Origin of the sequence: Streptomyces sp. T39 (assembly GCF_008042045.1) — a bacterium.
Lineage (GTDB): Bacteria > Actinomycetota > Actinomycetes > Streptomycetales > Streptomycetaceae > Streptomyces.
The window spans coordinates 1-55,238 of sequence record NZ_RDBP01000053.1 but is presented as its reverse complement, the minus strand read 5'-3'; the positions used below and the strand labels follow the sequence as shown (position 1 = coordinate 55,238).

52 protein-coding genes and 4 pseudogenes (1 of these 56 running past the window's edge) are annotated in these 55,238 nt (G+C 71.6%); 24 read left to right on the top strand and 32 right to left on the bottom strand.

Annotated features, from left to right (window positions below):
• Positions 1 to 1,127, top strand: the 3' portion of a protein-coding gene (locus EAO77_RS32155) for a zeta toxin family protein (protein ID WP_261994235.1). The gene continues 709 nt to the left of window position 1, outside the view; only the last 1,127 of its 1,836 coding nucleotides appear in the window; its start codon lies off the left edge, out of view; it ends in the stop codon at positions 1,125 to 1,127.
• Here EAO77_RS32155 and EAO77_RS32150 read toward each other — a convergent pair.
• Complete coding sequence (locus EAO77_RS32150) at positions 1,091 to 1,366, bottom strand: hypothetical protein (RefSeq protein ID WP_147991855.1); 276 nt, start codon at positions 1,364 to 1,366, stop codon at positions 1,091 to 1,093. The genes EAO77_RS32155 and EAO77_RS32150 overlap by 37 nt on opposite strands.
• A 198-nt stretch (positions 1,367 to 1,564) precedes the next feature.
• Here EAO77_RS32150 and EAO77_RS32145 point away from each other — a divergent pair, with 198 nt between their 5' ends.
• The gene (locus EAO77_RS32145) at positions 1,565 to 4,240 is read left to right on the top strand and encodes an ATP/GTP-binding protein (RefSeq protein ID WP_147991854.1); all 2,676 of its coding nucleotides are present in this window, start codon (positions 1,565 to 1,567) and stop codon (positions 4,238 to 4,240) included.
• A 39-nt stretch (positions 4,241 to 4,279) separates the two neighbouring features.
• Here the strand turns inward: EAO77_RS32145 and EAO77_RS32140 are convergent, their stop codons facing one another.
• The 3 genes from EAO77_RS32140 to EAO77_RS32130 all read right to left on the bottom strand — a co-directional run bounded on the left by EAO77_RS32140 (position 4,280) and on the right by EAO77_RS32130 (position 6,967).
• Entirely contained in the window at positions 4,280 to 4,477 is a 198-nt protein-coding gene (locus EAO77_RS32140; RefSeq protein ID WP_010639982.1) for a hypothetical protein, read from the bottom strand.
• On the bottom strand, positions 4,474 to 5,886 hold the full coding sequence (locus tag EAO77_RS32135) for a hypothetical protein (RefSeq protein ID WP_147991853.1): 1,413 nt from the start codon (positions 5,884 to 5,886) through the stop codon (positions 4,474 to 4,476). Before EAO77_RS32135 ends, EAO77_RS32140 begins: the two co-directional genes overlap by 4 nt.
• Positions 5,887 to 6,181: 295 nt before the next feature.
• A complete protein-coding gene (locus tag EAO77_RS32130; protein ID WP_261994234.1) occupies positions 6,182 to 6,967 on the bottom strand; it encodes an HNH endonuclease family protein in 786 nt (261 codons plus the stop codon).
• 278 nt (positions 6,968 to 7,245) lie between these two features.
• On the opposite strand from EAO77_RS32130, the gene EAO77_RS32125 reads away from it, so the two are divergent.
• Positions 7,246 to 7,767, top strand: coding sequence for a hypothetical protein (locus EAO77_RS32125; protein WP_147991851.1), 522 nt, complete (start codon positions 7,246 to 7,248; stop codon positions 7,765 to 7,767).
• Positions 7,768 to 8,235: 468 nt separating this feature from the next.
• Complete coding sequence (locus tag EAO77_RS32120) at positions 8,236 to 8,733, top strand: hypothetical protein (protein WP_222723724.1); 498 nt, start codon at positions 8,236 to 8,238, stop codon at positions 8,731 to 8,733.
• 12 nt (positions 8,734 to 8,745) lie between these two features.
• Here EAO77_RS32120 and EAO77_RS32115 read toward each other — a convergent pair whose 3' ends face one another.
• Positions 8,746 to 9,180 carry a helix-turn-helix domain-containing protein gene (locus EAO77_RS32115; RefSeq protein ID WP_147991850.1) on the bottom strand — a complete coding sequence of 145 codons (435 nt, stop codon included), beginning with the start codon at positions 9,178 to 9,180 and terminating at the stop codon, positions 8,746 to 8,748.
• A gap of 169 nt (positions 9,181 to 9,349) precedes the next feature.
• On the opposite strand from EAO77_RS32115, the gene tcmP reads away from it, so the two are divergent.
• Positions 9,350 to 10,531, top strand: coding sequence for a three-Cys-motif partner protein TcmP (gene tcmP, locus EAO77_RS32110; RefSeq protein WP_187283510.1), 1,182 nt, complete (start codon positions 9,350 to 9,352; stop codon positions 10,529 to 10,531).
• Positions 10,532 to 10,578: 47 nt separating this feature from the next.
• Here the strand turns inward: tcmP and EAO77_RS32105 are convergent, their stop codons facing one another.
• The 5 genes and pseudogenes from EAO77_RS32105 to EAO77_RS32085 form a co-directional block, all read right to left on the bottom strand.
• Entirely contained in the window at positions 10,579 to 11,325 is a 747-nt protein-coding gene (locus EAO77_RS32105) for a DUF5131 family protein (protein ID WP_147991848.1), read from the bottom strand.
• A 312-nt stretch (positions 11,326 to 11,637) separates the two neighbouring features.
• Positions 11,638 to 12,495 carry a DciA family protein gene (locus EAO77_RS32100; protein WP_261994233.1) on the bottom strand — a complete coding sequence of 286 codons (858 nt, stop codon included), beginning with the start codon at positions 12,493 to 12,495 and terminating at the stop codon, positions 11,638 to 11,640.
• The gene (locus EAO77_RS32095) at positions 12,492 to 12,830 is read right to left on the bottom strand and encodes a hypothetical protein (protein ID WP_147991847.1); all 339 of its coding nucleotides are present in this window, start codon (positions 12,828 to 12,830) and stop codon (positions 12,492 to 12,494) included. The genes EAO77_RS32100 and EAO77_RS32095 overlap by 4 nt, the downstream gene beginning before the upstream one ends.
• A gap of 538 nt (positions 12,831 to 13,368) precedes the next feature.
• Positions 13,369 to 13,574 (bottom strand): annotated as a pseudogene (locus EAO77_RS32090) (nuclear transport factor 2 family protein); the annotation flags it as partial.
• A gap of 95 nt (positions 13,575 to 13,669) precedes the next feature.
• The gene (locus tag EAO77_RS32085) at positions 13,670 to 16,720 is read right to left on the bottom strand and encodes an AfsR/SARP family transcriptional regulator (RefSeq protein ID WP_147991846.1); all 3,051 of its coding nucleotides are present in this window, start codon (positions 16,718 to 16,720) and stop codon (positions 13,670 to 13,672) included.
• A 225-nt stretch (positions 16,721 to 16,945) separates the two neighbouring features.
• Between EAO77_RS32085 and EAO77_RS32080 the strand changes: the two genes are divergently transcribed.
• On the top strand, positions 16,946 to 17,494 hold the full coding sequence (locus tag EAO77_RS32080) for a hypothetical protein (protein WP_147991845.1): 549 nt from the start codon (positions 16,946 to 16,948) through the stop codon (positions 17,492 to 17,494).
• Between the two features lie 2 nt (positions 17,495 to 17,496).
• Positions 17,497 to 19,041: a PQQ-binding-like beta-propeller repeat protein gene (locus tag EAO77_RS32075; protein ID WP_147991844.1), complete on the top strand. Its 1,545-nt coding sequence runs from the start codon at positions 17,497 to 17,499 to the stop codon at positions 19,039 to 19,041.
• 99 nt (positions 19,042 to 19,140) lie between these two features.
• Here EAO77_RS32075 and EAO77_RS32070 read toward each other — a convergent pair whose 3' ends face one another.
• A complete protein-coding gene (locus EAO77_RS32070) occupies positions 19,141 to 19,377 on the bottom strand; it encodes a hypothetical protein (RefSeq protein ID WP_147991843.1) in 237 nt (78 codons plus the stop codon).
• Between the two features lie 313 nt (positions 19,378 to 19,690).
• On the opposite strand from EAO77_RS32070, the gene EAO77_RS32065 reads away from it, so the two are divergent.
• Complete coding sequence (locus tag EAO77_RS32065) at positions 19,691 to 20,473, top strand: MEDS domain-containing protein (protein WP_147991842.1); 783 nt, start codon at positions 19,691 to 19,693, stop codon at positions 20,471 to 20,473.
• Positions 20,470 to 21,426 carry a sensor histidine kinase gene (locus EAO77_RS32060; RefSeq protein ID WP_147991841.1) on the top strand — a complete coding sequence of 319 codons (957 nt, stop codon included), beginning with the start codon at positions 20,470 to 20,472 and terminating at the stop codon, positions 21,424 to 21,426. Before EAO77_RS32065 ends, EAO77_RS32060 begins: the two co-directional genes overlap by 4 nt.
• Positions 21,427 to 21,699: 273 nt before the next feature.
• Here the strand turns inward: EAO77_RS32060 and EAO77_RS32055 are convergent, their stop codons facing one another.
• Positions 21,700 to 22,062 carry an STAS domain-containing protein gene (locus tag EAO77_RS32055; protein ID WP_261994238.1) on the bottom strand — a complete coding sequence of 121 codons (363 nt, stop codon included), beginning with the start codon at positions 22,060 to 22,062 and terminating at the stop codon, positions 21,700 to 21,702.
• Positions 22,063 to 22,345: 283 nt separating this feature from the next.
• Positions 22,346 to 22,864: a DUF427 domain-containing protein gene (locus EAO77_RS32050; protein ID WP_147991840.1), complete on the bottom strand. Its 519-nt coding sequence runs from the start codon at positions 22,862 to 22,864 to the stop codon at positions 22,346 to 22,348.
• A 338-nt stretch (positions 22,865 to 23,202) separates the two neighbouring features.
• Here EAO77_RS32050 and EAO77_RS32045 point away from each other — a divergent pair, with 338 nt between their 5' ends.
• A complete protein-coding gene (locus EAO77_RS32045; protein ID WP_147991839.1) occupies positions 23,203 to 23,718 on the top strand; it encodes a hypothetical protein in 516 nt (171 codons plus the stop codon).
• Between the two features lie 545 nt (positions 23,719 to 24,263).
• On the opposite strand, the gene EAO77_RS39015 is transcribed toward EAO77_RS32045, so the two are convergent.
• The 3 genes from EAO77_RS39015 to EAO77_RS32035 all read right to left on the bottom strand — a co-directional run bounded on the left by EAO77_RS39015 (position 24,264) and on the right by EAO77_RS32035 (position 25,509).
• Positions 24,264 to 24,761 carry a hypothetical protein gene (locus EAO77_RS39015; RefSeq protein WP_187283509.1) on the bottom strand — a complete coding sequence of 166 codons (498 nt, stop codon included), beginning with the start codon at positions 24,759 to 24,761 and terminating at the stop codon, positions 24,264 to 24,266.
• Positions 24,762 to 24,867: 106 nt separating this feature from the next.
• A complete protein-coding gene (locus EAO77_RS40625) occupies positions 24,868 to 24,993 on the bottom strand; it encodes a hypothetical protein (RefSeq protein WP_261994232.1) in 126 nt (41 codons plus the stop codon).
• 51 nt (positions 24,994 to 25,044) lie between these two features.
• Complete coding sequence (locus EAO77_RS32035; protein WP_147991837.1) at positions 25,045 to 25,509, bottom strand: hypothetical protein; 465 nt, start codon at positions 25,507 to 25,509, stop codon at positions 25,045 to 25,047.
• Positions 25,510 to 25,601: 92 nt separating this feature from the next.
• Between EAO77_RS32035 and EAO77_RS32030 the strand changes: the two genes are divergently transcribed.
• Positions 25,602 to 26,021, top strand: a complete 420-nt coding sequence (locus tag EAO77_RS32030; protein WP_147991836.1) for a MerR family transcriptional regulator — start codon at positions 25,602 to 25,604, stop codon at positions 26,019 to 26,021.
• 235 nt (positions 26,022 to 26,256) lie between these two features.
• Here EAO77_RS32030 and EAO77_RS40620 read toward each other — a convergent pair.
• Positions 26,257 to 26,453, bottom strand: a pseudogene (locus EAO77_RS40620) (serine/threonine-protein phosphatase); the annotation flags it as partial.
• Between the two features lie 29 nt (positions 26,454 to 26,482).
• Here EAO77_RS40620 and EAO77_RS32020 point away from each other — a divergent pair.
• Positions 26,483 to 27,058 (top strand): hypothetical protein, encoded by a 576-nt coding sequence (locus EAO77_RS32020; protein WP_147991835.1) that lies wholly within the window; start codon positions 26,483 to 26,485, stop codon positions 27,056 to 27,058.
• Between the two features lie 669 nt (positions 27,059 to 27,727).
• Here EAO77_RS32020 and EAO77_RS32010 read toward each other — a convergent pair.
• Positions 27,728 to 28,315, bottom strand: coding sequence for a CGNR zinc finger domain-containing protein (locus EAO77_RS32010; RefSeq protein WP_147991834.1), 588 nt, complete (start codon positions 28,313 to 28,315; stop codon positions 27,728 to 27,730).
• Positions 28,316 to 28,399: 84 nt separating this feature from the next.
• Here EAO77_RS32010 and EAO77_RS32005 point away from each other — a divergent pair, with 84 nt between their 5' ends.
• Complete coding sequence (locus EAO77_RS32005) at positions 28,400 to 29,293, top strand: alpha/beta fold hydrolase (protein ID WP_222723723.1); 894 nt, start codon at positions 28,400 to 28,402, stop codon at positions 29,291 to 29,293.
• 237 nt (positions 29,294 to 29,530) lie between these two features.
• Here the strand turns inward: EAO77_RS32005 and EAO77_RS32000 are convergent, their stop codons facing one another.
• Together EAO77_RS32000 and EAO77_RS31995 are read right to left on the bottom strand one after the other, a co-directional pair.
• Positions 29,531 to 30,250 (bottom strand): SGNH/GDSL hydrolase family protein, encoded by a 720-nt coding sequence (locus EAO77_RS32000; protein ID WP_147991832.1) that lies wholly within the window; start codon positions 30,248 to 30,250, stop codon positions 29,531 to 29,533.
• Positions 30,247 to 30,717 (bottom strand): cupin domain-containing protein, encoded by a 471-nt coding sequence (locus EAO77_RS31995; protein ID WP_147991831.1) that lies wholly within the window; start codon positions 30,715 to 30,717, stop codon positions 30,247 to 30,249. Before EAO77_RS31995 ends, EAO77_RS32000 begins: the two co-directional genes overlap by 4 nt.
• Before the next feature lie 624 nt (positions 30,718 to 31,341).
• Here EAO77_RS31995 and EAO77_RS31990 point away from each other — a divergent pair.
• Complete coding sequence (locus tag EAO77_RS31990) at positions 31,342 to 32,568, top strand: PP2C family protein-serine/threonine phosphatase (protein ID WP_147991830.1); 1,227 nt, start codon at positions 31,342 to 31,344, stop codon at positions 32,566 to 32,568.
• A gap of 213 nt (positions 32,569 to 32,781) precedes the next feature.
• Here the strand turns inward: EAO77_RS31990 and EAO77_RS31985 are convergent, their stop codons facing one another.
• The 4 genes from EAO77_RS31985 to EAO77_RS31970 all read right to left on the bottom strand — a co-directional run bounded on the left by EAO77_RS31985 (position 32,782) and on the right by EAO77_RS31970 (position 36,074).
• Positions 32,782 to 33,621, bottom strand: a complete 840-nt coding sequence (locus EAO77_RS31985) for a cytochrome c oxidase assembly protein (RefSeq protein WP_147991829.1) — start codon at positions 33,619 to 33,621, stop codon at positions 32,782 to 32,784.
• Positions 33,618 to 34,151: a DUF2243 domain-containing protein gene (locus EAO77_RS31980; protein WP_147991828.1), complete on the bottom strand. Its 534-nt coding sequence runs from the start codon at positions 34,149 to 34,151 to the stop codon at positions 33,618 to 33,620. Before EAO77_RS31980 ends, EAO77_RS31985 begins: the two co-directional genes overlap by 4 nt.
• A 173-nt stretch (positions 34,152 to 34,324) precedes the next feature.
• Positions 34,325 to 35,071, bottom strand: coding sequence for a B3/4 domain-containing protein (locus EAO77_RS31975; protein ID WP_147991827.1), 747 nt, complete (start codon positions 35,069 to 35,071; stop codon positions 34,325 to 34,327).
• A 166-nt stretch (positions 35,072 to 35,237) separates the two neighbouring features.
• Positions 35,238 to 36,074, bottom strand: a complete 837-nt coding sequence (locus tag EAO77_RS31970; protein WP_147991826.1) for an EamA family transporter — start codon at positions 36,072 to 36,074, stop codon at positions 35,238 to 35,240.
• A 120-nt stretch (positions 36,075 to 36,194) separates the two neighbouring features.
• On the opposite strand from EAO77_RS31970, the gene EAO77_RS31965 reads away from it, so the two are divergent.
• Positions 36,195 to 36,770: a helix-turn-helix domain-containing protein gene (locus EAO77_RS31965; RefSeq protein ID WP_147991825.1), complete on the top strand. Its 576-nt coding sequence runs from the start codon at positions 36,195 to 36,197 to the stop codon at positions 36,768 to 36,770.
• Here EAO77_RS31965 and EAO77_RS31960 read toward each other — a convergent pair.
• A pseudogene (locus EAO77_RS31960) lies at positions 36,740 to 37,148 on the bottom strand (IS5/IS1182 family transposase); the annotation flags it as partial. The gene EAO77_RS31965 and the pseudogene EAO77_RS31960 overlap by 31 nt on opposite strands.
• Before the next feature lie 47 nt (positions 37,149 to 37,195).
• Between EAO77_RS31960 and EAO77_RS31955 the strand changes: the two are divergent.
• A complete protein-coding gene (locus tag EAO77_RS31955; RefSeq protein ID WP_147991824.1) occupies positions 37,196 to 38,134 on the top strand; it encodes a MerR family transcriptional regulator in 939 nt (312 codons plus the stop codon).
• 317 nt (positions 38,135 to 38,451) lie between these two features.
• On the opposite strand, the gene EAO77_RS31950 is transcribed toward EAO77_RS31955, so the two are convergent.
• On the bottom strand, positions 38,452 to 39,342 hold the full coding sequence (locus tag EAO77_RS31950; RefSeq protein ID WP_222723722.1) for an alpha/beta fold hydrolase: 891 nt from the start codon (positions 39,340 to 39,342) through the stop codon (positions 38,452 to 38,454).
• 343 nt (positions 39,343 to 39,685) lie between these two features.
• Here EAO77_RS31950 and EAO77_RS31945 point away from each other — a divergent pair, with 343 nt between their 5' ends.
• Together EAO77_RS31945 and EAO77_RS31940 are read left to right on the top strand one after the other, a co-directional pair.
• The gene (locus EAO77_RS31945; protein WP_147991822.1) at positions 39,686 to 40,438 is read left to right on the top strand and encodes a hypothetical protein; all 753 of its coding nucleotides are present in this window, start codon (positions 39,686 to 39,688) and stop codon (positions 40,436 to 40,438) included.
• A gap of 226 nt (positions 40,439 to 40,664) precedes the next feature.
• Entirely contained in the window at positions 40,665 to 41,510 is an 846-nt protein-coding gene (locus EAO77_RS31940) for an MBL fold metallo-hydrolase (protein WP_147991821.1), read from the top strand.
• A gap of 199 nt (positions 41,511 to 41,709) precedes the next feature.
• Here EAO77_RS31940 and EAO77_RS31935 read toward each other — a convergent pair whose 3' ends face one another.
• Entirely contained in the window at positions 41,710 to 43,788 is a 2,079-nt protein-coding gene (locus tag EAO77_RS31935; protein WP_147991820.1) for a heavy metal translocating P-type ATPase, read from the bottom strand.
• Between the two features lie 94 nt (positions 43,789 to 43,882).
• Between EAO77_RS31935 and EAO77_RS31930 the strand changes: the two genes are divergently transcribed.
• Positions 43,883 to 44,269, top strand: a complete 387-nt coding sequence (locus EAO77_RS31930; RefSeq protein WP_147991819.1) for an ArsR/SmtB family transcription factor — start codon at positions 43,883 to 43,885, stop codon at positions 44,267 to 44,269.
• 238 nt (positions 44,270 to 44,507) lie between these two features.
• On the opposite strand, the gene EAO77_RS39010 is transcribed toward EAO77_RS31930, so the two are convergent.
• Positions 44,508 to 44,933, bottom strand: coding sequence for a DUF3592 domain-containing protein (locus EAO77_RS39010; protein ID WP_187283507.1), 426 nt, complete (start codon positions 44,931 to 44,933; stop codon positions 44,508 to 44,510).
• 550 nt (positions 44,934 to 45,483) lie between these two features.
• Between EAO77_RS39010 and EAO77_RS31920 the strand changes: the two genes are divergently transcribed.
• Entirely contained in the window at positions 45,484 to 48,066 is a 2,583-nt protein-coding gene (locus tag EAO77_RS31920; RefSeq protein ID WP_147991874.1) for a glycoside hydrolase family 9 protein, read from the top strand.
• Between the two features lie 176 nt (positions 48,067 to 48,242).
• On the opposite strand, the gene EAO77_RS31915 is transcribed toward EAO77_RS31920, so the two are convergent.
• The gene (locus EAO77_RS31915) at positions 48,243 to 48,632 is read right to left on the bottom strand and encodes a MerR family transcriptional regulator (protein ID WP_147991873.1); all 390 of its coding nucleotides are present in this window, start codon (positions 48,630 to 48,632) and stop codon (positions 48,243 to 48,245) included.
• 80 nt (positions 48,633 to 48,712) lie between these two features.
• On the opposite strand from EAO77_RS31915, the gene EAO77_RS31910 reads away from it, so the two are divergent.
• The 3 genes and pseudogenes from EAO77_RS31910 to EAO77_RS40615 all read left to right on the top strand — a co-directional run.
• On the top strand, positions 48,713 to 49,369 hold the full coding sequence (locus tag EAO77_RS31910; RefSeq protein ID WP_187283506.1) for an SDR family NAD(P)-dependent oxidoreductase: 657 nt from the start codon (positions 48,713 to 48,715) through the stop codon (positions 49,367 to 49,369).
• 329 nt (positions 49,370 to 49,698) lie between these two features.
• Positions 49,699 to 50,217: a pyridoxamine 5'-phosphate oxidase family protein gene (locus EAO77_RS31905; protein ID WP_147991817.1), complete on the top strand. Its 519-nt coding sequence runs from the start codon at positions 49,699 to 49,701 to the stop codon at positions 50,215 to 50,217.
• A 165-nt stretch (positions 50,218 to 50,382) separates the two neighbouring features.
• A pseudogene (locus tag EAO77_RS40615) lies at positions 50,383 to 50,577 on the top strand (amino acid ABC transporter substrate-binding protein); the annotation flags it as partial.
• 11 nt (positions 50,578 to 50,588) lie between these two features.
• Here EAO77_RS40615 and EAO77_RS31895 read toward each other — a convergent pair.
• From EAO77_RS31895 to EAO77_RS31885, 3 genes are all read right to left on the bottom strand, one after another.
• The gene (locus EAO77_RS31895) at positions 50,589 to 51,701 is read right to left on the bottom strand and encodes an ABC transporter substrate-binding protein (protein ID WP_147991816.1); all 1,113 of its coding nucleotides are present in this window, start codon (positions 51,699 to 51,701) and stop codon (positions 50,589 to 50,591) included.
• A 204-nt stretch (positions 51,702 to 51,905) separates the two neighbouring features.
• A complete protein-coding gene (locus EAO77_RS31890) occupies positions 51,906 to 53,912 on the bottom strand; it encodes an elongation factor G (protein WP_147991815.1) in 2,007 nt (668 codons plus the stop codon).
• A gap of 239 nt (positions 53,913 to 54,151) precedes the next feature.
• Positions 54,152 to 54,535 carry a hypothetical protein gene (locus tag EAO77_RS31885; RefSeq protein WP_147991814.1) on the bottom strand — a complete coding sequence of 128 codons (384 nt, stop codon included), beginning with the start codon at positions 54,533 to 54,535 and terminating at the stop codon, positions 54,152 to 54,154.
• A 177-nt stretch (positions 54,536 to 54,712) separates the two neighbouring features.
• Between EAO77_RS31885 and EAO77_RS31880 the strand changes: the two genes are divergently transcribed.
• Positions 54,713 to 55,238: helix-turn-helix domain-containing protein (locus EAO77_RS31880; protein ID WP_147991813.1), on the top strand; the 526-nt coding region annotated here is incomplete at its 3' end.

The following is a 55,238-nucleotide window of genomic DNA, read 5'->3' as shown; positions in this document are numbered from 1 at the left end:
CCCGAGGCCGCTCGCGCGCCTGGACGGCCCGGGAGACGGCTGTGTTCCAGCAGGAGATAGCCCGTGCCGAGGTGCGCGTGCACCGCGATGTGCCGGGCGAGGACGAGCGCCTGGCCGTCGTACGGGACGCGCGGCGGGCCGCAGCGCTCGCCGAGCCGGTCCGTCGCATCGCCCAGGCCCGACGGCGCGCGCCGGGCGTCGACTACCACCGGCTCTCCACCACCGAGCACCGGTGGGTCTTCGACGAGCTGATCGTCCCGTCGTACCTGGACGGCATCGTCACCCGGGACGATCCGCGCACCGTCTACGTCATGGGGCAGCCCGGGGCGGGCAAGCTGCTGGCCACCCGGATGGTCCGCCGCGCGATGCGGCCCGGCACGACCCGGCTGGTCGGCGACGACTTCAAGGCCCAGCACCCCGACTACTTCCAGCTGCTGCGCGACGACCCCCGCAGCGCCGGAGCGGCGATCCGCGCCGACTACCGGTCCTGGTTCGCCTGGGCCGAGCAGTACGTCCGCGAGCGGCGCGGTGACGTCCTGATCGAGGCCGCCCCCGGCAGCGTGGAGGAGTTCCTCGCCAGCGCGCTGCCCTTCGCGACTACCGGCTACCCGGTCGAACTCGTCGTCCTGGCCGTGAGGGAGGCCGACAGCCGGCTCTCCACCGCGCTGCGCTACGCCCGTGCCCTGCAACGCGGCGGCACCGGCCGGTTCACCAGCCGCTCCGGACACGACACCTGCTTCCGTGCGCTCGCCGATGTCGTCGCCGTCGCCGAGCAGCACCCGCAGATCACGGCCATCACGGTGATCCGCCGGGACGGCCAAGCCCTGCTGCGCCACGAGAACGGCTCCGGCGCCGGGCGGGCTTCGTGGGCTCTGGCCGCAGAGCGACTCCGCCCCTACACCGATCAGGAGGCCGAGGCCTTCCTCCGCCTCCATCAGGGCCTGCGCCGGGCGCTCCCCCGCCACCGCCAGGAGCTGGACGAGATCGCCGCGCTCGCCCGGCCGCTGATGCCCGCGCGGGTGCAGCCGGCTCGCCTCGGCCGGCCGCACCCGCGCCTCTGGCCCCTGCCCGTACCGAGCAGGTCCGCCGGCTACGACTCCTTGAGCTCCTTCAGCCCGGCGGCGTAGGTGGCGGCGACCCGGCCAGCTTCCTCCGGATCCGCCGTCGCCAGCTGGGCCCGATCTGCGAGGGCGGCTTCCCTGCCGGCCTTCAGCTCCTCGGCCCGCCCCTCGTCCGGCACGGGCGAGCGGCGCTCCTCGAGGAGCTGGGTGTTGTACCAGTTGATCACCTCCTGGATGGCCTCCTCGGCTGCCTGCTCCTCGCCGCCCTCCAGGCCGGAGAAATCGGGGCTGGGGTTGTCGGACACGGCCCACCGCCTTCGTGTTGATCTTGGTTGGAAACGGTCATTGTCTCCCTGGCCGGATCCAGTGGCCCAGTGCCGCGACGCGCCACGAGCCGGGGGCAGGGCTCCTGGGCGCTGCGGCCCCTGCGGGAGATGCTTCTCCAAGGGGCCCGGCACGGGCATAGGTTGGCCCCAGGTGATCATCGTTTCGGGGGGTGGAGCGTGGCGGGTCGGGATCTGCGGGCGCTGTTCAGCACGAACGACCGGGGCCTGACGGCCGTGGAGGCGTTCACGAACCGGCAGCTTCAGTGGGAGCTGGTCGCGGCCGCGCTGGCCGAACATCTGCGGCAGGTCACCGCTGCCGGGTTCGATGTCGAGGACCTAGAGCGCCCGCGGCACAACGTGATGGTGTTCCACGGGGTCGGCGGGATCGGCAAGACGACCTTGTCCCGCAAGTTGGAGGCCGCGCTCGCCGGGGCCGACCAGCGGCCCGCCCAGTGGGGTGAGCCCACCTGGGCAGGGGAGCGGATCCTGCCCGTACGCATCGATCTCGCGCGCTCGGCCGGCACGTCCTTCGAGGACGTCGTCCTCACGATCCGGGCCGCGCTCGCCGAGCTGGGCCGCCCGCTGCCCGCCTTCGACATCGCCCTTCGCCGCTACTGGGAGAGCCAGCATCCCGGCGAGAGCCTGGAGGAGTACCTGCGCCGCGGCGGCCTGGCGGGCCGGTTCGGCAAGGCGATGCCCCAGCAGATGCAGTCCGCCCTCGCCGACGTCGCCCAGGCGCTCCTTCTGCCCGGCACTGTCGGCACGGCAGTCGGCGCGGTGGTCGGCTCCCTCACGGGGGCGTTGCGGGAGCGGCGCCAGACCGTACGGGCGCTCGCCGGGTGCGCGCGGCTGGCGGACCTGCTGGAGGCCGAATGCGACCTGGAGGCGCTGTCCTTCTACCCGCACCTGCTGGCCTGGGAGCTCGCCCAGCTGCCGACGGACAAGCGCGTCCTGCCGGTGATCCTGCTGGACACCTTCGAGGACGTCGGCGACCGTACGCACCGCGACCTGGAGCGCCTCATCCAGCGGGTGGTGTGGCTGATGCCGAACTGTTTCTTCGTCATCACCGGCCGCTCCCGCCTGCAATGGGCCGACGTCGCTCTCCAAGGGCAGCTCGACTACACCGGCCCCGCCGCCTGGCCGGGCCTGGCCCTGCCCGCTGCCATCCCGGCCGCCCGCGCCGCCCGGCCGCCGCACGGCCACGGACGGCAGGTCCTCGTCGGCGACTTCTCCCCCGAGGACTGCGACGACCACCTCGCCCGCCGCCTCACCCGTGACGGCGAGCCGCTCATCAGCGCAGACATCCGCCAGGTCATCACCGGCCGCTCCCACGGCCTGCCCCTCTACCTGGACCTGTCGGTGATGCGGTTCCTGGAGATCCGCCGCGCCGGCCGCACCCCGCAGCCGGACGACTTCGACCACGACTTCCCGGCGCTGATCGCCCGCACCCTGTCCGACCTCACCCCCGACGAGCGGCACGTCCTGCGATCCGTGGCCCTGCTGGACGCCTTCGACCTGCACCTGGCCACCGCGGCCGCCGGCCTTCGCCACGAAGCGCCGGCCCTGCGGCTGATCGAACGGCCCTTCGTCCGCGAGAACGTCTTCGGCCTGTGGCCGTACCACCTGCACGGGCTGATCCGCTCCACCGTCCGCGGCGCCGACGACCAGGCCGACGACCCCTGGTCGACACGCAACTGGGAGCAGGCCGCCCAGCGTGCGCTCGCCGCCCTCGGCGAGCAGTTCAGCGCGCGCACCGGCCGGAACCGGATGCTCCTGGTCGGCTGCCTGCGCCAGGGCCTGACTCTGGCCCGCGACTTTCGTCTCGACCTGGGCTGGCTCGCCGACGCCGCCTGGGCGTACGTCAGCGACTCGGTGTGGGAACCCCTCGCCCCACCCGACACAGACAGCACAGGACTGGACACGGCCGCCGACGCCCTGGTCGAACTCCTCAGCGCACTCGCCCGCCGCCAGCACCAGCACCGCTCGTACACCGTCGCCCGCCTCACCGCGGTCATCGGCAGCCATCTGCTCCCCGACGACCTCCAGCACATGGCCCTGTACTACCGGGCCAAGGCCCACCGCGACCTCGGCAACAGCCCGGCCTCCCGCGCCGGCATGCAGACCGTCGCCGACGGCCAGGGCCGCCTCGCCCCCGCCGCCCGCCGCGGACTCGCCCATCTCGCCCGCATGGCCGGCGACTTCCCCACCGCCCTCGCCACCGCCCACACCCTGGGCTGGGAAGGCCGCCACCACCGCGTCCAAGGCGACATCTGGTGGCCCCACGGCGACATGGACCGCGCCGCCCTCGCGTACGCCGCCGCACGCGACGAGGCCGAACACCACGGCATCACAGGTGAGCGCGGCAACAGCCAGGCTCACCGCGCCTTCGCCCTCGCCTTCTGTGACCCGGCCGCCGCCGACAGTGAGCTCGCCCTCGCCGAGCAGCTGCTGGCTGGCGTGGATATGCGCGCCACCACCCTGATCACCCATATCGCGGCGCTTGCCCGCGACGCCGGCCGCACCGACGCCGACATCGAAGACCGCGCCCAGGTGCTGCGCGCCGAGATCCAGACAGCGGGCGTCACGTATACCGAGCTCGCCCTGGACCTCGCTCTCACCTTCCACCACGCCGTCCGCGACGAGCAGGACCAGGCGTCCGCGACGATCGCCCGGCTGCGCGAGAACACCCGCGGTGGCGACTTCGCCTACTACGGCGACATCGCCGCCTTCAGGGCGAGCCTGCCGCTCGAGGAAGCCTCACCGACCCACTGGATCGACGGAGCACAGCACACACGGCGGCGATGGCGAGGGCTGGTCACCGCCCGCCACGACGCCCTGCGTACTTCGCCGTGACGGGGCCCGCCCTGGGCGTCCTGTTCGCCCAGGGCCAGCTCAGCCGATCACGGACCGTGCGAAGGCGACCGTGCCGGCGAAGGCGCCCCCGGCAGCCAGTACGGCGACAGCCCATGCGTTCCCAGCCAGCACGGTCAGTACGCCAGCAGCCACGGCGATCTGCGTGCCCAGCATCAGGATGACCGCGGCCCGCACCGTCATCAGCGGCTCCTGCGACCGGTCGGACGGCGCACTCACGACAGCTCCTGAAGGTGCTCGCGCCTGCGCCACTCTTTGCCGAGCCGGTGCAGCTTGCGTCGGGCCCGCTCTCCTTGTGCCTCATCCTGCTGCACGAGGTCCGATGCTTTGGGCCACGTCATGCGGTGGTTCTCCGACCAGACACGGACCAGGGCCTGTTCCTGCTCGTTGAGCCGGCCTGCCACGTAGCGCACCGGAGCGGTCTCGAACCGCTGGGCCCAGGGAACGAGGCGAGGAATCACCAGATCCTCCGGCCCGGGCACGGTGTCCGGCTGCTCCCAGCCCTCCGGGATGTAACCGACCGAGGCGCCGCGGATCTGGTGATCGCGTTCAAAGTCGCAGCCCTGGCGGGCATACCGGACCAGGACCCTGCGCACCGACTGGTCGTCGGTGAGGTCGGCTTCCTGCTCCCACGCGCGTTCGAACATCGCCACAGCCAGGGCCTGGCAGTGGTCCTCCAGCACCGGCCACAGACGCAGGCAGCGGTGCAGGAAGTCCTTCATCGGCTCCGTGTCGCCCTTCATGTACGCGTCGAAGGCATAGCGGGCTTCGGCAAGGACCGATGGCCTCAGCCGCTTCGCCCAGTCGGCGACGGACCGGACCCCGGCGAAGAGGTCGGCCATATGGCCACCGATGAGGTCCGCCACTGACGGCAGGGTGCGCAGGGCCTCCTGCATCATCCGCGGTACTTCCACCTGGACGGCGAAGTATGGTGCGAGCGTCTCTGCCATCTTCGCCAGACTGGGCAGCGGGGGAAGCAGAGCGGGGAGACCTTCCAACACCGGGGACAGGTCGAAGTGCGGCTGACGAACGAGTTCACCGAGACCGAACAGCGGCTGGAAGGCGTCAGCCATCGATGACAGAGCGGCTGGTCGCACCACGCCCGCAAGGCTCCTGAGCTGCGGCTCGATTGCAGACAAGGCCGCCTTGGCCGGGCTGAGTCCGTCCAGCAGCCCCAAGGTGTTCGCGACGGAGGGCAGTACGGAGTTCACGGTCTCGGACAGCGAGAGGATCTGGGGCCGCACATCCGCCAGCGCCGACAGGGCGGCATTGTGCGCCCCCAGCCCGTCGAGCAGCGACTGGCCGACCACCTCTCCGATGTTGGGTAGCCGGGGAACGGCCACCTCGATGCCGGCTAGAGCCGGGGCGAGGCCGAAGTTCGCCCGCGCGGTGAACTCGCTGAGCATCGTGCTGAGACCGATCAGCGGTTTGAAGGAGTCGCTGACGCCAGACCAGAAGGCGGCCGTGTCCACGACGTCAGCCAGGCCCCCCGAGTGCAGGACGGCGTCGTCAAGCAGCGAGAAGGCGCCATGATCCAGATCGGACCTGTCCATGGCCAGGCCGGTCCCGTCCACCGGTGCTGCAAGCCCGGCGTCGCTCAGCTCGTCGAGCGCCACGTTCTCGGACAAGCCGCATCCTTCCACCGAGGGAACGAGCAGCGCTCCAGTTACCTCGGACGGTGCTGCAGCAATCCGCTGAGCGGTATCCGCGGGTGCCGGATCCGGCGTTGAAGCCGCAGGCATCTCGGGCCTCCTTTGTTGCTTTGGTAAGTCGGTTCACCTACCTGCGGCGGGAGAGAGCTGATCCGGCACTCATTCTTCCGACACCTGCTGTGATTCACGCCACATGGGCCTGCCTGATGGAGCTCCCCTTTCATCAGCCCACATCCACCGCTCGGTGATCAGCGTCTCCGGCTGGGCAAGGTCAGGGGGCGGGTTCGTACGAGATGGTGGTGGTGCAATCGGTTGCGTAGCGGGTGAGTGCGGCGGTCTCCTCGGTGTCGGCGGCGAGCCCCCAGCGGAGCTTCACCGCGACCCAATCCGCAATGTAGGCGCACTTCGCGGAGGCGGCCGGCGGCATCCACTGGGCCGGGTTCTTGTCGCCCTTGGACCGGTTCGTCTTCGCTGTGACAGCGACCAGCGCCCGGTCGAAGCCGAGGTCGTTGGCGTACCGTTGACGGCGTTCGGCGGTCCAGGCCGCCGCTCCGGAGTCCCAGGCCTCGGCAAGCGGGACCATGTGGTCGATGTCGAGTTTCCCGGCCTCGGTGACCGCGACCTCGTCGTAGAAGGAGATCCAGGAGCCGCCGGTGATCTTGCAGCCCGCGCCCTGCTGAGGGGGCTCGAGGGCCTCGGCGAGGAGGACCTCCTCGCGGGTGTCGCAGCTGTCGTCGTCCTCGTCGATCCAGTGCTTGAAGCTGGTGCGCTTGTAGCCGTCCCGGACCTCGGCGGCGGCGGGGAGCTTTCCGATCGCCTCGGCCAGCGGCATCCCTCCGCCGGCCGCGTTGCCGCCGGGCGCCGCCGGTGGAGGGGTCGCGGACGGCGTAGCCGTCCCCGACGACGCGCCCTCGGACGTGGAGCCGGCCGTCGTACTCGGCTTCGCGTCGGCCGTCTTGTCCTCGGCCGCGCTGCCGCAGGCGGCGAGGGAGGCGGAGAGCAGGACGGCGGTGAGTGCGTGAACAGGCAGACGGAGACGGTGGAGGCGTACGGACACGGCGGGATCCCCCGGCTGGTTGGCTGATGCAGCATCATATTCCCAGCCATAGAAGACCGTCCGGGTCACCTCATGATTCGTCGAGGCCGTATCCCGTACCGCCATGCCATCGGATGACACGGCTCGGCCGGACGAGTGACAGCGGTCGCCGCGGGGCCGCTGCCGGACGGGCCGGTCATTCAAGATCAGTGCCGCCGCCGTCTCCGGCGGCAACTGCCCTCCACCGCGTCTGTGCCGTGCGGTCGGATCGACCACGACTGTTCGAGGAGTCTCACCCCATGCGTTCACGCGTCATCGCCGTCGCGGCCGCCGCGCTCGCGGCCACCGCGGCACTCGCGCAACCCGCCCACGCCGCCCCGCTCCCCGACGGGGTCTACCGGTTCGCGACCCTCACGGACGGCAAATGCCTGGTCTGGCCCAAGACACACTCGAATATGGGCTTGGTGTCGCTGGGCGACTGTACGGAGAACGCGAACACCTCGGCGAACTGGCAGGTGCTGCGCCGCCCCGACGGAATGATGGAGGTCTCTCCGCCGGGCTCGGACCCGCGCACCTGCCTGAAGGTGACGTCGCAGTACAGCGTGTCGGTCGCCAGCTGCGGTGACCGGTACACCGAGTGGACCGTCTCCTACGGCTCCGCCGGGCCCGGCAGCGTGGTATGGGCCGACATCGAGCACACGCCCGGCGACTTCTCCCCCTCGTACGGAAAGATCGTGGACGACCCCGGCGTGACCGGCCGGATCGTGGTCAGGAGGGCCCCCATCGAACCGCACTACTGGGCACTGCAGCCAGCCGGATAGCGCTGCACCCGGTACACCTCTATGCGGTGGAGTTTTGGCGCCGGCGTCCGGGGCTGGCGTCCCACCAGGTGGGCTGGTGGGACGCCGCAGACGGCTTGTTCATCAGCCGATGATGTTCAGGGTGACGCGGTGGTGGAGTTGTGCCGAGGTGATGGTCTAGCACTGTCTCGCCCTGGGAGCTGCGGGTGATGCCGACGATCCGGAAGCCGGGGGATCCGGCCGGGATGCCGAGGGCCGCGCAGACGGTCTCGTCCATCGGCTCGGCAGGCGACGTTGAAGACGGCGTGGACCATGACACCGAGCCTGTGACGGGCTCCGCCACCTGGTCGGCCTGCTCCTCGATGCCGGGCCCTGCCCGGTCCACCAGCCCCATACCGTCCACAACGCCGCGCGGCCACGGGGACACTGCCGTCCGGCATCCCTGTGGAATGTGCTCCGCGATATAGGCGTCCGCGAAATGATCGGAATGTGACTCCAGATCCACGTGACCGTCGGCGCTCGCGGAAGAGCCCGGCCAAGCCGCAGGTGCGAACGCGGCCGTCCAGCGACGACGAACATCAGATCGTCTACTTCAAGCGCCACCCCGACGACGACCCCCTCCAGACAGCTCCAGGGCGGGTGTTCCTGAACGACGTGTGCCCGGCGAGCGTGCGGGCGAAAATGAGAGCCGTGCTTGCCGCGGTTGCCGCCGCCCCGCCAAAACGCTTCGCAGGCGGCGGGTACTGGGAAGCGATGAAGGAGGATATGGCGGGCTGGTTCGAGGTTCGCGTAGACGGCCCCAGCCGCCACCACTATCGCCTCTTCTGCCTGCTGGACTACGAAGCGGAAGGACGCGAGAAGCCACTGCTGGTCGTCGTTGCCGGCCTGGACAAGCCGTTTCGTACCGTCCTCTCAGACGGCGACTACGAGTCCGTACGCCAGCTGGGCGCCGAGTACCGCAGCCGTAACCCCCGCTCGACGCAGTAACCCGACCTCTGGTCAGGCGGCTGTACGCGAGCGGGACCGGGACTTCGACTTTGGGCTTCGCAGGTTGCTGAGGCTCTTTGCCAGCTCGCGGGGATTCTCCGCCTGGCCTGCCAGGAGGGGGTCCGTGACCGACTTCCGTTCAGCCGCTGGCAGCGGCTCAAGGGTGATCCGCATCCCTAGTGCCGCTGCCACTTCAGCCAAGGTACCGAGCGTCGGATTCACGTGTCCCGCCGAGAACAGTCGCCGCACGGCGGCAGGCTCCAGGTTGATGGCTCGAGCCAGTGCGGCCTTGGACAGGCCAGCCTCGTCGCGCGCCTCATCCAGCGCGTTCACGATGCTGTCGATCGTGGCAATGCGCATCGACTCGACCACGTAGTGGCGGAGAAATTCGGGATCCTGCAGATCCTCGGCAAGGTCGTCCCAGAAGGCGCCATGCTCTGTAGTCATTGCTGCCTCCTGTTTCCTCTGCCAGCGTTGCAAACGTATCACATAAGTTACGCCCCCTCTAGCCGCAAGGCTCCACGGGTTGGCCCAGGGGCTCTGCGGCACGGTTGCTCAGGCTTCCCTCGATGCTTCACCATCTGTAATGGGGCGGATACAGCATCTGGGGGTAGAGATGTCGTCAGGTACAGGCGGGGGCTACTGGGCGGACAAGGCGCTGCCCAGCGTGTTCAAGCACGACCTCCTCAAGCGGTACCTGCCGCAGTTCGGCGGGATGACCGGCACGCAGTCCCACGACAAGCGCGTGGTCTACCTCGACGGGTACGCCGGCGAAGGCAGGTATGAGAACGGAGATCCGGCCTCGGGCGAGATCGCGATGAGGGTCGCCTTGTACCTGCGGGGCAAGCCGGGGCTGACGCTGGAGTGCTTCTTCTCCGAACCCCAGCAGAAGTCATTCGACCGGCTGCACGACGTCGTCCAGCAGTACCGCGCCCACGGTGTGAGAGCGCACGCCCACCACGGTGAGGTCAACGGCGTCCTGGACCAGGTCGTCGAGCGCGCGATTCGGGAGCCGCTGTTCCTCTTCCTGGATCCGTGCGGGCTCGTCTTGCCCCAAGACCGCCTGGTCGACGTCCTCGCCTGCAAGCGCCCGCAGAAGCGGCCGGCGACCGAGCTCCTGATGAACTTCAGCATGATGGCCGTGTGGCGCCTGGGCGGGCACGTCCGCTCCCCGCACGGGAACGAGAAGTCGCTGCAGCGGTTCGACGACGTGTGCGGCGGAACATGGTGGCGGGACTACTTCGCCGACGCGGTGGCCTCGCGCGAGAAGGAAGGCGCGGCCGAGGACGCGATCGAGGCCGTCGCGGAAGAGTACGCCCGCCGGCTCGCGCAACGCACCGGGATGCTGGTGCAGTCGGTGCCGGTCTCGCACTCGCCACGCAAGAGGGCCGTCTACCGGCTGGTGTTCGCCACCCGGAGCCCGTACGGCCTGTGGGTGTTCGGCGACACCGTGGCCCGAGCACGGGCGACCTGGTGGGCGACGCTGGAGGAGCGCGAGGACGACGGTGCCCTGTTCTCCATGGTCTCCATGGCACGTCCGGACCCGAAGGAGGTCGAGCGCCAAGCGGTGCCGGAGATCGCAGAGAACCTGGCGAAGCTGCTGTCCCGAACCCGGCAGAAGGTCAAGCTTGTCGACTACCCGCTGGAAATCTTCGGCTCCTTCTACGGCCAGATCACCGAGCCCGTGGTGCGCCAGGCCGTGCGGCTTCTGCACGAGCAGGGACGGACGCCCAGTGACGGGGTCGGCGTGAAGAAGGTCCGGGACATCATCGTCTACCCCGGAGGTGTGGCGGCCTGACCTCGTGGCCGGGCCTCAGCCGGGCCAGGCCACACCACCTGCTCACGTCAGACCGCGACCGACAGCGGCATCTGATCCCACGTCTGCCCCTCGAGGAGCCGGCCGCCGGCCTTCGGGGTGCGGCCGCCCCATTGCTTGAAGAAGAACGCCACGCCAGCGCCCTGGCAGGTGTCACGGATCTGGGTGACCCAGCTGGGATCGAGTGGCCGATGCCCAGGTCCGGACTCGCCGCCGGCGATGACCCAGTGGATGTCGTCCAGGTTCAGTCCGGGCAGCGGGCCCAGCAGCGGTTCACAGGACAAGAACCGCACGGCGGCGGGGACCTCGCGCAGGTCGTCGACGCGGACGAGTTCCTTCTCCGTCTCCACCGAGACACCCATCCAGAGGTTCTCCGGCCAGTCCAGCTTCGGGGCGACCTGCCGAAGCCGCCGGGCCCGCTTGGTGAGGACCTGGTAGGTGTGCTGCGGAGTGTCGGCCATGACCTGGAAGACCTGGCGGACGAAGTCGAGCGGCACCCGGGCGTGGAACAGGTCAGACATCGAGTTCACGAACACCGTCCGCGGGCTCCTCCACCCGTACGGCACGTCCAGCGCGTCGGGGTGCAGGGTGACATCGAACCCTGGCCCTGACGTACGCGGATCGCCGTCGTTCTGGTACTTCGCCGCCCCCATGGCCTTCAACCGTTTCGCCAGGGTCAGGGCGTAGCAGTTGTCGCACCCCGAGGAGACACGGTCGCAGCCGGTCGTCGGGTTCCAGGTCGCCTCGGTCCACTCGATCGCGCTGCGGTCGCTCACCGGTTTCCTCCCACCCTCACACACCCGGCCGCGCCGCCCAGGGCGACTCCCGTGTGCTGCCTAACGATGCCCTCCGAGACGGGACACCCGGGCATGGACGCCGGTATCCGCACGCGCTCGATCGCTTCTCGTAACTTCACCTGTCGAACCTCCGTTTCGAACCTAGTGCTTGCGATCAGCCCCGGTCGACCCGCCCTCAGACGGCGCCCCTGCCACACGAGGCGGCCTCCCCGGTGAAGGGGCCCTCGGCCTGTGCAGGTGTACGCAGACGCCTTGCTCGTGGCCCGCGCGTGACCTCCGACCGTCCGCAGGTCACGCCGCAGGCTCCTTGTACGAACCGGCACGCTCCTCTGCGTACGAGCCTGTGGTGGTGTGCTGTCGGGCGGCTCGTTCCGCGCGTGCTCGGCGCAGCGCGGCCGCCTGAGCCAGGGCGGCCTGGTGCCGGCGCAGCAGCTCCGTCTCCTCGAGGGAGACAGGCTCGTCTTCGGCCGGCTCGGGGAAGTCGAGGAGGCTGCGCTCGCGCATCGCCTCGATCTGCCGCTCGGCGACCCCTTCGGCGGCCGGGTCGGAGAACGGCTCGGGCGCGGCGGCCCGGTGGGCTTCGAGCGCCCTGCGGTACCCAGCCGACGGCGTCCGCGGCGTCTTCACCTGCCCGGCAGGCATCGTCCGGTCCCCCGAGGAGAGGCTGATGCCAGCGGCTTCGGCCGACGATGTTCTCGGCGGGGCGGCCGCGGGTGGCAGGACATGCAGGAACCGTACGTTCGTGCCAGGCACCTTCTCGTTGGCAGCCGCGACGAGCCGCAGCGCGATCCAGCGCACCTTCGTGCCGTACGCAGGGGCGTCGGGGACGACCTCCAGGCGGCCGGTGTCCGCATCGAACTTCACCGCCTGGACGTGCCCGGTGAGTTCGGGCGCGGCCGCGGCGAGGATGGTCTCCCACTGGGCGAGGACGCTGCCGCCGGCGGCCGGGGCGACCAGGCCGCGCTCGGTCATCATCATCGTGATCGCCGCGCCGAGCCCGAGCGGCTCGCGGCCGTCCCGCCGCAGAGTCGTGCCGGTGCGCCGCTTCGGCTTCTTCGTCTGAGCGCCGTTCTTCCTCGCCGCCTCCCGGGCAGCGAGCAGGGCCTGGCGGGCGAGGTCAACGCCGGACATCTCCGGGACGGCGCTCACGCGATCACCTCCAGGGCCTCGCCGTCCAGCGGGCGGGCGGCGAGGTCGGGCAGGCGCTGGGTCCACGGCGCGGGCCGGACCGGGGTGGGGCGGGCCTGGGTATGCAGCTGCTCCAGCCGCACGGCGAGCAGGTGCTCGGCGGTGCGGGTCTGCGCCTTCGCGGCGGCCTCGGTCGCGGCACGCTGGGCGTCGTCGCTGTCGGGCAGCGCCTGGAACCAGGGCTTGGCGAGCTCGGTGGCGTACGCCTTGCGGGCCTCGGCCTGGGCGTCCTCGCTGCGGCCGAGCATCACCAGGGCCTCGTGCCGGTACTCTGCGGCCGCGCTCTCGGCGGTCATTTCCGTCCCACGCGGGGGTGCTGGGGTGGCGGGGTGCGGCCGCACAGGGAAGAAGGGTGGGATCCGGCCCGACGCACCGGTCACCGCACCCCCGGCCGCCGTACTCCAGACGTGAGTGTGACCCACCGGCGAGCTGCGGGGGAGGGGAGCGACCGGACTTCCCCTTCCCGGCAGTCGTCGCAGGACCGACGGCGGTGAATCCTCGGGCCCGCGCGTGCAGCCCGCGAGCCGTACCGGCCGCCCCCAGCACGTGGGTTCAGCCGGTGCGAGCGGTGGAGAGGGCCGTGGCGGCGAGGACGCTTCCGATGGCCTCGGAACCGTTCGCGTCGGGATGGGGCGGGGTGGCGACGCGGGCGGGGACGAGGCCCTCCCTCGCAGCCTGACCCACCGCGAACGTGCACGGCCACAGCGCATCATCGGTCCGCTCGTGGCCGAGCGCGGACGACCGAAGCGTGGTGGAGACGATCTCGGCCGGGCAGACCCGGAGCCCCGAACGGGGCGGTTCGGGAGAACGACGGCGCCGGAGGGGAATGACTGAGGAGGCTGACGGCTCGATCTCCCCCGCGAAGACGATGACCTGGTCGATGAGGCTCCGCCGCAGATGGACGACGTCCGTTCCCGCCAGGCGGGGCCTCCATCCGGCGTTGTGAGGACCCACTGGTACCGGGTCCACTCGTCCGGCATGTCCACCCCCGAGCAGCGCACCATCGTGCCGGTCCCCGCGGGGTGGCGCCGGATGTCCAGGTCCGGTGGCCGGGCGCTCAGGGTCAGCCGGCCACAGATCGGTCATACGGAGAACGGCCGTCGTGCACAGCAGGCCGTCCGGAGGCCGGCGGGGATCACCGATCGCCTGGCTCGGGTTCTCCCGTCGGCCGGCAACCCATGCTTGCCAGTCCGTCCCGTGCGAGGCCGAACTGCCGTGGGTGGTCGCTGGCTCCGGGCAGGGCGAGGACGGTGCGGAACTCCTCTCGCGCTTCGGCGCGGCGGCCCGCCGCAGCGTAGGTGCTGCCGAGGCGGATGCGGACGTCCATCTCCAGCCCCGTGCTCGAATGCTCGGTGAGCGTGGCCAGGGCCTGGTGGTGGGTGTCGACGGCGGAGTGCACGCTGCCCCGGGCGTGTTCCACGGTCGCGAGCCGTGACAGGCTTGCCGCGTGCAGGGGCAGGTCTCCTGCCTCGCGGGCCAGATCGGCGGCCCGCAGCAGCACGTCCCTGGCCTCCGCGTACTGGCCGATGGCCAGATGCGTGTCGGCCAGGAAGCACAGGGAGTTGCTGAGCACCCTGAGCCGGCCGCTCTTCTCGGCGACGGCGAGAGCGGTCGCGTTCAGTGCGAACGCCTGCTCGTGCCGCCCCTGCTGGGAGCGGATCGCGCCGAGACTGCAGATCGCCATCGTGGTCAGCCAGGCGTCGTCGATCCCGGACACGAGCTCGACCGCCTCGTCCAGGTGGGCCACCGCGGCGTCGACGCGGCCCAGCATCCACTCCGCGATCCCCAGGCCGGCGGCGGAGCGAGCCCTTTCCCGTGGATCGTCCTCGCCGCCACCGCGAAGGAGCGCCTCGGTGAACCACCTGTGTGCCCCCTGCAGCCGCCCCTGGTAGACGTCGATCATTCCCAGGCAGTTGCGCAGCGCGGCGGGCATCCGCCGGTCGGTGGCCCGGTCGGCGCCCGCGAGCGCCAGATCCAGCATGCTGCGGCACTCGTGGTACCGGCCCTGGCACACGAGAGGGTCGACCAGGGCCTCTGCGACCCAGCACGCCTCGTCGAAGCAATCGGCGGCGGTCGCGTAGGCGACCACGTCGACCAGTTCCCCGCCCGCCGCGGTGAGCCACGCCGAGGCTTCCCGCCGGTCCCGGAAGGGGACGTCGGCGAGGACGGGACCGGTGGGGAAGGCCCCGGGGCCCCAGTCGCCGGCCATGCGGCCGGCGACTGTGTAGAGGCCCAGTACGGCGGCACGGTCCGCGGCGGCCTGCTCCGGCGCCTCGGCCGCGAGGTGCCGCGCATGCGCCCGTACGAGGTCGTGCAGCCGGTAACGGCCGGGATGCGGCTGCTGCAACAGGCTCGCGTCGACCAGATCCTCGAGGAGCCCTTCGGCGTGCTCAGGTGTCCCGCCCAGCATCGAGGCGAGGACGAGACCGTCGAAGACGGCTGTCGGAACCAGGCCCAGCGCCCGGAAGGCGCGCCGCAGTTCAGGCGTCAGCTGGTCGTAGGACATCCGGAAGGCGGCCTCCACGCTGCGGTCACCGGCCCGCAGCTCGCCGAGGCTGCGCGTGTCGTCCGACATCCGGTCGGCCAGATGGCTCAGGGTCCAGGACGGGCGGTTCTGGAGTCGGGCGCTCGCGATGCGCAGCGCCAGGGGGAGACCGCCGCACCGCAGGGCGAGTTCGAGAGCCGCCTCGGGCTCGCGGTCCGTGCGGGACGCCCCGAGAAGTTCGCGCAGCAGACCGACCGCGTCACCCGTGTCGAGGGGTTCCACGGTCATCCGCAGATCGGCGTCGAGACCGGCCAGACGCTGCCGGCCGGTGACCAGGACCCGGCTTCCCGGCCCGGCCGGCAGCAGCGGGCGCACCTGCTCCGCACTGCGGGCGTCGTCGACGACGAGCAGCAGCCGCAGTCCGCTCGTTGGCGCGCGCCAGGCCGCGACCAGGTGCACCGGTTCGTCGTCCGCCGCGTCGGGGAGCTCGGCTCCGCCGCGGACCGCACGAAGCAGTCGGCGCAGCGCTCGCCACGGGCTGCCCTTCTCGCGCGTGGCGCCGTGTGCATGGAGGTCCACGAACAGGCAGCCGTCGGGGTAGGCGTCGCTGAGCGCCCAGGCGGCGCGCACCACCAGGGCCGACTTGCCGACCCCCGCCGCCCCGTCGACCGCGACCACGGTCACCGCGCCGGGGGGTACGGGGGCGGTGAGCAGGGCGAGTTCCCTCTCGCGTCCTGTCAGGCAGGCGGCGTCGCCGGGGAGTTCGTTTCGACGGGACGAGGGTCCGCCGGTGCGTGGGGGCCCGGGGGAGGGCCGGTGCCGGGACTCCTCGGCCCGGGTGACCCCGGGGGTGGGGAGAGCGGTCCCCCCGCGCCGCGCCGCCGGGCCGAGCAGCAGGTGGTCGTCCCGGCGCAGGACGGCCTGGTGCACGGCCCGCAGCTCCTCGCCGGGCTCCACACCGAGCTCGTCGAGGAGACGACGGCGTGTCTCCCGGTGGACGGCAAGCGCCTCGGCCTGCCGGCCGTGCCCGTACAGCGCCCGCATCCGCAGCGCGGCGAGCACTTCGTCGTACGGCTGGTCCAGGGCTGGAGCCAGGAGTTCGTCCAGGGCTTCCGCCCAGCGGCCGGCCGACACCAGGCACTCCGCCCGGTCCTGGTGCAGCATGCGCCGCTGCCGGGCGAGGCGCTGCCGCTCGCCGTCGGCGAACGGCCCCGGCAGGCCGGGCAGCGGTTCGCCGCGGAACAGTTCCAGTGCCCGGCTGCCGTGCTCCAGCGCGGCGCCGAGGTCGCCGGAGTCCTTCGCGCGCCGGGCGCGGGAGGCCTCCTCGGCGAGGTTCGCGAGGTCGGTCCGTGCTCTGCCGGGCACGAACCGGTAGCTGCCGCGGTCGCTGCCGATGACCGAGCGGCCGGGACCGGCCGCGGCCACGTCGAGTGCCTTGCGCAGCGAGTAGACGTAGCTCGACAGAACCCGGTGGCCCGTGGCCGGGGGCTCGGATCCCCATACGTCGGCGAGGAGTTGTCCATACGTCACGAACGACGGCGCACGCAGAACGAGGACGGAGAGTACCGCCTGCCGCCGTACCGGGCCGAGGGCGAGCGGGGCGTCACCACGGCGTGCCCGCACCGGGCCGAGAAGATCGATCCGCAGTTCCCCCTGCGCAGCGACCGGATCCCGGCCCCGCTCCTTCGCCTGCCCGCTCATCGCTCAGCCCCCGTGTCCTCCGTGCGCTCCGCGCCTGCGCAGCCGATCACATCCCCGTTTCAGCAGGATTTCATCGGCCTTGCAGCGCCTCACGGCAGAGTCTGCCCGGTTGCCTCGGCCGCCGCCGAACCGGAGGGCAGGTGGTCTGCCCCACCCGCGGGGCGGGACTCCTCCCGCGGGGTTCACGGCTGCCGCAGACGCGTCATCGAGAGAGGTTGCTTCGCCATGTCACACGTCAACCCTGCCTCCGGCGCCGGGCCCACCCGCCGCGGCGGCCGGTGGGAGCGCTACCGGGTCGCCCATCCGTTCTCCGCTCAGGACCAAGCGGCCCTGTGGGGATCGGTGGCCGGCGTCGTCGCACTCGCCGTACTGCTCGGCTGGGCGCTGGACATGAAGGGCGGCGTGATCCTCGTCGCAGCCGCGCCCTTCATCATCTCCTGGTTCGAGAAGCGGCGTACGGCGTTCCAGTTCGACGCGGCCGGCGCCCGCTTCGGCGCGGTGCTGCTGCCGTGGCCCGACGTCACCGAGTTCGTGGTCGCCACACCGCCGGACAGCGACAGCGCGCTGATCGGGGCAAGGCTGCGCCCCGGCGTGTCCCTGCCCGCAGGCGTGCCCGGGCCGACCCGTCACCCAGCCATGCCGGCGCCCATCCATGTCGCCGTTCCGGGCGCGAAGTTCGATCTGGCGAAGATGGTCCGCAAGGCGCGCACGTACGCCCCGTCGCACATCCGGATCGTGATCGCCGAACCGTCCGGTGAACGGGTGGCGACCTGACCATGCCGCACCAGCACCAGCCGTGGTACAGGCCCGGCACACCGCAGCAGCCGGTCGCGGACAACCCGTACGCCCCGCAGGGCGGCACACCGGGACCGCCCGGCCGCCGCAGGCGCTTCGGCCGGGGCCCGGGCCTCGCCCTGGCCGCCGTGCTCCTCCTCCTGGCGGCGGGCGGCGGGCTGTACGCCGTCAACGGCGGTTGGGCGGCAGGCCCTCACCGGCCGGTGGCCGAGCAGGATCCCCGCTCCTCCGCGGAGCCCACCGGCGGCCCCACCCCCGCGGCGAGCACACCCGGAACCCGGCGGATGCCGACGTCGCGGGAGATCAACGCACACCGCGCGCCGGGGGACGCAACGGCGTGGATCGTCAACGACCCCACCGACCTGCCCCGGCGCAGTATCGAGTTCCACGACCTGTGGGTCGTCGGCGACACGGTCGTCCAGGCCGTGCACAGGAAGGTCTCGGCCCACCGGCTCTCGGACGGCGCCGAGGTATGGAGCGTTCCCCTGCCCGCCCCCGTCTGCGAGACACCGGTCGACCCGACCCCCGACGGCAGGGTCGTCCTGGCGTACAAGAGCAGCCAGGCCGTCCACGGCAACCGGTGCAATCAGCTGCAGATGATCGATCTCCGGACCGGAGAGGCTGGCTGGCACAGGGAACTGGCCGAGACCGGTCCCCTGGACGACACGATCGTCGTGAACACCGCCATCAGCGGCGACGTCCTCGCCGTCGTCCAGGGCATGAGAGGCGCCGCCTACCGGGTCGGCGACGGCACCAAGCTCTACGACATCTCCATGGAGAATCCCGGCGGATGCCATCCCGACGATGTGGCGGGTGGTTCCCGGCTCCTGGTGAAGTCCGACTGTGCGATCGACGTCGACCGCGGCAGGAGCTACAGCCAACTCCGTGAGATCGACCCGCGCACCGGCAAGGTGCTCTGGCGACACCGGACGGCGCAGGGCTGGCAGGTCGGCAAGGTGCTCTCCGCCGACCCGCTCGTCATCACCACGTTCCATGCCGAGGAACGCACCGACAACTGGCGGGTGGTCGCCCTGGGCCCGGGTGGCACCCATCGGACCACCGTCGACGCGCGGGCCAAGGGCTTCTTGTACTGCGCCGGGGAAGGGAGTTCGGACGAGAACCTCCAGAACTGCGCCGGTGCCGTCGTCGGCGACGACACCGTCTTCCTGGGGGGTGCCGACCGGGTCGGTGCGTACGACCTGGGCACGGGCAGCCTGGTCTGGGGCGTGAAGTCCGAGGACAGCACGCTCCATCCCCTGCGCGCGGAGGGCGGTGAGTCAGGCGCGCTCGTCTACGAGGCGGCCTCGTCGAGCCGCCCGGGCGGGATCATCCGGCTCGGCAAGGGCGGCACGGACACGAAGCGGCATGTGCTGCGACACCCCGCATCGGCCCGTGCCGCGGAGGCGGGAATGTCCGCCGGCCGCGTGACCTGGACGAACGGCAGGATCGTCATCACGCCGTCCGTCGTCCACGGGGACGACACCAGGTCCCAGGCTCGCATGCTCTCGTTCGGCCCGGAGCGCTGAACGGCTCTCGCCGGGTTCAGGGCAAGGACCGCAGGGGCAGGGCAGTGCCTGCGGCTGAGGCTCGGTTCCCTTCCGCGCCGACCACCCCGGGACCCCGGCTCAGTGCGGAGTCCAGGCGTATTTGCCTCCCCCCACCCATCGCACCTCGTCCAGGTCGTCGATGTCGTGGATGGGGATCCCTGCCTCCGCGGCCACCTGCAGCACGTCGGCCATCGACATCGCCCTGCCGACGAACTCGCCGTCGACCTCCACGATACGAAAGGGCGGGTTGCCGGGCTGGATGCCGAGTACGGTGATCCGCGCCGCGGAGAGGTGAGGTGGGAATCCTTCGGTCATACCGAGACGGTTCCACGTCGGGCCATGGTGGGCACGACAACACGCTCGGAAACCACATCTCGGCGCCTTCGAGGCATCAGCGGGGCCGCCATCGATTGCAGACCGCGCTGGAGGGGGCCGCCCAGGCGGTTCTCGCACCGGTCTGCGCTGCGGCGCCCGCATCGAGTCGTCGAGCTTCCAGGACGCGCAAGGTCCACCGGCACCCCTGCCCGGAACCGAGCGGCGGCATGCCCACCCGATGCTCTCGAAGCGCAGGGCGGAGTAGGGCCGCGCGGATGTCAGTAGAGTGATCCGTGGAAGCGAGGGAGGAGCAGTGAGAGCGCCGCGCACGCTGACAACCCTGGACGAGGTGGACATCGGCGACCACGTCTGCCAGGTGATGGACAGCACCGATGACGTCATCGACCGCAGCCGGGCCTTCCTCGCGGACGGAGCGCTGCACGGTGACAAGGTCGTGATCGTCGGGTCCGCCCTCCGGACAGTGAGCGAGTTCGCTCAGCTCGTTCTGGATCCTGCCCGCCTGGACGGGTCCCTTCTCGCCGCGGTGCGTCGCGAGGCCGCCAGCGCCGGCCGTGAGGGCTTCCGCTCGCTCCGGGTGTTGCGCCACGTCCGGCCCGGCTGCCGCGAGGAGCGGACCGGGGAACTGTTGCGCAGCGAGCTCGAACTCGAGGAGTTCGCCGCCGACACCGGAGCCCTGGTGGTCTGTGCCTACAGCGGTGCCGCTGGGGACCAGACCACCCTGCAGCAGATCGGTTGCGTACATCCGCATCATCTGGGCAGCCGTCCGGCGTCCCCCGCGTTTCAGGTGTACAGAGCGGGACAGAACGGATGGAAGGTGGACGGGACCGTCGACAGCGACGGTGCGGCGCTCTTCCGCACCATCCTGTGCACACTCCTCGGGCAGACCGTGACGGTGCGCCTGCTCTGCCATGCTCTGGAGTTCTTCGACGCCGCCGGGATGAGCGCCCTGGCGGATGCCGCCAGGCACCTTCCGGACCGCAAGGTGATCCTGGAAGGAACCAACGAGACCGTGCGCCTCGCCTGGGAACTGTCCGGCTTCGCGGTCCCCGACATTCCGGTGGTGATGGCACCGTGACCGCCTCCCTCGAGCCCGCCTCCGCCACGTCGGGCACCGGATATCGGCACGAGTTGTACCCGTACGCCGGCGGGGACGAGTTCGTCCACGGCACATTGAGCTTCATCCGGGACGCGCTCGAGGGGGGCGAGGCCGTCGTCGTGGCCGTTCCGCAGGACAAGGCGTCCCTGCTGCGCGCAGAGATCCACGAGGACGAGGCGGTGCGCTACGTCGACACGAGCCGGGTGGCCCGTCGTCCGGGACGGCTCATCGATGCCTGGCAGGAGTGGATCAAGAAGCACGTCGCGGAGGGGCGGCCCGTCCGCGGGATCGGCGAAGCGCCCTGGGACCAGGTGCGCAGCCCTGCCGAGGCCGAGCAACTGCGCTACCACGAATGGCTGCTCAACAGGGCCTTCGCCCACGGGCCGGCCTGGTGGCTGCTGTGTCCCTACGACACCGCTCACGACAGTGCCGGCCTGCAGGCCATGGCCCGATGCCACCCCGAGGTCCGCAGGGGCGGCCGGACGATGCCGTGCGAGGACTACGACCCCGAGGCACCGTATGCCTTCGTCCCGCTCACCCACCCCTGTGATCCCTACGACGAATTCACTTACAGCACCGGTGACCTTCCGGCCCTGCGGGAAAAGATCGCTGCGTGCGCCGAGGAGCACGGTGTGACCGGTATGCGCCTGCGCCAGCTGCATCTGGCCGCCACGGAGGTGGCCACCAACAGCATCCGGCACGGCGGCGGGCAAGGGGTGCTGCGCACGTGGAGCGAGGACCACCGCCTCGTGTGCGAATTCCGCGACGCCGGCTACATCCAGAACCCCCTGATCGGGCGGACACGGCCCGACCCCACGCAGATCGGCGGGCGCGGACTGTGGCTGGTCCACCAGCTCACCGATCTGGTCGAGATCCGCTCCACGCCGGACGAGGGAACCACGGTGCGTCTCCACACCGAACTGCCGGAGTGAGCCCACGACCGCCCGCTGCCCGGCCGAACGACCATCGAGGGGTACCTGGGACGAGGCTTCCGGCAACGACGACGTACGGCCGGAGCCTTCCGCGTGACCCCGTACCGGATGCGCACCGCTGCGGAGAGCGTCAGCCCACGTCCCCTTCGGCCACAGTGCGCTGCGGACGGTACCGGGGCGACGACCGGTCCGGGGCGGCGCCTGTCTTCACCGCCGGCACAGCCCGTTCGGGGCGGATCCCGCGGCTGCCGGCCGGCGCCCACGCACCAGTGGTCAGACAACGCCGGACGAACCGGTCGTTCCAGCATGATCGCCCGCTACGGGTGCGGAGAGCGCGGCCTGCACCGTGGGGGAGAGGGGGAGCACGGAGTCGAGCCCGAGGATGCGCCACACCTGCTGGTAGTGGTCGCTGAGTGCGGCGACGCGCAGAATGCCGGCACGGCCGTCGAGGACGCGCCACAGCGCGACGATCATGCTGACCCCCGAGGAGTCGAGATACTCCACGTGGGAAGCGTCCAGCACCAAGGTGGCACAGCCCTGCCCGACCAGGTCCTGGCAGTGCCAACCGACGATCGAGGCGTTGTCGTAGTCGAGCCGCTTCGGGAGCTGAGCGACCGCTGTGTCCTCGTTCTGCATCCGCACGGTGAGCATGGAATACGTACTCCCGATTCGTCCTTGCTGTTCGGCCATGCCGTTCCCCGCTGCGGTTGCACGCCTTCCCCGCAACTCCGTCGTCCACTCCTGGCGCGGCCGTGCTGGGAAGGGCTGGTCGCCTCCAGCCGCGAGAACGAGCTGCGGCACGACCCCGGGGAGAGCAACTGACCGTCCCGGCCTGTCGACGCTGCGCGCGACGAACTCGCCGCTCCACCGGGCTCCGTCAGGCGTCTCAGCGAGGCGGGACCCGGCGACCGCGGGCCGGTCACCAGCCCCACGTACCGGCACCGCCCTTGAAAGGGCCTTCGATCTCGGATGTGATCCACCCGCCGTAGAAGTCGCCCTCCTGCGCGACGACCACCTCGCCGTCGACCGTGCAGTGCACGGCGGAAGGGTAGAAGGCCACGTGGCTCCGGAGCGCTGCGAAGGGGTCGAGGGGCCGTTCGTAGCTCCAGGCGGCCCGCGGGACCACGACGTCACCGACGACGACGTCCCAGTAGGACGCCGTGCCCTTCCACTCGCAGTGGGTACGGCCCGGGCGAGGGTGCAGGAAATCCGTGCGCACGTCGCGTCGGGGCAGGTAGAAGACCGGCGGGTGACTCGTCTCGAGAACCCGCAGGCTTTCGTGTGTCTCCGCCACCGTCTGCGCACCCACCGTGACCGTCACCCGGCGGTCGTCACCCGCCACTGCCGGAGGCCGCGGGTATGTCCAGACGGACTCCTTCGGCCGGGCGCCCGGCCGAGGAGCCCGCCGGGGGCCGCCCTGTGCACCGTCACTGACCATGAAAGTCCTCGTCCCTGTGGCCCGTCCGATGTCCTCTGTTCGTCGTTCCGCTGCACCCCGGCCTGCGGATGCGGGGATGCGGCAGCTTCTGCGACCCGGCTCGATCTCCCCCCTCCAGCCCGCCCTGGAACGCATCGCCGCCCTGGAGCGCCGGGAGGCCGGGCGCAGCCACGGCCTCCCGGCAACCGCGCACTGAGCAGCGCCCCGAAGACGTGGCCCAGCCCCCGTCCTGCCCGGCGGAGGACCGGCCTGTGCGTATGTGTCCGTCGAGTCACACGATCCGGTGACCTGTCGGCTGATCGCGGAACAGGCCGTGCCCGGGTACGGATGATCAGCGGGTGATCACCTTGAACCGCGTTCGCGGGCGCCGTTGCGTGTCTGCTGTCCTTGTCGCTGCTGCCGCCCTTGCGCTCGTCACTGGCTGCGCCGGAGACCCGCCGGCCGGACACGAGGAGCGGTTGGACAAAGCCGCCGGTGTCGCCTCCTTCAAGATCACCTGCACGCAGGACATGTGGGACCGCACCAAGCCAGGGAGGGACCTTCAGGCGGACTCGCACGAGGACGCCAAGCCTCGCCGGCTCGGCGGTGATCAAGGTGAGCGCGCGCTGGTCGAGATCACCCTCACCGGCGCGCAACTGGTCGATTATCTGAAGACGTTGGAGGAGGACGTCAGCGGGGGCTTCTTCGCCGACGCTTCCACCGAGCAGCTCTCGCGGCGGATGTACGACGCGATTGCTCCTGTGGTCGACCGGATCGAGAGGGGCAAGCCGCCCACCGAGGTGCCGGCCGCAGTCGTCGACGACGCTGCCGTCCCGGCCGCACCCGATCCGTCCGCGACCACCAGTCCTTCGTGAAGCGTGGGGCGGCCTGCCACGGGAGGCGGGCGCGCCCACCTCACCGTCACGCGTGATGGGGCGGACCCGAGTGAGGGGGCGCCGTCGGGACGTGTCGTGGCCGACGGGAACGTCGTGTCGCCCCAGCAGACGGGGGATGGCTGCCGGGGCGACACCACCAGCCTAGACAACGCAGCGGGCTCGCACCCGGGCACGCGCCCCCTACCCGACCCCTCATCTCGCGGCGCGAGCGGAGAACAGGGGTCGACGCGTCGACTCGGCTGCTCTGCATGAGGTGTGGCCGACCGCTCGTGCTGCTGGCTCCGGCCTTCGGCGCCATCGCACCGCTGGCGGCGAGGGAAGCCGATGCCACCTGGTTCACGGTCGTTCCTCCCGGCATCCTCGTGATCGGCGCGTCCGTCGTCCAGTCGCTCGGATGGTTCAACAAGAACGGGAGGTCACCGGCCTGGCGCCTTACAGGCCCGCAGCCCGGCTCCTCTGTACGTGCCCATCACGGCCTGCCTGGCGCCGATCCCCCACAGGCAGCATCATCGGCCGGACACGTCCTAGTCGGGGATTCCCGGCATGCCCCAATGGGCGGCTCTGTCGCCGACCTGGGCTTTCGGACAGGTGTGGCGCCACGTGGTGAGCGCCGGGGGACGGCCCAGGCGCCCGAAGAGGAGCGGCCGACCGTGCACCTTCAGGCGGAGTGTCGCCAGGTCGTGGACGTTGTCGTGGATGAGGAGGACGCGCGCTACGTGCCGGGGGTCGTGTTCGGTGATCTGTCCGCCGACGCGACGGAGGCGGAGTCTGGCGGGGCCGCCGGTTTCGCCCGGGACGATGCGCGCCTCGACCAGACGCCGTCGGTCCCACGCCCAGTACGCGCTCTCCCCCAGTAGGTAGAGGGCGCCTGCGCAGAGGACCCATGTGGCGTCCGAGTCCGTCCACAGCAGGAGGCCGAGAAAGCCGAGGGCGCCGGCAGTGACCCCGATGCGCCAGAGCCGCGGAACCATATGCATGCTCTTGTCGTCTGCGTCCCAGAGCAGGTCATCACTCGCAGCCATGCCGCCATCATGGGGTCTGCCCGTCATCGTGGAAAGCCCGGAGTGCGCCTCCAAGGAGCTTTCTTCCGAGGGGACTTAGGGCTGCGCAGGGCTCGTGGGGCCGGCCTCAGGGCTCCAGGACGATCGTGCCGATGGCCGACTCCGGACCGGGACCTTCGGGCCGGTCGACCGTCCACCAGCCGAGAGCGTCCGGGACCTCGCCCACGGCGATCGCAAGGGGCCGCTCCGCCACGGCACCGCAGCCTGCGGCGTCAGGCCCGCTGCCGGAGGGGACCGGGGTGCTTCAGATGGCCCCCGAGCGCTCCACCGGGCCGCTTCGGTCATCAGAGCGAGCGTTGCTCTGCAGGTAACGCAGCCAGGGCGCCAGCTGGAGGATCCCCCACGCGACCTCGACGCTGAGGAACAGCCATACAACCCGCGAGGCACCATGGGCCAGGGCGTACACCATCCAGGTGGAGAACAGGATGCGCGCTGCACCGTCGAACGCTCCGTGCAGGGGCAGCGGCCGGATGACGCGCAGCGCGGCCCAGACGACGACGACCGAACCCATCAGATTCGCGTAGAGGATCTGCCATGTATCGAGTTCGGGCAGGGCGCCCCATCCGAACGCCTCGCCCGACGAGGACAGAGCGTCGTGCACCAGCATGAACGTCCACGGGGTCGCGAACCCCCCGGTGACAGCCAGGTCGTACCAAGCGCTCGCGCGTACGAGCTGGAGATAGGCGGGGCGGGCGAGGGGAGGGGTCATGATGAGGCTCCGGATGGTGGGGGTGCAGGGACACCTCACGCTAAACAGTGGAGTAGGGTCCAAGGTCAAGTCGTCGTCCCGGGGGGCTGGTTGTGCGCATCGGAGAGCTAGCCGCGCAGACGCGGCTGACCAGGGACGCGATTCGGTTCTACGAGGGGCTCGGTCTGATCACGGGCCGACGCCTGGCCAACGGCTACCGCGACTTCCCGCCCGAGACGGTGGCCTGGCTGCACTATGTCCGCACCGCGCAGACACTGGGCTTCTCCCTGACAGAGATCGCGCGGACCGGCGAGGCATTGCGTGGGGTCTCGGACAGTGCGGCAGCCCTGTCCGCACTGCTCGAGGAAAAGATCCGGCTCATCGACGCACGCATGGCTGAACTCGCCACCCTGCGCGCCGAACTTGTCGAGCGCGTCGGCACCGGATGCCCGCTGCGGGCAGTCGCCCCGGATGCGGCAGTGTCCGCAGCTGGCCGCCCCAGGGGTGACCGCAGCACTCAACCGGCAGGCTGAACCGCTCAGTTCCGCGGGCCTTTTCAGGGTTGGCCCGCGATCCGCCGGCTGACCTGGTCGTCACCGAGCCGAGCGGACCGAGGTGACCGAGGTGTACGACTGGCACGAGACGCTCGCCTCCCGCCGACAGGCGCTGCGGGAGCGTCTACCAGCGCAGTCCTCGGCCAGAGGAGGAGTCGGTCACCCGGGCGGACGTCGAAGTCCTGGACCAGGCAGGTGCCGTGGTCGGGGTGGTGGACGCCGGGACCAGGGCGCCGGCCAGGGTGAACCGAGGGCTTCACAGGAGGCCGCGGTGGGCAGGAGTTGACGCTCGATCTCCGCGGCCAGGCTGACCGTGGTGGTGCGATTGCCCCAGGGGTAGGGGTCGGTGAAGCGTCGATCGGCGACGATGACGCAGGCAAGCGCGTGCGCGGCCCCCCACACCTGCTCCAGCTGTCGGTGGCAGCTTCTACTGTTGCCTCATGGGGAACTATTTTCAGACCATCGTCGACCTCGACGCCGCGCATGCCGACGCCCGCACCCTTGCAGGCCGCGGACTCGAATGGCTGGTCAGTGAGGGGATAGTGCGGGCCGAGCTCACCGACTGTGTTCTCGGGGCGCCGTCCGGGTATCCGCCCGGTCCCTCCTGGGCCGAGGCGGTCGGCCAGGAGGACTGGGAGCCCAGCGGCGGACTCAGGATCGAGACCAGCCGCACCGTATTCGACTGCGGTCAGGGCGAACCCAGATTCGCGGTGTGCCCCCATTGTGCCGGGCGGGCGGATTTCTCCACTGACCGGCTGGAGGAGATCGAGGGTGCGTGGGAGCCCTTCGGTGAGGCCATCGACGCCTGGAGCGACACGGGCAGCGCGGCAGTCGCCTGCCCGCATTGTCGGCGTCCCGGTGACCTGACTGCGTGGACCTGGTCGGATGACTGCTTCGCCTTCGGGTATCTCGGTTTCGAGTTCTGGGACTGGCCCGACTTCAGCCCCGGGTTCCTGGAAGGTCTCTCGCGCGCGCTCGGGGGGCATCGCACGGTTCTCATGGCAGGCAAACTCTGAGGAAGCCGGAGTCCGTACGTCCTTTACGTGTGCTCCCCGCGCCCGCGGGGGTGGTCCCTGGCCGAGGCTGGTGTCGGAGTCCGCGCCGAGTTGCCCTCCGCGCCTGTGGGGGTGGTCCCGGCCGCCGACTCGACCAGCCGGCCTTGTGCGCTCACTTGACGACTCGAATCGGTCGGCCTCGTAGAGCACGAGTTCCGGGGGTATGGATGCGGCGAGTGCCGCAGTCGTCCGTGTCGGCTCCGTAGAAAGGGCCGGGCACGTTGAGCCACTTCCGATCCGCCCACTGGCCCAGGAACTGTCCGCGTGCATCGGCGAGTGGAGCCACCGGATCGAAGTAGAGGTGCGCAGCGGAAGGCTAGCCGTCCTCCGATCACGGCGTCGGAGCCGTCCCGCAGGCCGCACTCACCGGGTCGAGCCGCGCTGCTCCGGGACGCCGGTGGCCATGGTGCGGTGTCAGGGCGCGGACGTGGTCCGCAAGGGCGGCCGTGGAGCTGTCCGGACAGCTGAGGCGCGAGCGGCGGCGCGCGGCGCTCGATGGACGGGGCCGTGCCGGAGCTCCCGCCATGGACCGGGACGCGTCCGCACACCATCGGTCTGCCTGAGCGTCCGAGTCCGCCTCATGAGATCTCGGCCCCGGGCGGGCAGCCGCGGGAGTGGGCGCCGTCTCCGTCATGTACCGGACGCGTCGGCCGGGTTGTTGCGCCGGTAGTAGCGGGCGACGCGGGCCCGGTTGCCGCAGCGGGTGGGGGAGCACCAGCGACGGCGGGGGTGTGACGGCAGGAACACCATGACGCAGCCGTCGGCCTCGCACTCTCTGAGCCTGTCGATCGCGGGGGCGCTGAGCATCTCGGCAGCGGCCTCGGCCAGCAGTGCGGCGAGGCGGGTGCCGAGGGGGCCCGTGCGGCGGGAGATGGCAGTGATGGCGGTGCCGTCCCAGCCGAGTTCGCGGACGGATGGCGCCGCACGCTGGGCCTCGGTGAGTCCGCGCAGGGCGGACCCGGGGGGTTCGGTTCGGTCCAGCAAGGCCCGGACGGCGGCTTCGGCGTGTGCTCTGACGGCGTGGACGGGGGCGAGGTCGGCCCGGGTCGGTGCGGTGTCCCGGACCTCTCGCGGGAGCCGGTCCCCCTGAAGGGTCAGCCAGTCGGACAGCTGCCGCGGGGTGGCGAGCAGATCCACGCGCCCGTGGGCGCCCATGGGGCGGGTGTTGACCAGGTCCAGGGCCAGGACCTCACCGGTCAGCGGTGCGCTGTCAGCCATGTCCTAATGCTACATCGCGCACTTGACGCGTTAGTCCGAGTGAGGCTAGGACTAATGCATCTTCACGCCAAGGAGGCATGTGACATGAGGTCCGCGACACCGCCCCGCATCGCTGTTCCGGCCCGGACCGTCCACCGGTTCGTCGAGGTCGATCAGGTGGAGGTCTTCTACCGGGAGTCCCTGCCCGAGCGTCCCGACGCCCCGGTGCTGCTGCTCCTTCACGGCTTTCCCTCCGGCTCGCACCAGTTCCGTCGCCTCATCGACACCCTCGGCCGCCACTACCGCCTGATCGCCCCCGACTACCCGGGCTTCGGACCCACCCGCGCCCCGGAAGGGTTCACCTACTCCTTCGAGCGGCTCGCGGATGTCGTCGAGGGCTTCACCGAACGCCTGGGCCTGACCCGTTTCGCGATGTACCTCTTCGACTTCGGCGCCCCCGTCGGCTTCCGCCTGGCACTCCGCCGCCCGGATCGTGTCGCGGGCCTGATCGTGCAGAACGGCAACGCCTACGCCGCAGGGCTGTCGGAGGCGGCCCGCGAGTTCACCGCCCTCACCCCCGACACCCCCGGCGCCGACCAGGCCGTCCTCGACCTGTTCACCCTGGACGCCACCCGCTCCCAGTACGAGGGCGGCACCGCCGACCCCGAACTGATCGCCCCCGAAGGCTGGCTGCTCGACCAGTACTTTCTCGACCAGCCCGGCCGCAAGCACGCCCAGCGTGCGCTCGCCTACGACTACAAGAGCAACATCGCCGCCTACTCCGACTGGCAGGCGTGGCTGCGCAAGCACAGGCCGCCGACTCTGATCACCTGGGGTAGCCGTGACCCGTTCTTCCCCGAACCCGGCGCGCTCGCCTACCTCTCCGATCTGCCGGACGCCGAACTTCACCTGTTCGACACCGGCCATTTCGCCCTGGAGGACCACTTGCCCGACATCGCCCCGCTGATCGCCGACTTCCTCACCCGCACCTGGGCCTGACCGGCCCGTTCGCACGCGTCGAAGGGGCGCGGCCGAGGCACGCCAGAGGAGCAACGGGATGATCTTCAGGCCCTGATCTGCTCGGATGTGCGCAGGCCGGCGATGTGATCCTTCGTGAGAGCCGTGGTGCGGTCCAGCGGCGCCGGCCGCCGCTCGATGCCCCGTCGTACGACGCAGGGGCCGCAAGCCGAAGCCGGGCCGCCGACACGGCGTCCGCCCGGCCGGGCACGGAACCAGCTACGTGCTCCGGGTCAGCAGACCGGCGTCGATGACCTCGGCGACAAGGGCGGCGCCGCGGCTGTTCTGGTGGATGTGGTCGGTCGTGAGCACGAGACCTCGCCGCCGCGAGATCGTGTCGAGGCTGCGGCGCAGCACCGCATGCTGGAGGAGGACGCCGATGACCGCCGCGGGTGTCGCCTCCCGGTACGCAACGGGCGGCGGGTCCGCTCGGCGCAGTTCCTCGATCTGGCGTTCGTGGAGGGGCAGGTAGGCCACCTCCTCGGCGGCGGCGACCTCGGCGATCATCCGGCTGTAGGCCTGCGATGCCTGTGCCGCTGCTCCGTCGAGTTGTTGGCCGAGTACCGGTAGCGACAGCAGACCGATCGTCGCGTCGGTCTCCGCCCGCAGCCGGGCGACGACGGCTCCCAGGCTCTGCTGGAACCAGCCGGCCGACGGGCGAGCGGGCAGCCGTTTGCGCTTCATGGCCTGCTCGACGGGGTGGCCCGCAAGGCTCGCTCGCGCGTCGTTGGTCCCGATCAGCACGGTGATCACATCGGGTGGATTCGTGACGACGGCATCGAGGCGCTGCAAGAGGTTGTAGGCGAAGTCGCCGTTGGTGCCGAAACGGGCGAGCCGCACGTCACCGGCACAGTGGCGTCGTCCGAGAAGATCCAGGTAGTCGACGCTGAACTGCGCGCGGGTGAGGCTGTCGCCGAGGCACGCGATGCGTCTCGTCACGGTGCTTCCTCGGGGCTGAGCGTGCCGACGCGTTCGGTCGGGCAGGTGTCGGTCCGGGGGCGGTGGTCGGTGCCGAGGCCGGCGGTGACGGTCAGGATGGACGCCGGCCCCGCCATGTCGACCGCGTGCCAAGCCCCGGCCGGATTGACGGTGGCCTCGCCCGGCCCGAGCACCACGTGCTCGGGCACCCCGTCCACGTCGCGGGTGACCGTCACCGACCCGCTGAGGCAGACGACCAGTTCGTCGCCGGCGGGGTGGCGCTCCCAGTGGTCGCCGGGGCCGTCGCCGTCGAAGATCGTGACCATCCGGCCCTCGGCGCCGTCCGCCGCGACAGCGGCGCTGTAGGCCTGGAGCACCTCCGGGTCCCAGGCGAAGCCCTCAACGGGTTTCGCTCGCGAGCCCAGCCCCAGGTGCACGGGGGTCGTCCGCAGGTCGATGGCGTTGTGTTCGTGGTCGACGAGTCTCATGCGGACGATCGTCACAGGCCGGCGACCGGGTGGTCTTGAACGAAAGGGAACGGAATCCGGCACGAAGGGCGGCCGGTCGGCGGCTACCCGGCCGTGACGAGGACTTCGCCGCGACGCCGGGCCCGATGACGAACGCGAAAGCGACGGACCCGCCCCGGCAAGCGCGCGCCTGGTGAAAGAACTCGACGATGACTCCGCCTCCGGCCGGCCCCCGCCACCGATCCGCGAAGGGAGCGGCCTGTCGGTGTCACCGCGCCCGGCCCGGGCCCGCGCCGATGCACGGGCCCTTCCTCCCGGCACGCTTCCCGACCTCGTCAGCGACGGCAGGAGCGCGTCCCTGCAGGGCATGGCCGTCGCAGGCCGCCTGCGGCTCGATGACGCCCGGCAGTGCCGCGAACCGGGCGCGCCGGACGTCGACGCCTGGCGGCCGGCCGGGGGCGTGCGGTGGCTGCCACCGGCAGGTGTGCTCGTGCGGCGGCCGTGACCGGTGGGGGAATGCCGTCTCCCTGGCCGGTCAGAGCTTCGGCGCGGCACCCGGAGGGGCCGGGCGTTTCGGCGCATGATGAGGGCGCGCCGGGGCGTCCGGCTGTCTGTGGTGAGGTTGTCTGTGGTGAGGGCGGGCTGATGCCAGTGGTGGACGGTACGGACGGCGTGCTGGCCGCCATGCTGGCCGCGTCCCACCGTCTTCCCCCGCGTGGCATCCCGGAACTGGTGGGGGAGGCCGGGGAGCGCCTGGGGCTCTCCTCGGCGCGGGTGTACGTGGCCGACCTCCAGCAACGGCACCTGGTCGCGCTGCCCTCTCCTGAGGCGGTGCGGCGTGTCGCCGACGGGGACGGGGGCGAGGCCCCGGTGCAGCTGCCGGTCGACAACTCGCTCGCCGGACACGCCTATCGCACGGAGACGGTCCGCGTGGCGAAGCCGAGCATCGCCGGCGCACCGCTCACCGGTTGGATCCCCGTCGTGGACGGCATCGGCCGCCTGGGGGTGCTGCGTGTCCAGGCCCCGGAACTCGACGCACCGCTCCTCGAACGGTGCCGGGCCCTTGCCGACCTGGTGGCCATGGTGCTGACGACCAAGCAGCCCTACAGCGACGACCTGGCCCGGACCATGCGCACCCGGCCGATGAGCCTGCAGGCCGAACTCCTGTGGGCGTTCCTGCCGCCTCGTACCATCGGCACGGATTCCGTGACCTCCAGTGCAGTCCTGGAGCCGGCCTACGAGGCGGGCGGCGACGCCTACGATCACAGTCTGTCCGGCGGGATGCTGCATCTGACGCTGCTGGACGCCATGGGCCACGATCTCGCCTCCGGGGGTTGCAGCGCCGTGGCGCTGGCCGCCTGCCGTTCCACCCGTCGCGCCGGCGGCGGGCTCGGCGACATCGCGGGGGAGATCGACCGCACGCTGGAGCAGTGGATCCCCGACCGGTTGCTGACGTGCGTCATCGCCGACCTGGACACGGTCACCGGCCGCTTGGACTGGGTCAACTGCGGTCATCCGCCGCCGCTGCTGATCCGTGACCGGCACATCGTGACCGGAGCGCTGGACGGCGTCCCCCACCTGCCGCTCGGGCTGACCGGCTATGACGTGGCACCTCCCCCCGTCCATACGGCCCATCTGGAGCCGGGCGACCGGGTCCTGCTGACAACCGACGGTGTCACCGAAGCGCGCTCGGCCTCGGGGGAGCTGTTCGGGGAACAGCGGCTGGCGGACATCGTGGTGCGCGCGATGGTGGACGGTTTCGCCGCCCCCGAAGCCCTGCGCCGCCTGGTCGAGGAAATCGTCGTGCACCAGGACCAACGGCTCCACGACGACGCGACCATCGTGCTCGTCGAATGGCATCCCCGGCCCTGACGGGACCGTCCGCCGTCCCCGCGTCCGGCAAGCCGGCCGGTCACGGCCGGCGCGGCCTGCTGATGCGCACATCGGTCAGCCTTGGGCGCCCCCGGGTCGCTTGCCGAGGCGGTAGCCGGGCCCGTTCCTGAACGTCTGGCGGCTGGGGTTGCTGAGCCGGCCCGAGAGGGAATCGGCGACGACGTGTGGAACCCCCGTCCAGCGGCGAGTGGCTCACGGCAGCATGGGACGCGCCTTTGGCCGGCGCTGCGGACGCGGTGCCCGGCGGGCTGCGGCCTGCGGGCGCCACGTCGCCACCAGTGCGACGGCCAGGAGCAGTTCGGCGATGTCGCCGCCGTAGTACATGATCTCGGCGCCGCCCCGAACCTGGTCGACGGGGGCGTGGATGTCGATGCCGAAGCCGCCGTACATGAGCTGCGAGATCACCGCGTGCGCGGCGATCGCCACCCCCAGCACCACCAGCCGCACCGGAACCCCGGGCCGGGCGGGGGCGGGGTCGGGTCCGGCCATGACGTAGGCGAACAGGCATCCGGCGAGCAGGAAGTGGGCGTGCAGCAGCCAGTGCATCCCCGTGCCGGCCGACATCGCGTTGTACAGCGGCGTGAAGTACAGCAGCCCCAGCGTGCCGACACTGAGCACGAGCGCGGTCACCGGGTTGGCCAGCACGTGCACTGGCCTGCTCCGCACCAGGCCGACAAGGCGCCGCCCCTGTGCGGCGGGAAGGCTCCGCAGCAGCAGTGTGACGGGCGCTCCCAGCACCAGCCCCAGCGGCGCGTACATGCCGATCAGCACGTGCTGGAACATGTGGCCCCGGAAGTCGCTGTGCGCCCACGGCGCGATCGGAGGCAGCAGCCCCACCGCCAGCAGCACGCACCCGGCCAGGAACCATCCGGTGCGCCACCGGCTCCACCCGGCCTGCGGATGACGCCTCCGCGCGCGGCCCGCCAGCACCAGGTAGCCGCCGGCCAACAGCACGACGAGCACGGCCGGCAGCAGAACATCCAGCGGCAGGCCGGCCGTCTCCTGGTCGTGATGGGGGGAGTGGCCCGTCATGCGTGCCGCACCTTTGACGGCCCGCCATCCTCCGGGGCATGGGGCACCGCCCGGCGCTGCATCAGCCAGCCCACCGCGACCAGGACGGCGCCCAGCAGAAGGAACCCCAGGTCCCACCAGATCTGCTGGTCCCCGGCGTAGACGTGGTGGATTCCCAGGATGTGGTGGTCGAGGACGCCCTCGACGAGGTTGAACAGGCCCCAGCCGACCAGGATCCAGCCCCACAACGCCCCAGACGTCCACAGCCGGCGCCGGTGGTGCGTCACTCGCGCGTACAAGGTCGCCAGACCGGCGAGTACCGCCACCCAGCAGACCGTGTGGAAGATCCCGTCCCACACCGTGTTCATCTCCAGCCCGGACACGGTGTTCGCGGGGTAGTACTCCACCCCGATCCGGTCGTCATTGGTGCTGGTGAGCATGTGATGCCACTGCAGCAACTGATGAAGCAGAATCCCGTCCACGAAGCCACCCAGCCCCACGCCGAGGATGATCCCGGGCAGTTGCAGACTCCGGGGCTCCTGACCCGACATCGCGCTCCGACGCTCCGCGCTCGCACTGCTCGACATCCCGCTGCCCTCCGCTGGCCCGGCGATTGGATACCCGGGTGGGTACCCGACTGCCGGCACTTTCACCACATCAGGTGCGCCTCACCCACGCACGTCGGCTGGATCGAACGGTGGCACGGGCACCGCATTCCAGGACTTCATCCGGGCGAGGGCACGTGCGACCCGGGCGCGGACCCTTGGGTGGTGACCCGCGGGTGGGCGGGGCCGAGGTAGTGGACGGTGCTCCGGGTGGAATGCCCGGTGAGCAGGTCCTGCAGTTCGCCGGCGGCGGTCCTCAGGAGGTGGCCGTCGCGAGTGGCGTGCAGGGTCTCGAGGACGAAGGCGACGTGGGTGGAGTCCTCGGTGACCCGGGTGCGGTGGGCGTCGCGGTGGTTCCAGTGGCGGGTGAGGACGTCCGTGGTGTCGGCGTAGATGATCTCCCCCGCCCTGGGGTTCTCGGTCGTGCCGGGTTCGCCGAGTGGCGTGAAGGTTTCGCTGCTGTCCGCGTAGCGGATCTCGACATCACCGGTGACGCGGTCGAGGTCGAAGGCGCCGGCCGGCAGTCCGTGGCGGACGGAGACGGCGTTGTAGGAGTCGACGGCCGGGTTGATCCGGGGCAGCGACCCCTTCTTCGCCAGACGGCGTCCGAGAGCATCGACGCTCGGGCGGATGCGGCGGGGGTTGGTGCCGAAGGAGCGGTAGGCGGTGTGCCAGGCCTCGATACGCGGGTCGCTCTCGTCGGCGGGGGCCCAGGTGCCGGCGGCGACCTGCTGCTCCAGGTCCTGGAGGGCCGCGGTGGTAGCGGGCCAGGCTTCGCGGCCGCGCAGGCCGGTGGTGATGACGACGGCGACGAGCGTGTCGGGGAAGGCGTCGGCGACGGCGGGGCTGAGGCGGAAGGTGGTCATCGGGAAGAGAATCCGTTCCGGGAGAAGAGTGCTGGGTGGCAGGGCGGCAGGGTCACGGCTTCCAGGTGCCGATGCGGTCCAGGCGGCGTGTCTGCTGGGCGGCGGCGGGCGTGTCGGCAGCCCAGGGCTGTATGACCATGGCGAAGTCCTCCGTACGGGGTGCGGTTCAGGTGAGGGCGAGGAGGCTGACGGCGACGGCGGCGGTGCCCAGGCCGATCAGCTGGCCGGGGTGGATGCGCTCGGCCAGGACGCCGCGGGCGAGCAGCACGGTGCCGGCCGGATACAGGGCGGTGATCACGGCGACGACGGCCAGGTCGCCGCTGCGGGCGGCCAGCAGGAACAGCAGGTTGGCCGCCGAGTCCAGGACACCGGCCGTCGCCGAGATCGCATACGCGGGCCTCTCCGGGCCCAGCCGCCGGAACATCACACCGGCGGCGGCCAGCGTGACGGCCGAGGACACGGCGCGGCCGACAACCAGCGGACCCACGCCGCTGTCGGCGGGCGCCTGGTGCAGGAAGACCAGCTGCAGGGCAATGGCGGCCCCGGCGCCGAGGGCCATCAGCAGCGCGGTACGCGAGGGACGCGCACCGCCGGCGCCGTGCCCGGCGCTGACCAGCACCACCGCCGCCAGCGCCAGCGGCAGGCCGATCAGCCCGGCCGGGCCCAGGCGCTCGCCCTGCGCCAGCCCCACGCCGACCGGCAGCATCGCCGAGACCAGCGCGGTCACCGGTGACAGCACGTTCATCGGGCCGATCGCCAGTGTGCGGTAGAGCAGCGCGAACGCGGCGGCCGACGCGACACCGGAGGCCGCGCCCCAGGCGAGGGTGGCGGGGGCGAAGGAGGCGCCGAGGAAGGGCCACAGCAGCAGTTCGACGGTGAGCGAGGCCGGTGCGGCGATCATCACGGTGCGCAGCACGTGGGCCTTGCGGGCGCCGAGACCGCCGAGGAAGTCGGCACATCCGTAGGCCAGGGAACTGCCCAGGGCCAGCAGCAGAGCGATCACAGGTGGGACATCCCTTACTATCAATGGAACGACTGCACCGTACAACGCACCGACCGACAGTCGTCAACCGAACGACCGAGCGGTGCAGTGCACCGACCCCTGAGCGGAAGGGTGGCAGCGATGGCCGAGACCGAGGCGGCGCTGCGGACGCTCGCGCACAACGTTCGCGCGGCCCGTACCCGCGCCGGACTGTCCCTGGACGAACTCGGCCGACGCGCGAAGGTCAGCAAAGGTGCCCTGGTGGCCCTGGAGAAGGCGCAGGGCAACCCGAACTTCGCCACCCTGGTCCGCCTCGCCGACACCCTCGGCATCTCTGTCTCCGCGCTGATGGAGGGGACCCCCGAACAACGCGTCCGGGTGGTGGGCGCCGATGCCGTCACGCCCCTGTGGAAGGGGGAGCGGGGCAGCGAGGCCCGGCTGATGCTGACCACCAGCGGCCCCGCGCCCACCGAGGTCTGGCGATGGACGCTGCAACCCGGCGAGGAGTACCCCAGCCACCCCCACCAGGCCGGCGTGACCGAGACCGTCAGCGTCACCACGGGCGAGATGGTGCTCGTCGTGGACGGCACCGAGCATCCCGTCGCCGCCGGACAGACCGCCGCCTTCGACGCCGCCCACGCGCACACCTACCGCGGCTCAGGCACCGAGACGTGCCACCTGATCATGACCGTCCACCTGCCCCCAGGCCCCGCGTAGCCCTTCAACGGCTCCCATGCGATCCGGGCTCCGCAGTCGTCGCGGTTCCCGGCGAGCGGCCGACCGACCACGACGAGCAGGCGTCCGCCGGCGCACTGACGACCCGGTGGTCGGTGGAGTGCCGGCAGTTCTTCGACGGCTCGGCGATGGCCTGGGCCCGCGTGGGGACCCAGGTGCCGTCCATGACCAGCACGGTGACCTCGGCGAACCGCTTGCGGGGCTGCAAGGCGACCATTCGCCCGACCTGGTCGATGACCGGTCCGCCGCCGACTTGGAAACCCCGGACAACGGGGCGAGCCGGCACATGGTCAGGTTCGTGGGCCAGTGCGCCGCGACCAGCGGAACACGATGGTCCTCCGGTGAAAGACTCCACGGCCGGCGAACGGACTTGAGTCTCCCGCAGGGGGAGACGCGAAGGTGGGGGCATGGACGGCGACACGCTCTACCCGATCGGCGAACTCGCGCGACGGACCGGTCTCACGGTCAAGACCATTCGGTTCTACTCCGATCGCGGAATCGTGGCGCCGACGGACCGCAGCCCGGCCGGCTACCGCCTCTACGACATCGACGCCGTCGCACGCCTGGACCTCGTGCGGACCCTGCGCGAGCTGGGACTGGACCTCGCCACGATCCGCAAGGTCGTGGACCGCGAGCTCTCGCTTCCCGAGGTCGCCGCGGCGCATGCCGAAGCACTGGCAGTGCAGATCGGCGTCCTGCGCCTGCGGCGCGCGGTGCTGACGGCGGTGGCCGAGCGCGGGTCCACACCTGAGGAGACAGAACTCATGCACCGACTGGCCCAGCTCTCCGGGGACGAACGCCGACGTCTGATCGGCGATTTCCTCGACGCCGTCTTCGGCGGTCTCGACGCCGCCCCCGCATTCGCGGGAGTCATGCGCTCGATGACCCCTGAGCTGCCCGACGACCCGGAGGCGGAGCAGGTCCAGGCATGGGTGGAGCTGGCCGACATGTCGCTGGACCCGGATTTCCGCACCATGGTGCGGCGGATGGTCGAGGACCAGGCAGCCGAGCAGACCCGAACCGGCACGACGGGCCCGCGCCGCGACATCGCCGCGGTCGTCCGTGACCAGGCCGGCCCGGCCCTGACCGCCGGCATCGACCCTGCCTCGCCCCGGGCCGATCCGATCGTCGCAGCGTTCACGGCGCACTACGCGCACCTCCTCGGCCGCCCCGACGGCGTCGAGCTTCGCCGCCGGCTGGCGACTCGACTGGAGAGCGTGAACGACCCCCGCAGGGAGCGGTACCTCCAGCTGCTCGCAGTGGTCAACGGCTGGCCGGCCCCGGAGAGTCTGGCTCCAGTGCTCGACTGGTCCGTCCGGGCTCTGCACGTCCGGACTCAGCAATGACGGGGCGGTCGCACGGCGGCATGGGTCGGACGGCGTCGGGTGAGAACGGCGGCACATACGAGCCGTTGACGACTGCCCCGGTCGTACTCCAGGCGGCCCCGTCGCCGGAGGGGGTACATCGCAGGCGGGGGCCTCCCGTGCTGAAGGGCCTTTCGTGCTGAGGGGCCTCGACGACACCGCATGCCGCTGCGGCAGGTGCAACTGCACCCCGCTCGGGACTGACGAGCTGCCGGGCAGTCCCTCGCGGTGGCTGCCCCGTCCCTCGAGGTCGGAAGCCCGCGGCCCGTACCTGCCTGGACGGCCGGAGTGAAGGGGCGTCAGTTTGCGGGGATCGTTGCCTGGTGTGCTGTGAGGAAGGCGGCGAGGTCCTCGGCGATTCGCTCCGGGTACTCGCCGTTGATCGCGTGGGATGCGTCCTCGTAGGTGTGGACGGTGGCGTCTGGAAGCGCGCGTTCGGCTGTCCTGGCGGCGGTCTGCGGATCGTGCATCACGGACTGGCCGGCGATGATGATCAGCACCGGCATGTCCAGCGTGGCGAGGCGGTCTTCGCTGATGCGCTCAGGTTGGGGCAGCTTCAGCGCGTAGTGCTTCATGCCTGCTTCGATCATCTGGGCCACCGGGACGTCTTCGACGGGCGCTCCGCCCGCGGTGTAGGAGTTGAAGCTGTCGCGCCAGGATTTCGGCGGCCAGGGCAGTGAGGCCGGCAGGGACCGGGCGATGGTTTCCCAGGGCATGTCGTCGAGGACGTACACGGGGTCGATCAAAGTCAGAGTCTCGACGTGGGTCGGCTCGCGCAGGGCGAGGTTGGCGGCGGTCCAGCCGCCGATCGAGAGCCCGACGAGGTGGAAGGATTCTTCCGGCAGTGCGTCGAGGACTTGGTGCAGCCAGGCTGCTTGGTCGTCGTCGCCAGTGATGGGCCGGTCCTGGATGCTCATGCCCGGTTCGCCGAGCAGGTCGACGGTGTAGACGTCTCCGATCGCAAGGAGGCTCGGCAGATTGTCCGCCCAGACCGGTGATGCGGAGGCCCGTCCGGGGAGCAGTACCAAGGGAACACGGGTGTCTGTCCTCCCGGCGAACCGGTACATGCGAACCAGGCCGTAGTCGGTCCGGACGTCGAGCGTCGCCGCAGGCTTCGGGAGATCACGCAGAGCAGCCCTGTAGGTGGAGCGGAACCTGTCCTGACCCTCGGCGCTGTCCCAGTGACCCACCGGGGAGGAGGAGCGTAAGACGCGGGTGACAGCTTCCGTGACACGCCTCCGTCGACGACTTCGCCCAGGCTTCGTCGCCCTTCGCAGGGTGTCGTCCGGGTGAAAGGACGAAGCCAGTCGGGCATCCGGTTCGCCGCTCAGGCCTGCCCTGTGGTTCCCCGCCGTCGAGTCCGTCATGCCAGCACCTCTTTACGCTCAGTCAGCAATGTGACCGTACGGGTTCCCGGCGTTCGGCTCCACCATGCCGGCACCTCCTTGAGGCAGGCGGGATTTCGACCGTACGGCGGACGCCGCCCACGGCAACGGGGCAGCGGGGTCATCCGAGACTTGTCATACTTCCCGAATGGAGAAGCAGGACGCGGAGGCGGCGAGGCGCTGGCTGTCCGATCAGGGTGTCAACCAGGGGCGCGACGGGTGGGTGAGCGACGAGAAGCCGGACGTGGTGCTCACGGCCAACGAGGTGGCGCATTCTTGGGCCGCAGACGTGTTCGCCGAGGACGTGGAGCCTGCCGAGCAACTACGCCTGGCCTTCGGGCTGCTGGACCTCCTCGAGGAATACTGGGTCACGTACGAGATCCGGATCGCGGACGACAGCGCGGAAGGCCCCCTGCCGGCCGATGTGCTGTGGGGCGGCTACCGCCGGCGGTTGGAGGCGGAGCGGGACGTCGAGGCCGTCACCTACTCGCTGTGGGTGGACTGGTTCGAGGATCACACCACTTCCGACACCGCCTTCGCCGAAGTGCTCGGCAGCGACATCGACCGCGTGGTGGCCGACCGGTCGGAACCCCTGATCCGCCGGGCCCGCCGCGTCCTGGAGTGCTCGGGGCCGGTGCGCTGGGCGGTGAAGGAGCCGGCGTACCGAACCGCCACGCGGGTCCCTGCCCTGCACTGTGCCGTCTTCAGAGGCATCCTGGCGAGCTTCCACGACCTCTACGGCGACCTGGAGCCGGCTGCCGCGCTGGCTCTTCTCGACCAGTTGGACCTGCCGACGAACACGCGGCACCGTGCGGAACTGCACCACGTGCTCACCGCCGGGCACAGGAACCGTTACCGGAGCGCCGGCGCCTGGGAGCATGCGGTGCGCTCCTGCGCGTGAAACGGGGGCTGGAGCGCAGGCCGACCGAGGCGGGCGCGGCCGCCGGACGCGACCGCTCACCGCCCCATGCCCCGCCCATCGGGAGCGAGGATTGCCCAGCGCTGCTTGTCGTAGCGCCTGCCCCGGTAAGGCCACGCTGCGCGCCGCACGCCCTCGACGCACATGCCGGCCGGGGAGCTTGCCCGTACTCCGGCGCCCTGCTGCCAGGCCCGAGTAGGGTTGTCGGATGATCGACTTCGTCACCGGTGCTCCGGTCCCCGGCAGTCTGGACGTGACCTGGCACGCGGGCCGTCCGGCCGGCGAACACGACCCCGCCGGTGCCGTGCAGGTGCATGCGTACACCGAGCACACCCTGATCCTGAGGCAGAACAAGTCCGTCCACTTCGAGGCGCCCTTCCTGTTCCTGCTGTTCGGCGAGGAACGGGCGCTGCTGCTGGACACCGGTGCGACCGAGGACCCGGACCGGATGCCGCTGCGGGCCACCGTCGACGCCTTGATCGACGACTGGCTCACGCGGCACCCGCGCCCCCGGTACGGCCTGGTCGTCGCACACACGCACGGGCACGGCGACCACATCGCCGGCGACGCGCAGTTCGCCGACCGCCCGCACACCGAAGTCGTCGGTCCCTCGCTCCCGGAGGTCACGGAGTGGTTCGGCTTCCGTGACTGGCCGCTGCGCCCCGCCGAGCTGGACCTCGGCGGACGGGTGGTCGACGCCCTGCCCGGGCCGGGCCACCAGGACGCCGCCGTCGTGTTCCACGACCGTCACACGGGTCTGCTGCTGACCGGCGACTCGCTCTACCCGGGGCGGCTCTACGTCCGTGACACCGAGGCCTTTTCCGCGACCGTGGACCGGCTTCTCGCGTTCTGCTCGACGGCCCGGATCACTCATGTCCTCGGCTGTCACATCGAGATGACGCGCACGCCGGGAGTCGACTACCCGCGCGGCACCGTGTACCAGCCCGACGAGCCGCCGCTGCAGCTCACCCCTGGGCACCTGCGGCGGCTCCGGCGGGCTCTGGACCGTCGGGAGGAGGCCGCCGGGGACTTCGTCGTGGTCTACCCGAACTGACCGCCCCGGCGCTCGCCGGGACCGGGGCGGGTCGTGCCGCTCGGGCCGCCGGCCGTGTGCCGCGTTACCGCCGGCGGCTGGTGGAACACTGCCGTCGACCACGCGAGCTGCTGAACGACAGCGCCGAGATCGCGCATCTGCAGCTGATCCGGGCGGCGTCGAAGCCGAAACCGGCCCGGTGTCCTCGACCTCTACGTCTTCAGCCCCTCCCGCCGCGTCCACGCCGAACCGCCCGACCGACAGGCCCCGGGGAGGAGGCCCCCGCCCGTGTGGGGGCGTCTTTCGTGCGCGTGTTCCTCCGGGCGACTCCTCGCATGTCCGGCCGGGCGCGGCGCCAGGCGCCGTCGGCGAGCAGCCGCAGGCCGTTGAGGCCGACCAGGACGGTGGAGCCCTCGTGTCCGGCGACACCGAGGGGCAGGGGCAGCGTGCCGACGAGGTCCCAGACGGCCAGGACGGCGATGAAGGTGCCCGCGATGACGAGGTTCTGGATCACGAGGGTGCGGGCGCGGCGGGAGAGGTTCACCACGGTGGGGATGGTGGCGAGTTCGTCGCGGACGACGACGGCGTCGGCGGTCTCCAGGGCGAGGTCGGATCCGGCCCGTCCCATGGCGATGCCGGTGTGGGCGGCGGCGAGGGCGGGGGCGTCGTTGACGCCGTCGCCGACGACGAGGACCCTGGCGCCGTCGTTCCGGAGTTCGTGGACGGCGGCGACCTTGTCCTGGGGCAGCAGGCCGGCCCGTACGTCGGTGATGCCGACCTCGGCGGCGAGGCGGGCGGCTGCGCGCGGATTGTCGCCGGTGACCAGGACCGGGACGCGGCCGGTCAGTTCGGCCAGCGCGCGGGTGGCGGCGGCGGCCTCGGGGCGCAGCCGGTCGGCGATCCCGAGGACGCCGACCGGGCGGCCGTCGAGGGTGACCACGACGGCGGTGTGGCCCCGCTCCTCCAGCGCGGCGGCCAGGGCGGCGACCGGGTGGTCGGTGCCGTGGAGGAGGCGGGCGGGGCTGCCGACCGCGACGGCGCGGCCGTCGATGGTGGCCGTGACCCCGGTGCCGGGCGTGGAGGAGAAGTCCTCGGCCGACGGCAGGTCCAGGCCGCGGGCGCCGGCCGCGTCCACCACCGCGCGCGCGAGGGGGTGTTCGCTGGGGTGCTCGGCCGCCGCGGCGAGGCGCAGGAGTGCGCCCTCGTCGAGGCCGGAGCCGTCGAGCGGGCGCAGATCCGTCAGGCGCGGGGTGCCCTCGGTGAGGGTGCCGGTCTTGTCGAGCGCGACTGCGTCGACCTGTCCGAGGCGTTCCATGACGACGGCGGACTTCACCAGCACGCCGTGGCGGCCGGCGTTGGCCATCGCGGACAGCAGCGGCGGCATCGTGGCCAGGACGACGGCGCACGGCGAGGCGACGATCATGAAGGTCATCGCCCGCAGCAGCGTGGCCTGGAGATCCGATCCCATCAGCAGGGGGACCGCGAAGATCAGCAGGGTGGCGGCCACCATGCCGAGGCTGTAGCGCTGCTCGACCTTCTCGATGAACAGCTGGGTGGGCGCCTTCGTCCCGGCGGCCTCCTCGACCATCGCGACGATCCGGGCGATCACCGATTCCGACGGATCGCGCTCGACCTTCACCCGCAGGGCTCCGGAGCCGTTCAGTGTGCCGGCGAACACCTCGTCGCCGCGTTGCTTGGCGGCGGGCAGCGGCTCTCCGGTGATGGTGGCCTGGTCGACATCGCTCGCGCCGCCGAGCACGCGGCCGTCGGCGCCGATGCGTTCCCCCGGCCGTACGAGCAGGACGTCGCCCACGGCGAGCGAGTCGGCCGGGACGGTCTCCTCGGTGCCGTCGTCCGCGATCCGGGTCGCTGTCTCCGGGGCGAGGTCGAGCAGACCGCGTACGGAGTCCGCGGTGCGGGCGGTGGCGATCGCTTCCAGAGCGCCGGAGGTGGCGAAGATGACGATCAGCAGCGCACCGTCCAGGACCTGGCCGATCGCGGCGGCGCCGAGGGCCGCGACCACCATCAGGAGGTCCACGTCCAGGGTCTTGCCCTTGAGGGCCTTCAGCCCCTCCCAGCCCGGCTCCCATCCGCCGGTGACATAGGTGGCCGCGAACAGCGGTCCCCACAGCCACGCCGGTGCGTCCAGCAGATACAGCGGAAGGGCGGCCAGGAACAGCACGAGTGCCATCAGGGCCCACCGGGCTTCGGGCAGCTCCAGGATCCTGGTGCGCCGCCGGGGCGGCGCCTGGTCCGCACCGGTGGCGGCCTTCGAGGGCCTCTCCAGGACAGAAGACATGACAAAGCACCCCTTCACGGGCGAACAGTGGCGACACGCTCACCATACAGGAATGCATGAACAGGTCTTCAGATGTCTTTCGTATCATGGTCGCATGGGCCACGGATCGAACGCCACCACCAGCGCAGGCACCCGCGAGCGCCTCGACGCGGTGGGCGCCGGCGATGTCGCCGCCACCTTTCAGGCCCTCGCCACGCCCTCGCGGTTGTACATCCTCGCGCGCCTGCGCGAGGGGCCGACCTCGGTCGGCGAGCTGGCGGCCGCCGTGGGGATGGAACCCTCGGCCTGCTCCCACCAGCTCCGCCTGTTGCGCAACCTCGGCCTGGTGACGGGGGAGCGGCGCGGACGCTCGATCGTCTACGCGCTGTACGACGACCACGTCGCCGAACTCCTCGACCAGGCGCTCCACCACGTCGAGCACCTGCGCCTGGGCCTCCGTGACCTGCCCGCCGGACTCGCCACGCCGGCCGCCGCCGAGTGACCCCGAGGGCGGCCGAGGGGGTGTCCGGGCGCGTCGTCCACGGCTGCGCGACTCGCGCCTGGTTCGCGACCGGAGCCTGGGCAGGGGGCGAGGACGTCACCCCGGTCGAGGGATGACGACGACGACGGCACACGGGCACGCCGGCCCGGTCGTGGACCGCTGCCCGGGGCAGCGTGCGCTTCACTCGTCGAGGATGTGACAGAGCGCGGGCCAGGCTCCTGGTGGGCGCCCGTGCTGATCAGGCAGTGATCAGCAGGGTGAGGAGAACCGACAGGGTGCCGGCTGTGAGCGCCGCTCCCACGACGGTGAACACCAGGTGGATCGACGAGCTGTCCCACCCTCGGATCTCGAAGCGGCTGGGGTTCTTCTCGTCGTAGAGGACCGTGACAGAGCTGCCGATGGCGTAGCCGTGGAGAACGGTGCCCCGGCCGAAGCCGGAGGGGTATGTGCAGTCGCGGCCGTCCCGAGTCGTCCAGGCCACCACGGGGTGGTGGTAGGTGGCTCCCTCGTCGCCTCGCCGGGTGTCGTGACGCACGACTCGGCCTACCGCCGTGACTCCGGTGTGTCGGAGCTCGCTGGCGCGGCGGAGCCCGTACACGCCGATGCAGAGGAAGCTCACGCCGATCAGCAGCGGTATGAGCGAGAAGAGCCATTCACGTTTCATGTGGTGTCCGACGCGCAGGTGAGGGCATTGGTTGCCGGGGCGGACATGACCCTGTGGTGCCGTGCCGGAGGGCAAGCCGGGGTTGCCGCAGGTCGGTGCGGCGTCATGGCCGGCACGGTGGGGATGAGTCCGCCCGACTGGTCGACGGCGGCGGGTGTCTTCCCGTCGGCCGCGATCGTGACTCGGGAGCGCAGGAGCTGTCCGAGATCTCGTCCTCAGTGTGTGGCGGACTGGGAGCGCTCCCAGTTGGCTGTACCGGGATGGTGCCGCGGCCGGGCGCCCCCACCGGCGCCGTTGGCTCGCGGGGTGGGCGCCCGATGGGTGGCCGAACCCGCTCCCATGTCCGGGGCGGGTGCGCCGGACGTGGCGCGAGGGGTTGACATGCCCCCTCCAGGCGCCCACAGTTCCAAAGTCCCCGCAGGCGTGGGAGCGCTCCCGTGCCTGTCCGTAACCGAGTAAGGACCCAGGCGTGAGACATCTCCTGCGCTTACCCCAGCCCGCCCGCCGTCGCGGGTACCGCCGCGGAAGCCGCCTCGTGGGCACCGCGGTCATGGGCGTCCTGATCGCCGGCCTCGTCGCGGCCCCGGCCGGATCCGCCGAGATCCCGGACACCCGCGCCGCCGAGGGCGCCGAGCAGATCGTCAACGGCGACTTCTCCGCCGGCACCGCCCCCTGGTGGTGGACGCCGAACAGCCCGGCCGCGGTCACCGGCGGCGAACTGTGCGCTGACATCGCCGCAGGCACCGCCAACCCCTGGGACGCCATCATCGGGCAGGACGGTGTCGACCTGCTGGCCGGCGAGGGCTACGTGCTGAGCTTCACCGCGCACGCCACCGTCCCCGTCGCGATGCGCACCGCCCTGCAGATGGCCGTGGAGCCCTACACGGCTGAGCACCTCTCGACCGACCGGATCACCACCGAGCCGCAGACCTTCACCCACACCTTCACCGCGAAGGCCGACAACGACGCCGCCCAGCTCGGCTTCCAGGTGGGCGGCCACGAGCAAGCGTTCACCCTCTGCCTGGACGACGTCTCACTCACGGGCGGAACCGCGCCCCCGCCCTACCAGCCGGACACCGGCTCACCGGTCCGGGTCAACCAGGTGGGCTACCTGACCGAAGGACCCAAGATCGGTACGTTCGTCACCGAGGCGGCCGAGCCCGTGACCTGGACCCTGAACGCGCCCGACGGCAGCGCGGCGGCCACCGGCACCACCAGGGTGTTCGGCCAGGACCCGACCTCGCGCCAGCATGTGCACACCTTCGACTTCGGCGAGTTCACCAGGGCCGGCCAGGACTACACCGTCACCGTCGCCGGCGAGACGAGCGAGCCGTTCGCCATCGGTGACGACCTGTACGCACAGCTGCGCACGGACGCGCTCGCGTACTTCTACCACAACCGCAGCGGCATCGGGATCGACGCCGGCCTGGTCGGCGAGGAGTACGCCCGGCCCGCCGGACACCTGGACGCGGCACCCAACCAGGGCGACGGTGACGTGCCGTGCCAGCCCGGTGTCTGCGACTACCGGCTGGACGTGCGCGGCGGCTGGTACGACGCCGGGGACCACGGCAAGTACGTCGTCAACGGAGGCATCTCGGTCGCCCAGGTGATGGCCACCTACGAACGCACCCTGACCGCCCGGAACGCCGACGGCGAACCCCTGGGCGACGGCCGGCTGCGGGTGCCCGAGCGGGGCAACGGCACCCCGGACATCCTGGACGAGGCCGCCTGGCAGCTCGACTTCCTGATGAAGATGCAGGTCCCCGCCGGTGAGGAACTGGCGGGCATGGCGCACCACAAGGTCCACGACGAGAAGTGGACAGGGCTGCCGCTGCTGCCGCACCAGGACCCGGAGAAGCGGGAGCTCCACCCGCCGTCCACCGCGGCCACCCTCAACCTGGCAGCGGCCGGTGCCCAGTGCGCCCGCCTGTTCCGGCCGTACGACGCGGCCTTCGCCGACCGTTGCCTGACCTCGGCCACCCGGGCCTGGCAGGCCGCTCTGGCCCACCCGGAGGTCTACGCCGGAGCCGGCGACAACGTCGGCGGCGGCGCCTACGAGGACGCAGACGTGAGCGACGAGTTCTACTGGGCCGCGGCGGAGCTCTTCGTCACCACCGGCCAGGACGGCTACCGCAGGCACCTGCTGGACTCCCCGCTGCACGGGGACGCGGACAAGGTCTTCCCGCGCGGCGGCATGTGGTGGGGCGGCACCGCGGGTCTGGGCGCGCTGTCCCTGGCCACGGTGGACAACGGCCTGACGGCCGCCGAGCTGGCCGGGGTGCGCTCCCTGGTGACCACGGGCGCCGACCGCTACGCCGCGGACGCGCGGGCCGCCGCCTACGGCGTGCCCTACGCCCCGGAGGACAGCCGCTATGTGTGGGGGTCCAACAGCGGAGTGCTCAACAACATGGTGGTGCTCGGGGTCGCCCACGACCTGACCGGTGACACGAAGTACCGGGACGCACTGCTGGGCGGCCTGGACTACCTGCTGGGCCGCAACCCGCTCAACCAGTCCTACGTCACCGGGCACGGCGAGCGTGACTCGCACAACCAGCATCACCGGCACTGGGCCCACCAGCTCGACCCGAGCCTGCCCAACCCGGCACCCGGCTCGGTCGCGGGCGGCCCCAACGTCGACATCCAGGACCCGATCGCCCAGGACAAGCTCAAGGGCTGCGCTCCGGCCATGTGCTACATCGACGACATCGGCTCCTGGGCCACCAACGAGGTGACCATCAACTGGAACGCCCCGCTCGCCTGGGTCGCCTCCTTCGCGGACGATCTCGGCGGCTCCGGCGCCACGGATCCCGACCCGGCCGCGTGCGAGGTCGGCTACGTGTCGGACCGCTGGAACGGGGGCTTCACCAGCCGTGTGACGGTCACCAACACCGGCACCGAGGCGATCAGTCCGTGGACGCTGACCTGGTCGTTCGCCGACGACCAGCGGGTCACCCACCACTGGAGCAGCCGGATCGTCCAGACCGGGCGAGAGGTCGCCGCGCACCCCGCCTCGTGGAACGGCACCATCGCGCCCGGCGGTTCGGTGGACTTCGGCTTCAACGGCACCTCCGGCGGCGGGGCGGTCGACCCCACCGCCTTCGCGCTCAACGGCGAACCCTGCACCACCGGCTGACTGCGCGCCGCCCCGCACCCCGTGGTGCGGGGCGGGTCCCGGCCGGAGGCCGCCGCGCCGCCCGCGACGGCCTCCTGGCCCGGCCCGCGCCCCTCCCCACCCGCCACGAACCCTGCCGCCCGGCGGACACCGTGTGAGCCCGGACGCGCCCCGGTGCTGCACGCAACCGACCTGGCTCAGAGAGCGGCCTCGCGCGAGGCGTCTTCACCCTGCCGAGGCGCCGTGTCGAGAACGGCGTCCAATATGCGCCGGGAACTCTCGAGTTGGCTGATCGTCTCGGTGATGCGGGCGCGTTCGCGCCGCAACTCCCCGATGAAGGTCGGGCAGCCGGACGGCACCCTCAGTTCATCCGTGTCGCGCACACAATGCACGACCTTGCCGATCACCGCGGTGGAGAGCCCTGCGGCGAGCATGGATCGAATGTGGCGCACCATGGCGACATCTGCCTGCGCGTACTCGCGGTAGCCGTTGCCCAGCCGTGCCGGCCGGAGCAGACCCTGTTCCTCGTAGTAGCGCAACAGCCGCCTGCTCACCCCGGTTTCGCGGGCGAGATCGCCAATTCGCAAGGCCTTCTCCTTGACCTTCACAGTGATGTGATGCCTTACCGTCCCCAGTATCGCTGATCACACAATGGAGGGGTCGGATCATGCCTGGTGCAGTGATCATTGGTGCGGGACCGGGGATCGGGCAGGCAGTCGCCCGTCGGTTCGCCAGGGAGGGGATGCCGATCACACTGATCGCCAGGAGGGAGCAGGCGCTGCGTGTCGTTGCGGACGGGCTCGCTCCCTATGGCGTCCCGATCATTGCGCTGCAGGCCGACAGCACCGACCGGGCCGAGTTGGACGCGGCCCTGGACCAGGCCGTCGGCGAGCACGGCGTACCGGAGGTCGCCGTGTACAACGCCGCGCTCGTCCGCGCGGACGAACTGGGCGAGTTGTCGGTGCGCGAGCATATGGAAGCATGGGCGGTCAACGTGGTCGGCGCGCTGAATGCCGCAGCGCGCCTCGCCCCGGCGATGGCAGCTCGGGGGAGCGGAACGTTCCTTGTCACCGGCGGCATGCCCGAACCCAAGCTGGAGTATGTGAGCCTTTCCCTGGGCAAAGCGGGCGTCCGGACGCTGATCGCGCTGCTCGATCAGCAGTACGGCTCCTTCGGAGTCCACGCGGCGAGCGTCACCGTGGACGGCCCGGTCGCCCCTGGCACCGACTTCGACCCCGACGTCATCGCCGAGCACTACTGGCGCCTGCACACGCAGCCACGCCACCTGTGGGACCGCGAGGCGCTGCACATGGGCCGCTCTTGAGAGTCGACGGCTTCGTTGCCCGGCTCGCCGGGCCGGGGTCCGGCCCGGCCTCAGGTGCCGTACGCGACACCTCGCCCGACGGTGGTCACCCGCAGTCGTTCCCGACACCTCCGCCGCCCGCAGCCTGAGACGGGCAGTCGTGCCGAGCCGTCCCGGTCCTACGGGACGGCCGCGCGGGTTGCCCACGGACCCCTCGTGAACAGGTCCCGGCGTTCGTCCCCCGCCTGTCGCCATCCACGCCGCACCGAGCGCCACCCGCGCGGAGCAACCTCACCGCTGCTGCATCAATCATGACAGAAGGTGTCGGGTTTACGGCCGACGATGGACGCATGCGCGAAACCCCAGAAGAACTCGACAAGCTCCAGTCCCTCCTCGACTCCTCCCTCGCCGGCTCGACCGCACACCTTCGCTCGATCGTCGAGGGCCGCACCATCACGGCGGCGCAGCTCACCGGGGTCCTCACCGGCATGTGCACGCTCGCCCTCTCCACGGTGACCGCGAAGGGCGAACCGCGGATCAGCGGCGCCGACGGGCACTTCCTGCACGGCCGGTGGCACTTCGGCACGGCCCGCAACGCCGCCAAGGCCCGTCATCTCGCGGCCCGCCCGGCCGCCAGCGTCGCGCACATGCGCGGCGAGGACCTCGGCGTGTTCACCCACGGCACGGTGGAGGAGCTCAACCCCGAGGACGCCGAGACCACGGCCGACTGGCAGGAACTCCTCGCCTACTTGGCGGACTTCTACGACGACGACGCCTTCGACTGGAACCGCGAGGTCGTCTACTACCGGCTGAACCCGCACTGGATGACCGTCTACGCCCCCGACCTCGACAAGCTCACCAGCACGTGACGCCGGGCCCGTCGACGAGTGACGAGTGCTCTGCAGGTGGCCGCGGAATGCCAACCGGTCCATCCCTGGTGAGCTGCTCCACCCGCATCTCCGAGGTCCCACTCGGTCACAGGGCCCCCGTTGAGCGCCAGTTCCCACGAGTGTGACGGGAGGGGCGCGAGGGCTCCCCGCCCACCCGGACCGCTCGGCGCCCGTGTCGGGGCGGCCCTGGGCGAGCGGTTGGGCGAACCGCCCTCGTTCGTCGCCTTCGAGGGCTACGACACGATCGTTGTCCTCGCCGAGGTGCTGCGTGCGCACGGCACGGACCGGGCGGGCACGGACCGCGCGGGGCCGGGGGCAGGGGGGTCGGGTGCCCGCGGAGGGCCCGGTGGTCAGCCGGTGTGCAGGATCCGGAAGCTGCTCGGGTCCGCCGGATCCCGGTCGGCGACCTGGACCGGCGCCCAGGCCCACTGCCACACACCCGTGCCCGGCGTGCGGGAGAAACGGACCGGCCCCCTGGTCCCCTCGACCGCGACGCGCCCCCAGGACGCGGCGACGGCCGCCCGGTCCGTGCCGTGCGCACGCAGCACCTCGGCGAGGACAACGATCGTGTCGTAGCCCTCGAAGGCGACGAACGAGGGCGGTTCGCCCAACCGCTCGCCCAGGGCCGCCCCGACACGGGCGCCGAGCGGTCCGGGGGGCTCGGGCAGATAGCGCAGGAACGGGACGGCCGCGCCGTCGGCGCCCAGCGACGTCGCCCAGCCGGCGAACTCCGGCTGTCCGGCCGGGGCGCCGATCATCAGGCCGGCGAGGCGCGGGTCGCGGCGGACGGCCGCGACGACGGGCACCGCCGGATCCGGGTACCCGGTCAGCAGCAGGAGAGCGGTGACGCGATGACCGGCGAGGGCGTCGCACACGGCCGCCGGGGCGAGTGCGCTCGCGTCGAGTTCGACGACGGTGCCGCCGAGCGGCGCGAGGCGGTCGCGCAGGATGCGGGTCCCGGACGCCCAGTAGACGCTCGGGTCGGCCGCCACGGCGATGCGGCGGTGGCCCGCGCCGAGGAGGAAGTCGGCGTAGACCCGCCAGCCGTGGGACTGCGCGGGGGCGAGGCGCGCGACCCCTTCCGCCAGCCGGTCGGTGAGCGCGTCGAGGACCGCCGACGAGCAGAGGAACGGCAGGCCGAGGGCGTCCGCCCGGGCGGCGGCGGCGCGGGCGACGACGCTGTGGTACTCCCCCGCCAGCGCGGCCACGCCCAGGTCCGCCAGTTCGTCCACGGCCGCCTCGGCCCGCCGCGGATCCGCGGCGGTGTCCCTGACCACCAGGGAGAGGGGTGCCCCGCCGATCCCGCCGGAGTCGTTGACGTCACGCACGGCCAGTTCGAGTCCGGCGAGCAGCTGCCGGCCCGCCTCGGCCCAGCCGGGCGGGGTCAGCGGTGCCAGAGCACCGATCCGCACGGGCGGCCGGCCCTCCGGCTCCGCCGCGGACGGTGACGACGGCGTGTTCATGAGCGGGCGCCCTCCCTTGCCGGATGTGTGCGCCGTGCACGGCGCACGGCGGCAGGTTCCGGGACGTCCGCCCCGCGCGCCGCGCCGGACGCGCCCCGGTGACCATGCCGGACATTGATCCACCGCCCCCGCCGCACGGCAACCGGATTTCCGGCCGCCGGACGCAACTGCCCGGCGGCGGGGGCGGGTCGGCCCCCCAGGCGTCTACCTCCCGCCCACCGGCCCGCCGCCCGCCCTGCGGGCGACCCGCTTCAGGTATCCGTCGCGGTCCAGCGGATCGGCGTCCGTACGCGGCCGGACCGGCGGAGCCCCGGTGACCGGCCGGTAGTGGTCGAAGGCGGTCTCCAGCACGCCCTCCCCGCTGGTGAGGGACGGGACGCGGCGTTCCAGGGCGTGCACGGCGGCGGCCGGCAGGTCGCCCTCGATCACGTACGAGCGCGCCTGCGGGAGCGTGGTGCGCGGTACCGCGCCGTGGCGGGTGAGCGCGGCGAGCACCGGTCCGTACTGAACGGCGGGCACCTCCAGCCGGAAGCGGTGCACGGGTTCGTGGACGCGTGTGCCGGCCCGGCGCAGGGCGCTCATCAGCACCAGTGGGGTGAGGTTGCGGAAATCGCCGGCGGTGCTCGACATGCTCTTGTCGAAGACGGCGTGCGCATGGCTCTGCCGGGCCGCGTACCCCGAGTGGGTCAGCGTGACCGTGCAGTCGTCCACCTGCCAGCCGTACAGACCCTGTTCGAGCGTGCGGGCCACCGTCTCCTCGATCGCCGTGACGAACGCGGCGGGAAGCGAACCCGGTTCGACCTCCAGCCGGAACGCGGACCCCGAGCCGGCCTCCGCCGGATCGACCCGCAGGCCGACGGTGGCGAGGTACGGATTGGGGTCGGTGCGGAGGAACTCGGCCGCCGAGCCCGATCCGGTGAGCCGCTCGGTGTGGACGGTCGTCGTCGCGCGGAACGTCACGCCGATCCCGTACTCCTCCGCGAGCGTGGCCTCGACGACCTCCTTCTGCACCTCCCCGTAGAGGGAGAGCGAGGTCTCGTGCCGCACGTCGTCCTGCCGCAGGCCGATCAGCGGGTCCTGCTCGGCGAGGTGGGCGAGGGCCTGGTGGAGGGCGCCGCGCTCCTCGGGGCGCACCGGTTCGACCACCGTCTCCAGGCTCGGCGGGGCGAAGTGGCCGCCGCGGGCGGCGTCCGGCCCCGGGGCGCCGACCCCGTCGCCGACGCGCGCCCGGGCGAGGCCGCGGACCACGGCGATCTGCCCCGCCGACACGGCGTCCCGGTCCACGGTCGCACCGTGTCCGACGACGCGGATGCCGGTGACCCTGGCAGGGTGGCCGTCGCCGCCGACCGGAACCCGGTCGCGCAGACGCGCGGTGCCCGAGAACAGGCGCACCCACGCCGACTTCTCGCCGTCCGGACCCCGTTCGACGGCGAACACGGTGCCCGAGAGGGGGCCGCCGGGGTCGCCGCCGGCCGGCGGCAGCAGCGCAGTGATGCCTTCGATCAGACCGTCGACACCGGCGCCGGTGATCGCGGATCCGAAGTACACCGGATGCACCCGGCCCTGACGGGTCGCCGCCGCGAGCGCGCGGCCGAGCCGCTCGTCCGACGGCAGCTCCCCGTCGACGTAGGCGGCGAGCAGCTCGTCGTCGGAGTCGGCCAGGAGCGTGGTCAGTTCGGCGCGGAAGGACCGCCCGGCGCGGGGAGCGCTGGACGCCGCGGGGGTACCGAGGGCCGCGGTGCGGCTCATGGCGATGTGCGCGGGCGTCAGTTTCTCGCCGATGGACCGCAGCAGCTCCTCCCGGCGGGCTCCGCCGCGGTCGATCTTGTTGACGAAGATCAGTGCGGGCAGCCGCAGCCGCCGCAGGACGCGCATCAGCACCCGGGTCTGCGCCTGGACGCCCTCGACCGCGGAGACCACGAGCACCGCGCCGTCGAGGACGCCGAGCGCGCGTTCCACCTCCGCGACGAAGTCCGGGTGGCCGGGGGTGTCGATCAGGTTGACGGTGGTGTCGCCCGCGTCGAAGGAGGCGACGGCCGCCTTGATGGTGATGCCGCGCCGGCGTTCCAGCGCGAGGGTGTCGGTCCGGGTGCTGCCGGCGTCGACGCTGCCGAGTGTGTCGATGGCGTGCGTGCGGTGCAGGAGCCGCTCGGTCAGGCTCGTCTTGCCGGCGTCAACATGCGCCAGGATTCCCAGGTTCAGCGTGTGCACGAAGTGTCATGTCCTCGAGATGGGGGGCGTTTCCTTCCTGGGTGGACATGAGAGTTCCGCGCATGATCTGGCCTCCTGGATCGGTCCGGCGTCGTTCGCCGGTGCACCGCGAGTGCAGCAGACGGGCCGCCTCGCGGACAACCGGATTTCGCGGCACGCCACGGCTCGGCGCCGGGGCGCCGGGTCGTGGCGCCGGGCCGTTCCGGCATCCCCGTGCACGCCGGAACGGCCCGGCGGGATCAGTGGAGCCGGGCCACCGCGGTCGCCGTGGTGCGGGTGAACGCGGCGAGCGGGCCGGCGAGCTGGGCGGCCTCGGCCGGGGTGGCGGCGACGGTGGTCGTCTGGCGGGCACCGGTGTCCAGTTCGGTCCTGAAGTCCCGGTACCTCGTGCCGGACGCGGGCGTCGTACCCGCCGTGCAGAACGACTCGTCGGCCGGAAGCCCCTTGCGCACCGGGTCCGCCGTCCAGGGCGTGCTCGCCGCGGGCAGGTCGCCGGGGGCGAGGAAGCGCGGCACGGCGGCGGAGTACGCCGTGGGAAGGGCGACGGCGGGCGCGGCGGCCGCTGCGGTCAGTGCGGCGCTCAGGGCGAGGGCCGCGGCGGTGCGGATGCGGGTGTGGTTCATGGCTGGTGTTCCCCGTATGTCGTTGCCGGTCGAGAGGCACCAGCGTCCGCGCGGCCCGGCCCGGCGGGCAATGTCCGACGGGGCATCAGGAACGGTGGAACCGTTTCACCCCCGATGACGTGGGGGTTTCACAGAGGGGTGAAACGCGCCCCGGGACGTGCGCGGGAAGGGAGCGGCATGGCGGACACCCCGCGCCGTACGGACGCCGAGGCCTTCGCGGCCCGCCTGCACGCCCTGCGCAGCGCTTCCGGCCGGAGCTACGAGTCCCTCGCACGCCGCGCGGGGGTCGGCGCGGCGACCCTGCACCGGTACTGCTCGGGCCGGACCGTTCCGATGGAGTTCGCCCCCGTGGAACGCCTGGCACGGGTGTGGGGCTGCTCCGCCGCGGACCTCGCCCTGAGCGCCGCACTGACCGCAGCGGCCGCCGCGCCCGCCGTCGCCCTTCCCACGGCGTACTCCGCCGCCGTGCCGCGCTTCCTCGCCCCCGGCGACCTGCCCGCGGCGAGCACGCCCTGGACGGCGGACCCGGTGCGCAAGGGGCTTCCGGCCGACGAGTCGTTCTGCACGGCGGGTACGACGCCCGCGTCCGGCACGAGGTACCGGGACTTCAGGACCGAACTGGACACCGGTGCCCGCCAGACGACCACCGTCGCCGCCACCCCGGCCGAGGCCGCCCAGCTCGCCGGCCCCCAGCTCGCCGGCC

Excerpts from the sequence above, each read along its gene's own strand:
- EAO77_RS32125 (WP_147991851.1), top strand. The coding sequence starts at position 7,246 with ATGCGTTCACGCGTCATCGCCGTCGCGGCCGCCGCGCTCGCGGCCACC.
- EAO77_RS32115 (WP_147991850.1), bottom strand. The coding sequence starts at position 9,180 with ATGACTACAGAGCATGGCGCCTTCTGGGACGACCTTGCCGAGGATCTG.
- tcmP (WP_187283510.1), top strand. The coding sequence starts at position 9,350 with ATGTCGTCAGGTACAGGCGGGGGCTACTGGGCGGACAAGGCGCTGCCC.
- EAO77_RS32095 (WP_147991847.1), bottom strand. The coding sequence starts at position 12,830 with ATGACCGCCGAGAGCGCGGCCGCAGAGTACCGGCACGAGGCCCTGGTG.
- EAO77_RS32085 (WP_147991846.1), bottom strand. The coding sequence starts at position 16,720 with ATGAGCGGGCAGGCGAAGGAGCGGGGCCGGGATCCGGTCGCTGCGCAG.
- EAO77_RS32080 (WP_147991845.1), top strand. The coding sequence starts at position 16,946 with ATGTCACACGTCAACCCTGCCTCCGGCGCCGGGCCCACCCGCCGCGGC.
- EAO77_RS32075 (WP_147991844.1), top strand. The coding sequence starts at position 17,497 with ATGCCGCACCAGCACCAGCCGTGGTACAGGCCCGGCACACCGCAGCAG.
- EAO77_RS32070 (WP_147991843.1), bottom strand. The coding sequence starts at position 19,377 with ATGACCGAAGGATTCCCACCTCACCTCTCCGCGGCGCGGATCACCGTA.
- EAO77_RS32055 (WP_261994238.1), bottom strand. The coding sequence starts at position 22,062 with ATGCAGAACGAGGACACAGCGGTCGCTCAGCTCCCGAAGCGGCTCGAC.
- EAO77_RS32050 (WP_147991840.1), bottom strand. The coding sequence starts at position 22,864 with ATGGTCAGTGACGGTGCACAGGGCGGCCCCCGGCGGGCTCCTCGGCCG.
- EAO77_RS39015 (WP_187283509.1), bottom strand. The coding sequence starts at position 24,761 with ATGGCTGCGAGTGATGACCTGCTCTGGGACGCAGACGACAAGAGCATG.
- EAO77_RS32035 (WP_147991837.1), bottom strand. The coding sequence starts at position 25,509 with ATGACCCCTCCCCTCGCCCGCCCCGCCTATCTCCAGCTCGTACGCGCG.
- EAO77_RS32020 (WP_147991835.1), top strand. The coding sequence starts at position 26,483 with ATGGGGAACTATTTTCAGACCATCGTCGACCTCGACGCCGCGCATGCC.
- EAO77_RS32010 (WP_147991834.1), bottom strand. The coding sequence starts at position 28,315 with ATGGCTGACAGCGCACCGCTGACCGGTGAGGTCCTGGCCCTGGACCTG.
- EAO77_RS32005 (WP_222723723.1), top strand. The coding sequence starts at position 28,400 with ATGAGGTCCGCGACACCGCCCCGCATCGCTGTTCCGGCCCGGACCGTC.
- EAO77_RS31995 (WP_147991831.1), bottom strand. The coding sequence starts at position 30,717 with ATGAGACTCGTCGACCACGAACACAACGCCATCGACCTGCGGACGACC.
- EAO77_RS31990 (WP_147991830.1), top strand. The coding sequence starts at position 31,342 with ATGCCAGTGGTGGACGGTACGGACGGCGTGCTGGCCGCCATGCTGGCC.
- EAO77_RS31985 (WP_147991829.1), bottom strand. The coding sequence starts at position 33,621 with ATGACGGGCCACTCCCCCCATCACGACCAGGAGACGGCCGGCCTGCCG.
- EAO77_RS31980 (WP_147991828.1), bottom strand. The coding sequence starts at position 34,151 with ATGTCGGGTCAGGAGCCCCGGAGTCTGCAACTGCCCGGGATCATCCTC.
- EAO77_RS31975 (WP_147991827.1), bottom strand. The coding sequence starts at position 35,071 with ATGACCACCTTCCGCCTCAGCCCCGCCGTCGCCGACGCCTTCCCCGAC.
- EAO77_RS31965 (WP_147991825.1), top strand. The coding sequence starts at position 36,195 with ATGGCCGAGACCGAGGCGGCGCTGCGGACGCTCGCGCACAACGTTCGC.
- EAO77_RS31955 (WP_147991824.1), top strand. The coding sequence starts at position 37,196 with ATGGACGGCGACACGCTCTACCCGATCGGCGAACTCGCGCGACGGACC.
- EAO77_RS31945 (WP_147991822.1), top strand. The coding sequence starts at position 39,686 with ATGGAGAAGCAGGACGCGGAGGCGGCGAGGCGCTGGCTGTCCGATCAG.
- EAO77_RS31940 (WP_147991821.1), top strand. The coding sequence starts at position 40,665 with ATGATCGACTTCGTCACCGGTGCTCCGGTCCCCGGCAGTCTGGACGTG.
- EAO77_RS31935 (WP_147991820.1), bottom strand. The coding sequence starts at position 43,788 with ATGTCTTCTGTCCTGGAGAGGCCCTCGAAGGCCGCCACCGGTGCGGAC.
- EAO77_RS31930 (WP_147991819.1), top strand. The coding sequence starts at position 43,883 with ATGGGCCACGGATCGAACGCCACCACCAGCGCAGGCACCCGCGAGCGC.
- EAO77_RS39010 (WP_187283507.1), bottom strand. The coding sequence starts at position 44,933 with ATGAAACGTGAATGGCTCTTCTCGCTCATACCGCTGCTGATCGGCGTG.
- EAO77_RS31920 (WP_147991874.1), top strand. The coding sequence starts at position 45,484 with ATGGGCGTCCTGATCGCCGGCCTCGTCGCGGCCCCGGCCGGATCCGCC.
- EAO77_RS31910 (WP_187283506.1), top strand. The coding sequence starts at position 48,713 with ATGCCTGGTGCAGTGATCATTGGTGCGGGACCGGGGATCGGGCAGGCA.
- EAO77_RS31905 (WP_147991817.1), top strand. The coding sequence starts at position 49,699 with ATGCGCGAAACCCCAGAAGAACTCGACAAGCTCCAGTCCCTCCTCGAC.
- EAO77_RS31895 (WP_147991816.1), bottom strand. The coding sequence starts at position 51,701 with ATGAACACGCCGTCGTCACCGTCCGCGGCGGAGCCGGAGGGCCGGCCG.
- EAO77_RS31885 (WP_147991814.1), bottom strand. The coding sequence starts at position 54,535 with ATGAACCACACCCGCATCCGCACCGCCGCGGCCCTCGCCCTGAGCGCC.